General features: G+C 30.8%; 42 protein-coding genes. 36 read left to right on the forward strand and 6 right to left on the reverse strand.

Annotated elements, in window-relative coordinates; translation table 11 throughout:
• The 6 genes from COE53_RS16400 to COE53_RS16430 all read left to right on the forward strand — a co-directional run.
• The coding region (locus tag COE53_RS16400) for a GNAT family N-acetyltransferase (RefSeq protein WP_142350413.1) at positions 1-288 on the forward strand (288 nt) is incomplete at its 5' end.
• Between the two features lie 210 nt (positions 289-498).
• Entirely contained in the window at positions 499-837 is a 339-nt protein-coding gene (locus tag COE53_RS16405; protein ID WP_098948384.1) for a hypothetical protein, read from the forward strand.
• An 839-nt stretch (positions 838-1,676) separates the two neighbouring features.
• On the forward strand, positions 1,677-2,051 hold the full coding sequence (locus COE53_RS16415; RefSeq protein ID WP_098948386.1) for a hypothetical protein: 375 nt from the start codon (positions 1,677-1,679) through the stop codon (positions 2,049-2,051).
• A gap of 143 nt (positions 2,052-2,194) precedes the next feature.
• Positions 2,195-3,118, forward strand: a complete 924-nt coding sequence (locus COE53_RS16420; protein WP_098948387.1) for an SMI1/KNR4 family protein — start codon at positions 2,195-2,197, stop codon at positions 3,116-3,118.
• Positions 3,119-3,227: 109 nt separating this feature from the next.
• Complete coding sequence (locus COE53_RS16425) at positions 3,228-3,794, forward strand: hypothetical protein (protein WP_098948388.1); 567 nt, start codon at positions 3,228-3,230, stop codon at positions 3,792-3,794.
• 119 nt (positions 3,795-3,913) lie between these two features.
• A complete protein-coding gene (locus tag COE53_RS16430; RefSeq protein WP_286162585.1) occupies positions 3,914-4,348 on the forward strand; it encodes a hypothetical protein in 435 nt (144 codons plus the stop codon).
• Positions 4,349-4,545: 197 nt separating this feature from the next.
• Here COE53_RS16430 and COE53_RS16435 read toward each other — a convergent pair whose 3' ends face one another.
• Positions 4,546-5,763 carry an IS110 family RNA-guided transposase gene (locus COE53_RS16435; protein ID WP_098948389.1) on the reverse strand — a complete coding sequence of 406 codons (1,218 nt, stop codon included), beginning with the start codon at positions 5,761-5,763 and terminating at the stop codon, positions 4,546-4,548.
• Positions 5,764-5,991: 228 nt separating this feature from the next.
• Here COE53_RS16435 and COE53_RS16440 point away from each other — a divergent pair, with 228 nt between their 5' ends.
• The 7 genes from COE53_RS16440 (at position 5,992) to COE53_RS16465 (ending at position 11,215) form a co-directional block, all read left to right on the forward strand.
• Positions 5,992-6,327 carry a hypothetical protein gene (locus tag COE53_RS16440; protein ID WP_098948390.1) on the forward strand — a complete coding sequence of 112 codons (336 nt, stop codon included), beginning with the start codon at positions 5,992-5,994 and terminating at the stop codon, positions 6,325-6,327.
• A 248-nt stretch (positions 6,328-6,575) separates the two neighbouring features.
• Positions 6,576-7,016, forward strand: a complete 441-nt coding sequence (locus COE53_RS16445; RefSeq protein WP_098948391.1) for a hypothetical protein — start codon at positions 6,576-6,578, stop codon at positions 7,014-7,016.
• A gap of 274 nt (positions 7,017-7,290) precedes the next feature.
• Entirely contained in the window at positions 7,291-8,109 is an 819-nt protein-coding gene (locus COE53_RS24050; protein ID WP_098948392.1) for a collagen-like protein, read from the forward strand.
• A gap of 399 nt (positions 8,110-8,508) precedes the next feature.
• Positions 8,509-9,084 carry a DUF2711 family protein gene (locus COE53_RS16455; RefSeq protein WP_286162587.1) on the forward strand — a complete coding sequence of 192 codons (576 nt, stop codon included), beginning with the start codon at positions 8,509-8,511 and terminating at the stop codon, positions 9,082-9,084.
• Positions 9,059-9,127 carry a DUF2711 family protein gene (locus tag COE53_RS24405; protein ID WP_286162589.1) on the forward strand — a complete coding sequence of 23 codons (69 nt, stop codon included), beginning with the start codon at positions 9,059-9,061 and terminating at the stop codon, positions 9,125-9,127. The genes COE53_RS16455 and COE53_RS24405 overlap by 26 nt, the downstream gene beginning before the upstream one ends.
• Before the next feature lie 256 nt (positions 9,128-9,383).
• Positions 9,384-10,568 carry a YHYH domain-containing protein gene (locus tag COE53_RS16460; protein WP_098948393.1) on the forward strand — a complete coding sequence of 395 codons (1,185 nt, stop codon included), beginning with the start codon at positions 9,384-9,386 and terminating at the stop codon, positions 10,566-10,568.
• Between the two features lie 14 nt (positions 10,569-10,582).
• Entirely contained in the window at positions 10,583-11,215 is a 633-nt protein-coding gene (locus COE53_RS16465) for a PH domain-containing protein (protein ID WP_098948394.1), read from the forward strand.
• A 349-nt stretch (positions 11,216-11,564) separates the two neighbouring features.
• On the opposite strand, the gene COE53_RS16470 is transcribed toward COE53_RS16465, so the two are convergent.
• The gene (locus COE53_RS16470; RefSeq protein ID WP_098948395.1) at positions 11,565-11,909 is read right to left on the reverse strand and encodes a YolD-like family protein; all 345 of its coding nucleotides are present in this window, start codon (positions 11,907-11,909) and stop codon (positions 11,565-11,567) included.
• On the reverse strand, positions 11,906-13,180 hold the full coding sequence (locus tag COE53_RS16475; RefSeq protein WP_098948396.1) for a Y-family DNA polymerase: 1,275 nt from the start codon (positions 13,178-13,180) through the stop codon (positions 11,906-11,908). Before COE53_RS16475 ends, COE53_RS16470 begins: the two co-directional genes overlap by 4 nt.
• A gap of 385 nt (positions 13,181-13,565) precedes the next feature.
• Here COE53_RS16475 and COE53_RS16480 point away from each other — a divergent pair, with 385 nt between their 5' ends.
• The 12 genes from COE53_RS16480 (at position 13,566) to COE53_RS16535 (ending at position 25,592) form a co-directional block, all read left to right on the forward strand.
• Positions 13,566-14,366 carry a hypothetical protein gene (locus COE53_RS16480; RefSeq protein ID WP_098948397.1) on the forward strand — a complete coding sequence of 267 codons (801 nt, stop codon included), beginning with the start codon at positions 13,566-13,568 and terminating at the stop codon, positions 14,364-14,366.
• 730 nt (positions 14,367-15,096) lie between these two features.
• On the forward strand, positions 15,097-15,954 hold the full coding sequence (locus COE53_RS16485) for a hypothetical protein (RefSeq protein WP_098948398.1): 858 nt from the start codon (positions 15,097-15,099) through the stop codon (positions 15,952-15,954).
• A 12-nt stretch (positions 15,955-15,966) separates the two neighbouring features.
• A complete protein-coding gene (locus COE53_RS16490) occupies positions 15,967-16,908 on the forward strand; it encodes a hypothetical protein (protein ID WP_286162586.1) in 942 nt (313 codons plus the stop codon).
• A 136-nt stretch (positions 16,909-17,044) separates the two neighbouring features.
• Entirely contained in the window at positions 17,045-19,198 is a 2,154-nt protein-coding gene (locus COE53_RS16495) for a S9 family peptidase (RefSeq protein ID WP_098948399.1), read from the forward strand.
• Between the two features lie 402 nt (positions 19,199-19,600).
• The gene (locus COE53_RS16500; protein WP_098948400.1) at positions 19,601-19,975 is read left to right on the forward strand and encodes a hypothetical protein; all 375 of its coding nucleotides are present in this window, start codon (positions 19,601-19,603) and stop codon (positions 19,973-19,975) included.
• 146 nt (positions 19,976-20,121) lie between these two features.
• Positions 20,122-20,688 carry a hypothetical protein gene (locus tag COE53_RS16505; protein ID WP_098948401.1) on the forward strand — a complete coding sequence of 189 codons (567 nt, stop codon included), beginning with the start codon at positions 20,122-20,124 and terminating at the stop codon, positions 20,686-20,688.
• Between the two features lie 192 nt (positions 20,689-20,880).
• Entirely contained in the window at positions 20,881-21,477 is a 597-nt protein-coding gene (locus COE53_RS16510) for a hypothetical protein (protein WP_098948402.1), read from the forward strand.
• A 208-nt stretch (positions 21,478-21,685) separates the two neighbouring features.
• Positions 21,686-22,252, forward strand: a complete 567-nt coding sequence (locus COE53_RS16515) for a sigma-70 family RNA polymerase sigma factor (RefSeq protein WP_098948403.1) — start codon at positions 21,686-21,688, stop codon at positions 22,250-22,252.
• Positions 22,249-23,106 carry a LolA family protein gene (locus tag COE53_RS16520; protein ID WP_098948404.1) on the forward strand — a complete coding sequence of 286 codons (858 nt, stop codon included), beginning with the start codon at positions 22,249-22,251 and terminating at the stop codon, positions 23,104-23,106. The genes COE53_RS16515 and COE53_RS16520 overlap by 4 nt, the downstream gene beginning before the upstream one ends.
• 204 nt (positions 23,107-23,310) lie before the next feature.
• Complete coding sequence (locus COE53_RS16525; protein ID WP_180242437.1) at positions 23,311-23,904, forward strand: DUF4304 domain-containing protein; 594 nt, start codon at positions 23,311-23,313, stop codon at positions 23,902-23,904.
• A gap of 984 nt (positions 23,905-24,888) precedes the next feature.
• Complete coding sequence (locus COE53_RS16530; protein WP_098948406.1) at positions 24,889-25,137, forward strand: hypothetical protein; 249 nt, start codon at positions 24,889-24,891, stop codon at positions 25,135-25,137.
• A gap of 131 nt (positions 25,138-25,268) precedes the next feature.
• The gene (locus COE53_RS16535) at positions 25,269-25,592 is read left to right on the forward strand and encodes a DUF4304 domain-containing protein (RefSeq protein WP_180242438.1); all 324 of its coding nucleotides are present in this window, start codon (positions 25,269-25,271) and stop codon (positions 25,590-25,592) included.
• 286 nt (positions 25,593-25,878) lie between these two features.
• Here the strand turns inward: COE53_RS16535 and COE53_RS16540 are convergent, their stop codons facing one another.
• Complete coding sequence (locus COE53_RS16540; RefSeq protein WP_098948408.1) at positions 25,879-26,307, reverse strand: DUF4362 domain-containing protein; 429 nt, start codon at positions 26,305-26,307, stop codon at positions 25,879-25,881.
• A 369-nt stretch (positions 26,308-26,676) separates the two neighbouring features.
• Here COE53_RS16540 and COE53_RS16545 point away from each other — a divergent pair, with 369 nt between their 5' ends.
• From COE53_RS16545 to COE53_RS16585, 9 genes are all read left to right on the forward strand, one after another.
• Positions 26,677-28,068 carry a M1 family metallopeptidase gene (locus COE53_RS16545; RefSeq protein ID WP_098948409.1) on the forward strand — a complete coding sequence of 464 codons (1,392 nt, stop codon included), beginning with the start codon at positions 26,677-26,679 and terminating at the stop codon, positions 28,066-28,068.
• A gap of 638 nt (positions 28,069-28,706) precedes the next feature.
• Entirely contained in the window at positions 28,707-29,207 is a 501-nt protein-coding gene (locus COE53_RS16550; RefSeq protein WP_098948410.1) for an RNA polymerase sigma factor, read from the forward strand.
• The gene (locus COE53_RS16555) at positions 29,200-30,342 is read left to right on the forward strand and encodes an anti-sigma factor (protein ID WP_180242439.1); all 1,143 of its coding nucleotides are present in this window, start codon (positions 29,200-29,202) and stop codon (positions 30,340-30,342) included. Before COE53_RS16550 ends, COE53_RS16555 begins: the two co-directional genes overlap by 8 nt.
• A 91-nt stretch (positions 30,343-30,433) precedes the next feature.
• Positions 30,434-30,775, forward strand: coding sequence for a hypothetical protein (locus COE53_RS16560; protein WP_098948412.1), 342 nt, complete (start codon positions 30,434-30,436; stop codon positions 30,773-30,775).
• 436 nt (positions 30,776-31,211) lie between these two features.
• Positions 31,212-32,603, forward strand: coding sequence for an ABC-three component system protein (locus COE53_RS16565; RefSeq protein ID WP_098948413.1), 1,392 nt, complete (start codon positions 31,212-31,214; stop codon positions 32,601-32,603).
• A complete protein-coding gene (locus COE53_RS16570; RefSeq protein WP_098948414.1) occupies positions 32,600-33,310 on the forward strand; it encodes an ABC-three component system middle component 1 in 711 nt (236 codons plus the stop codon). The genes COE53_RS16565 and COE53_RS16570 overlap by 4 nt, the downstream gene beginning before the upstream one ends.
• Positions 33,303-35,663 (forward strand): ATP-binding protein, encoded by a 2,361-nt coding sequence (locus COE53_RS16575; RefSeq protein ID WP_098948415.1) that lies wholly within the window; start codon positions 33,303-33,305, stop codon positions 35,661-35,663. The genes COE53_RS16570 and COE53_RS16575 overlap by 8 nt, the downstream gene beginning before the upstream one ends.
• Positions 35,664-35,785: 122 nt before the next feature.
• Positions 35,786-36,082, forward strand: a complete 297-nt coding sequence (locus tag COE53_RS16580) for a hypothetical protein (protein ID WP_098948416.1) — start codon at positions 35,786-35,788, stop codon at positions 36,080-36,082.
• A gap of 977 nt (positions 36,083-37,059) precedes the next feature.
• Positions 37,060-37,557 carry a GrpB family protein gene (locus COE53_RS16585; RefSeq protein ID WP_098948417.1) on the forward strand — a complete coding sequence of 166 codons (498 nt, stop codon included), beginning with the start codon at positions 37,060-37,062 and terminating at the stop codon, positions 37,555-37,557.
• 83 nt (positions 37,558-37,640) lie between these two features.
• Here the strand turns inward: COE53_RS16585 and COE53_RS16590 are convergent, their stop codons facing one another.
• Positions 37,641-37,898, reverse strand: a complete 258-nt coding sequence (locus COE53_RS16590) for a hypothetical protein (protein ID WP_098948418.1) — start codon at positions 37,896-37,898, stop codon at positions 37,641-37,643.
• A gap of 103 nt (positions 37,899-38,001) precedes the next feature.
• Positions 38,002-39,663: a single-stranded-DNA-specific exonuclease RecJ gene (recJ, locus tag COE53_RS16595; protein ID WP_098948419.1), complete on the reverse strand. Its 1,662-nt coding sequence runs from the start codon at positions 39,661-39,663 to the stop codon at positions 38,002-38,004.
• Positions 39,664-39,921: 258 nt separating this feature from the next.
• Here recJ and COE53_RS16600 point away from each other — a divergent pair, with 258 nt between their 5' ends.
• Positions 39,922-40,428, forward strand: coding sequence for a hypothetical protein (locus COE53_RS16600; RefSeq protein WP_098948420.1), 507 nt, complete (start codon positions 39,922-39,924; stop codon positions 40,426-40,428).
• A gap of 202 nt (positions 40,429-40,630) precedes the next feature.
• Positions 40,631-40,780 carry a hypothetical protein gene (locus COE53_RS24055; RefSeq protein ID WP_176547395.1) on the forward strand — a complete coding sequence of 50 codons (150 nt, stop codon included), beginning with the start codon at positions 40,631-40,633 and terminating at the stop codon, positions 40,778-40,780.
• The last annotated feature ends 116 nt before the right edge of the window (positions 40,781-40,896 follow it).

Consider the following 40,896-nt stretch of genomic DNA (forward strand, 5'->3'; position numbering starts at 1 on the left):
TATGATCCCAACTATTGGAGTGGAGGTTTTGGTACAAGAGCTTTAAAACTTTGGATTAATCATTTATTTAATACACTACCTCTTGTACGTGTAGGTTATACAACTTGGTCTGGTAATCATCGTATGATTAAAGTTGGAGAAAAATTAGGAATGACAATGGAAGCAAGATTAAGAAAATGTCGTTTTTATGATGGGAATTATTATGACTCGATTCGTATGGGGTTATTGCGAGAAGAGTGGAATGAATTCTTAGAAAAAGATGGTTTAATCGAAGTACAGAAAATATGATAAAAGACATTTAAAGAAAATTTTTATTTAACTAACGCATGCGTTAGTTGAAGATTAAAAGCAGCCAATGGCTGCTTTTTTATTTTAGTATTGGGCAGAGGTGTTGAATAAGGCTCAGTAGTAAAAAAAATGTAAAAACTTACTAATTAATATTAATAAGAATATTGTTATTATTAAATTAAATGCGATTTACACTTATGGGGGATTAAATTGAATTATTTTAGAAGTTTCAAAGAATGGCTTACAAAAGATTACATTAAAAGAGATATGTCATCATTAATTTTCATATCAGTTATAATTCTATTTATCTTTTTTAGCATTAAATATCAGTGGGGGAAGCCTCTTTCGGCAATTAGTAATTTATTTGGTAGTTTTTATTTTATAGCAGATATCGTATGTTTTTTTCTATTTATAATATTAATCAGAGTGATTGAAGATGGGATCCGAAAAATAGTTGGAAACGGAAAAGATATCGGATTGGTCTCTTCATTACTCTATATAGGTGTATTAATTTCTGTAATTATTATTGTTAACCAATATTATTTATAGAACTAACGTATGCTCTAGTTGAATATGATCACGAGTCGCATTTGCGGATTTATTATTCACATAAAGGATAGGAGGCAAGCACAGTTGAAAAAATTTTTTACTTTAGCAATCTTAAGTATTGGTATTGTTCTAAGTATTTTATCTTGGTTTTATAATCATAACGAGGTAATATCTTTAATTTCGAGAATTTCCATAGGAGTGGGAATCCTTATAAATACCATTTCTATATTTAAACAAAAATTGTCCAAGGCATATTTATATTTAATTATAATTTGTTTTTCTTTTTTTCTATTGCTAGATGCTTTTAGGTTTGTAAAATTATTTATGTAATATTCTTATTATTGATGTACAGCTAAGTCTAGCTTTAGTTGAAGATCATTAGTTGTTCGGTAGCGTTTTTTCCATTCTAGTAACTGGGAAAACTATAAAATCAACTGAATTTTGAAGAGTATATTGGAGGGGATTATTTTGAATGCAACCCTAGCAATAATAATTGGATTACTTATGGTAGCTTATTCTTTTTTTATGCAAAAAAAAGTAATAATGTGTTCTTGTTCAAAGAAATCGAATTGATATTTGAAAAAAAAATTATTATAGGGAGATATTTTTAAGTGGAAAGAATAGACCGTATATTTCATGGAGATCACAGATATCTTTTTTATTTCCTTACTTGCGTGATTTTAATTAATATTGTTTCAATAATTTATAGGGTAGTAAGAAGAAAACCTATTTTAGTACAGAATTGGAAACAATTCTTTATTACGATCGTACTTGCTGCGATTATGATATTTATTATATTTCAGACCATTTAAACATTATGAACTCGGAGATTACTTGAAATGAAGAAACTTCATGAGAAGAATTTAATTCATAAAAAGGATTATCACTTTTTTGTTGATGGATTGGTTCAATTAGCAAAACCAAAATGGTTTCAACCTATTTTTATTTCAATTGTTTGCTTAGCTCCACTATTAAACCTTGCGTTTGGTTTTACGAAAATGAATCAACCAATCTTGTTAATGATTCTTTTGGTATTTGCTATTAGTTTTATGATTTACTCTTGGTTTAATTTTGTGAAACAAAGACAAAATTTCAAAAAAAAAGAAGTCGGTATAACAAAAATACATTATTTTATTGATCAAAATGAGCATTTAAGTGAAGAAGACTTAGAAGAAAAAATTAGCAAGATGATTAATGAAATATTTAAAAGTTAAGTAGATACTTATGAAACTATCGAGCACGTTAGTTGAAGAACATGAAGGGGCTGTTTTGTCAGTCCTTTTGTTATGGAATTAGGGAGTAAAACAGATTTGTTTATGATATTTTATAAGTAAATGAACTTCTTGGGGGTATACATATGGGATGGTCGAACTATGAAAAAGCATTAGCGCTATTAGAACAAAACAAAGTTGATTATGATTTTGTTAGTGGATGTTCGGACCATTTAATTGAGAAAGCAGAGACTGCACTAAGTTTGAAATTCTCAAAAATCTATAAACATTTTATTAATAATTATGGTGCAGGTGTTTTTGCAACATATGAAATTTTAGGCGTTACTCATGAGAACTTTCATGAATCACCAACTCTAGACTATCCAGATGCAGTTCGATTCACTTTGACAAAAAGAAGACTGAAGCGTTTACCAGAAAACTTTATTACTATTATAGATTATGATCCAGACATAGTATATTGTTTAGATTTTAGTAAGCTCAATGACGAAAACGAACCAGCAGTCGTTTCTTTTAATTTAGGTGAGGACTGGGGAGAGCAAAAATTGATTGCTGAAGATTTTGGTGATTTTCTTTTAGAGATTATCCAAGATGAAATAGAAGCATTAAAATTATCGCCAATTAAAATTATTTATGATGTAGTGGCACTAAAGGGTACATGTTATGTGGAAATTAAACCTGGAAAAGATACAGGTGATCATTGGAATAAAGATTCTATTTACTTTACCGACGAGACTTTTACATATTTATCAATTTCGATTGAGAAGATGTATAAGAGATATAGCCTTTGGGGGTTTAGTGAAATTGATAAATATACTTGGGGCTTGATCCTCGATGACTTAGAAGAGCTGAAACTATTTTTAAAAGAAAATCCAAAAGAAAATGAAGTTAAAAATAAGATTGGATTTTTGTTTGATGACAAGACAGAATCCCAATTTAAAGAAAACTTTAATCAAAACGTTTTAGAATTAATTAATTTGATCATAGATTTTCAAAAATGGATTTCTGAACAATGTAAAAGTCATGATTATATAACAATTTTAGGAATTTAATTTACTATTCGTTGTTCAACGGCTCTTTTTTGTTCAACTAAATGGCAGTTTAGTGGAATAAGGAATGATATAATTAGTATCAAAATAGATTAGAAGGGTGTTTGAAATTATGAAGTTTGAATATAAATTACTAGGGGCTGGTTGGGCAAATTTTAATATACAAATTAATTCCCAAAGTTTTAGTTTTAGTCCTGGTTATCTTACAGATGCATTAGGTGGACTATTAAATGCAATAAAAATAATTCATCCAGTATTTGATACAGAAGGCGACTATAAAGAGGGTGGCTCGTATTACTTTTGGGATGCAGAACCTGATAGGTTAGACTGGAACTTTAAATATATAGATAATGAAAATATACACGTTAATCTTACCTACTTTGAAGATGATGAAGGAGATGGTGTAGTAGTATTAAACCAAGAATGTCCTTATGATGTTTTTCTAAAAGAAGTACTAAGAGAAGTCGAACTTATTTTACTAGAGTTTGGAATCGTTGGATATAAAGAAATGTGGTGTGAAAATGAATTCCCATTAAGTACGTTTTTAGAGTTAAAACATTATTTGGTAAACAAGAAACGTTTTCCAATAGTTACAAATATATTAGCAAATAAAGAAGAGAAAAAGAGTGATTTAAAATTTGAAATTGATTTCATCAATAAAATAAACTTATGCAACTAACGCATGCTTAAGTTGAATAGCAAGAACCATTTAAAGTGGTTCTTTTTTTATTATTAAATGGCACATTGTTAATAACAATCGAGTTATTAAGGGAAGATAACACCAGAGGTGAGTAGAAAATGAAGATTAAAGTGATGATTTTTTTGTTCATTATGATGTTATCTTTCGGATCGATTGTAGGATACGCGCAACCTAAAAAGTGTCCTGTGTTAAGTGACTTAGACAAAACATCAATGAAGGATCAAAAAGAGGTAATTGAAGCCTTAGATACCTTAATACCAAAAACTTATGGTACAGGTTTAGAGGATCTTCCTGAAATTTATACGAAGTGGAATGTAGTTACGGCAAAGCCATTCCCTAAAACAGTTGGTGTGAAAGAAGAAGAAGATTATTTTGGAATGGCAAAATATTTTTGTGGGAAAGAAATTGCTGAAAAATCATGGCTTGTCCGTTTAGATTTCCCAAAAGCACCTGGAGCTAACTTAGCCCAAGGTCAAATATTTTTAGCTAAAAGTAAAGAAAAAGGATGGTTTGTTTGGTTCCGATACCACTAAAATGCTTATGCAACTAACGCATGCTTTAGTTAAACATTATGATCGACTATTTAGTCGATTTTTTTATAGCACTACCATGAAAAATACTTTCAGTATAAATGTAAAAAAGGCATTACTAAAGAAGACGTCTTCATTTTAATTTTTAAAAAAGCGTCTTATGACTTATATATTAGGAAATTAGTTTATTAATTGATGGATTATGAAACTTCTGAAATTGATACAGTATAACCTAGATTTTCTAGTCTTCGAACCGAATAACGGACTATAGATTTTTCTTTTTGTTTATCATAATACTCTTCGCCTAAGTCTACATACATTTCTTTTCTCGTTAGAAGATAATAAGCAATTCTTAACATGGCATGTGCTACTACAATGCCTGCTCTTTTCCTACCTTTTCGGGCTGCTGATCGTCTATACATTGCACCAAGGTAGTTTTTGGATGCAGCTACTGAATGTGCGGCTTCAGTTAAGGCAGATTTTAAATATTTATTGCCTTTTTTGGATTTAGTAGACTTTCTTTTACCAGCACTTTCATTATGTCCAGGAACTAGCGCTGCCCAGGAACATAATCGAGGTGCACTTCCAAATTGGTTCTCTAGATCTGTACCAATTTCTGCTAGAATCTGTTCAGCCATACGTTTAGCGATACCAGGTATTGAGTCCAGCCGTTCAATGTCTTCTTGATAAGAGCTTACTCTTTGGGTTACTTCTAAATCGAGTATTTCAATTTGTTCAGTTAGAAAATCAATGTGAGTTAATATTGTTTTCAGCATCATACGCTGATGAGTACTAACATAACCTTGAAGCGCGAGTTCAAGTTCGTCCTTTTTGCGTTTTAATGAACGGCGAGCCATACTTGCTAGTTTAGTAGGATCTTCTTCGCCATCTGCGATGGCGTAAAGCATCTCCTTAGCTGAAACACCCATAATATCTGAAACGACAGAGCCTAGTTTAATGTTTGCGCCTTCTAGTACTTTTTGAATACGATTATGTTGTCGAGCGCGTTCTTCAATGATACTTCGACGATATCGAACGAGCTCTCTTAGTTCTCGTTGGTTTCGATCGGGTACAAAACTAGCCGTCAGTAACCCATGGCGGAGAAGCTGGGCAATCCATTCCGCATCTTTTACGTCGGTTTTTCGTCCAGGTACAGCTTTCATATGTTGCGCATTGACGACTAAAAACTCTATTTCTTCGGCTTCAATTAGGTTAACAATAGGTTTCCAATATACACCTGTGCTTTCCATCGCAACATGAGTGCATCCATGTGATTTTATCCAATCCATCAGTTTCAATAAAAAAACAGTTTTTGTAGAAAAAGTTTGAATCTCCTTTCCTTTAGGTGTCATTATGCAGGCAGTAACGTTGTCCTTATGGACATCTATACCGCATACTCGTTCAATGATAACTTCCATTGAATTCATCCTTTCTATGGCTTATAAAAATGGAGGCTGGTGCAAAAATCAGAATAGGATTAATCTACCATGAGTGCTTCCCGTAAGGGAGCGACAGTCTGTGATGCACCGTGATCGTTGGAGTCAAACTAAATGATGGGCTCTTAATGGCACCATAGTGTATCGACCTTCCTCACCCAGCCATAGAACCAGTATTGACGGATTTAATTAGTTATTGTAGTAGTTTTAATGTCCTGTCAAAAAAAAGAAGACGGAATGACTTTTGAGTCAATATATACAGAAAAAGAAATAACTAAAATCGTTTACGGAAAAAATGGAAACTTTAAAGAATTAACAGACCTTGAGAATATTAATAAGTGGGTTAAGAATGTCAAGAAGATTAAGTTTATTCGTGACGAAAATCAAGAAGACCGCGCTGTCCTTTTACTTTTTGACGACGGATGCTCAGTAAAGGCTTATCATAAAGGTAAAGAAATGGGAGACTTTAAACTACTAAAATTAAAGGGCGAATACTACAAGAGTAATACTGAATTTAATGAACAAGTAAAAACTTTATGCAAATAGAATTTTGAATTTCCTTATGTAGCTAACGTAATGCGTTAGTTGAACAAGAGTATATTAAAAAGTCGATTTTCGAAAAAGGAAGTCGACTTTTTTGATCCTTTATAACAAATGTAGTCAAATCCCTTTAGTGTTGATCTAAACCAAATTGCACTAATTAGCAGGCGTACTGTATTCTCAAGCAAAAGGTATAATCTGTAATCTGAAGAATATATAAATGTAAACCTTGAAAAGGAGTGATTCTTATTTCGTTGAAGGTAGCATATCGATACTTCTTATATTCGGTTGGTTTCTTTATTACAATTTTCATTGTATTACAACTCCAACAATTGTTGAAACAACATACAGCTGAAACTTATAATTTCATCCCAATGATAATTTATGCCCCTTTGTTATACATCATCATTGGGATAATCCTCGGATTACCTACAATTCTTAAAGAGAACAGTAAAAGTGGAAGATGGGCATTCAAATTAGAAAAATTGGTATTTGTTGGTGTACCAGCACTATATATTGCATTGTATCCTTTGATTTATGCCAAAGCACGTATCTTGATGTTACCAAACTATATAAGCACTGTTCTTTTGTCTAGTGAAATATATCTCGTTGCTGCCCTAATTTTTGGATATATACTCATAACTGTTTTAGAAAAGAAAAATATAGAACATCCAGGGGTTCAAACGAATGTGTAGTGTAATAAAGCTATGTAACTAACGCAATGTTTTAGTAGAACAACATGATCGGCTGTTTAGTCGATTTTTTTATTGAGCGAAATTGGCAGGATAATTGAAAAGAATATCCATAAAAGGGCACTCCCCCCTACTAGACATATCACTACGATAATCTGTCACTATAATAAAACTTGTCGATAAATTATTAATTCTAAATGAATAGTAAAATAAAAATTAATTAAAATTTTAAGTTATAATTTTTGTATTAAAAAATGAGAAAATAGGGAGTGAAATAATGAGGAGAAATATCTTCATTGTAAGTGCATTCATTTTGTTTATTGGAATTATTGGTGGAACCATAAGTTACGCAACTACTACAAATACAAATTATTATGGGTGCGTCAAGAAATCAGATGGTGTTTTAAGAGTCATTAGTAAAGGTAGTAAATGTAAGTCACAAGAAACGTTAATTACGTGGAATTCAAAAGGTGATAAGGGCGATAAAGGAGTTCAAGGTCCTAAAGGATCTACAGGCGCGACGGGACCTCAAGGTGCAAAAGGAGAGCAAGGTATTCAAGGTCCTAAAGGCGATAAAGGTGAACAGGGGATTCAAGGTCCTAAGGGGGATAAAGGCGAGGGAGTCGGAATCAAGGCAACTTATGCGAGTATCATTTCTGACTATTCACATAGTAAAGTCAATTATGCTTTAAAATTCGTTGATTACCAGTATTTAGACCCGATTAGTTATGCGATAAATCAGTCGGATGACCAGATTACGGCAAGGCACGTGGACGATCTAAACGGAACGATATTCACACTTAAAACGCCTGGTGAATACAAAATTACTTATCATGGAGATGAGCGCGCGGGTTACCTTCAATTGTATCGCTATCCCTCTACTGCTAGTGGGGCAGTTGATTATTACGAACGCTTAGCAACTTTGTATTCATACGATTATGACTATAACACTGGGGAAGCTTATCTAACGATAGACTCACCTGTTCAGTACTTTTTTGGACAATGGTATATGCAAGGTAGTGAACCTAATCTTTACGCACTCTCAAATTCATTAACGCCAACACGTGTGAGTGTTACAATCGAAAAAGTAAAATAATTTAGTGAATCTTTACTTTTAAGACTCTTGAGTCTTATTTTTTTACATAGGCTCTGTTAAAGTAAATTGTTGATTTTTGAATAAAAGAATAAGACCACAATATTGAACTAACGCATGCGTTAGTTGCAGAGTAAAAGCAGTCATTGGCTGCTTTTTTTTATGTATTTGGCAGGTTAGTGGAACAAGAATGAAGAAAAAAATAGGATATTTCACCTTGGAAAATTGAAGTGAATTTTTGTTAAAATGAGTGGGAAGTTTAGTGGGTTTTTAATTAAAAATTCCCTTTTGTAGTGAGAAATTATTGTAAAGGAGCTTATAGATGCTAAATTACATATGGTTAGATGACAAATCTCCTATATTAAATCAACTTCCAAACGGATTTAAATCAGCAGCAATACTATTTCACCCATTTATTCAATGCCCAAAGATTGGGAACAAAATAAAAGAAATAACGCATTTGAGCACATTTATCCAAGTGATGAGGAAACCTTGTATCTAGGTAAACAAGTAAGTTGGATGAGTATGATGCATGATTGTGGTTTTACAAATTTTAATGAGATAGCAATTGCATTAAAAACATCAATTGGTGCATTTAAAAAACAATATATAAGAGATGATTTAGCTGGAAAATTAAACACTCTTATAAAAAAAGATTGTTTTTATCCTAACGGGGATTATACTTCGGTATTTTTAATCCAAAATTTAAAAATAGTTTTAGAATCTAAAGGGGCTAAAAATTTTAGCTACTCTGATCCATTATTAGACAATAGTGGTGTTTTAGAGATTGAAAAACTTACTCCTTTAGATATCAGCGATTTGGCTCTTAAAGAATTAATTATTACAGATGAAAATATGGATTTCGCATTTATGAATGTATATGATTCTTTTATTACTATATTTATGACACGAGACGAAAAGATTGATGAGATTGTAAAAAGGATGGGATGGGATGGGATGGGAAGCTATAATATGTGACGACAAAACATATATTAATTGGTATTTGTCAAATCCCCGTTAGAGTTGTGTTTGCAACTTTTTTTTTAGACGTTATGCGACTAACGCATGCTTTAGTTGAACAACATGATCGGCGGAGTGAAAAATTGGTTCTACAACTGAAAAGAAAGTTAATTATTAAAATTAGATTTCTTTTACGTTTGTATAAAATTAAATTCCCATTAAATTTATTTAACAAAAAATTAAGAAAACGTTTACATCCATTATATGGAATTAGTAAAATAGTAATAGAAAACTAAATAGGTAGAGGGGATAAAGGGATGAGGAAAGTTGCAACAGTATTAGCTATTTTACTTGTGTTTTTGTTTCAACAAAATGCATATGCACACTCTGGAGGAACCGATGCAAATGGGGGGCACAACTGTTCCGCAAAATCACAAGCAAAGGGACTTTGTTCAGGATATCACTACCATAACGGTGGCGGCTCAACTTCAAGCGGAGGTTCTAGTTCTTCTGGAAACTCTAATAGTTCATGGGATAAAGATTGCTCTGATTTCTCTAGCTACGATGAAGTAGTTGAATATTGGAATAAAAAGGGGTATACGGCTACTTATGACCCAGAGAAATTGGATGGTTGGGGAAACGTGGTTGATGATGGAATTCCGTGTGAGGTTCCATCTGGGTATGACACTTCAACGATAAATGGAAGTCCTGAACAAAAAGCAAAAGCACAGGCTGTAAGAGATTCTTCTAAAGGTGAAAAATCTGGCTATACAGCTGGTTTAATTGATGGTGAAAAAGGAAATTTAAATGATTCATCAACTTCTGGTTCTGATGCTTATCAGGAAGGGTTTGGAAAAGGGTATGAAACTGGCTACAAAAAAGGTGCAGCAGAATTAGAAAAACTTAAATTTAAAGCGAGTAATGAGGGTTACGCGTTGGGTAAAAAACAAGACGAGGTTACAATTCCTAAAAGCTACATATCAATTAACGCTTTAAAAGATACATATGAACAAGGCTTTAAAAAAGCCTTAACTGAAAGGTATACAGCTCTCGGTTTTAAAGATGGAAAGTCAGATGTATTAAATGATCTTAAAAATGATAATGCCATTATTGTAGATTCCTATAAAAAAGGTTATGAAAAGGGTCAAGCGGAATTGAAAAAAACTTACGTCAAACAAGGATATGATGCAGCATTTAGGATGGTTAAATATAAACAACCTAAATTAAAAAATGATAAATATATTGGATGGTATAGAGAAGGTTTTAACTCTAATAAAATAGTAAAATCCATAGCGAAAGTCGCTTTCAATGCAGGTTTAAATGGTGAAAGTAATAAAGTTCCTGAGAAATATACGCATGCTGATGTAATTTATCAATACAATTATGTAAAAGGGGAACAGGAGAAAAAAGAAAATAATCGTCAAATAGTTGGTACACTTGCTTTTGGTGTTGCGGGATGGTTAGGTAGAAGATTTTATGTTGCCAAAAAAATGCTTAAATAAGGGGTGTGGACGGAATGGGAGTATACCAAAAGATTTGTTACGCAGTTGAAGATATATTTGTAAAGTTTCTTACAAGGAACTCGGATAAAGAAAAAGCTTTAAAAAAAGTTCAAACATATCGAAATAATATAGCTGAAGAGAAAAGTCGTAAGAAACAAGTAACTCTTAAACGTACTCAAGAACGACAACGTGCCGCTGATGAAAAGAAAGAACAAGAAAAGCAAAGAATCCAATCAGTCCTTTCTCGAATGGTTGATGTGAAAAACTTAGATTACACACAATATGAATACAACGAAGTAAAAAGGAATGAAGCATTTTTTAAATGGGTTTATAACAATATTTTTGAAACTGGAGAGCAAGGTTTAACATTTATCAATTGTGAGTTTGATAAATCTAAAAAGAAAGAAATTAAAGGTTTTCTGATTGCTACAAATAAAAGAGTGTGGTTTATAGATAACAGTCAAACGATGGTACAAAAGTTCCGCTATCAAACGATAAAGGATGTTTCTTGGTTTAAGGACGGTATGTTGGAGAAAGGTTTATACTTACAATATGGTGTCAAACGCTTGGAATTTGATGAGATTTTCGATGCAAATCAAATGAAAAGAATAGGGAACACTATTTTACAAATTTCTCAAACAGCATAATTAAAAAGTGAGTATTTTTTACTCAGCCTCATATCCAAGAGTTCCCTCCATAAAATTCTCAGGGTACATATTAATAAAGTGAAGTAATAAACCAACGCATTTAGTTTATTAACTACTGGGAGCCAATCATGAAAAGCACCTCCAATTGTTAGTTGTGTCTAACAATTGGGGTGCTTTTCACGTGGAAGCTCCATTTTTAAGCCAAAATAATATACATAATATATGGTACATATTGAAATGTTTTATAAAAGACTTTAAAATGTTAAGTCTTGATAGTTTTATCCGATTTTTTAAGTGACCAGAAAAATATTAATCACCTGACAAATGTATCGGATGGATTGTAATTAGACTAGATAATGGATATGACATCAACTATTGAAATCATAGAAATAGTACGAATAGAGTCATATTTATCTACAAAGTTAATAGAAGCGTTTATCCCATCAACTTTTTTGATTTTTCCAATTGCTGTTTCAATACTACCTTTAACCCAATAAACTAACGATACATCATTTTTTCTTTCGACAGCTTCAACAAGAATATAATTGATACGTTCCTGCTCATCGTCATTTAATATAGGATGGGGAACCTTTTTTTGATTATCGATAATTTCAGCAATCCCTTTAAACTGCTGTGGAATCGATGCAAAAGGTTGCCATTTAATAATACCTCGACCCATTCGATCTTGTGTCATGCGAAATGACCTCCAATTTTCTTATTATTACCTCTAATAGTGCTGAAATCTGTAAAACTGCATGCTCTCAACAAACTATTTTTTCCATATTTACGTCTTATTGAATCCATCACAGCTGATAAATTTTGCTCCTTTTGCTTTTTAATTGGATTAGTAAAAAATGAAATTTGTTCTGTGCCAGTATTTACAAAGTTCTTTAAAGCGATCGATATAGTCCTTACAGGTTCTTGATTATAATTTTCTTCTAGAATTTTAAGACAAACTTGATAAAAGTCTTTTGTTAAATTTGTTGGTTCTTCAATGGTGACACTTTTAGAAAATCCGCCAATGCCAGAACTATAACCAATCCCAAAATGAATAGTTCTTGATTGATTGTTTTGATTTCTCAATCGAAAACAAACTTCCTCAAGTTGTTCTAGTATTAACGTTTTAATTTCATGTGAATGATAGTCTCTTAATAGAACTTGGCTTTTGCCAATTGACTTATCTTTCGGTTTGTAGTCTTTCATTTCGCCAATTCGAGAGTAATCAATTCCGTTAGAATGGAGATGTAATTCTGTACCTATCACATTCCCAAATTGTTTGATTAAAACTTCTTTCGGGTATCGTGCCAACTCACCAATAGTAGTTATGCCTAATCTGTTTAACTTCTGTTCAGTTTTCTTAGCAATGCCCCAGAATTTACTTAAGGGAGTAATATTCCACATTTTTGTAGGAACATCAACATAAGTCCACTGTGATATACCACTCGGATGTTTTTTACTTTCTATATCCATACAGATTTTTGCGAGTAACAAGTTACTGCCAATTCCAATAGAACTCGAAATGCCAAAATGATCATAAATATCCTGTTGGATTTTGAGAGCTAGATCAATAGGGGATAGCTTATGAAGTTTTTCATAACCTTTCATTGAAAAAGCAAATTCATCAATAGAATATTGCATGAAGTCGATAGGAGCAACGTATTTAGTAAGCATAAGTTCAGTAATTTTATTTGAAATATTTACATACAAACTCATTGATGGATTGACAATATAAATGTCATTTTGTTTAGGTATTTCGAAAAGTCGATTTCCTGTTTTAATTCCTAATTTCTTCATTTCAGGTGTAGCTGCTAGGACTACTGAACCATCTCTATTTGTATCACCTACGACTGCCAATTTAACTTTAAGTGGATCCAATCCCATTAATATACAACTAACTGAGGCGAAGAATGACTTCATATCAACAAAATAAACGAGGTCTTCAGGGAAATTTGAATAATCGTACATAATAAGTACCTCCAATTAACGGAATGTATGTTCTTATTTTTATATCTTTATTTATTATACACAAACATTTGTTCTTGTATACAATAATTTATGGGGAATAAGAACTTTTGTTCTGGTTTATTAAGAGGTCTGAGGTACAATTGATAAAAACTTTAATTAATAGCTTTGTTTAAGAACAAGACTGATATTTCTTGTTGAACTAAATGACAGTAAAGTTGAACAAGAATAATCGTAATTGATATTTCCAAAACTAAAAAATAGAGTTTAATATAAGCTAGGAGGTTACCCATTTGGTTATTTTGGGAACAAGTAATTTTTATGATGATACAACTTGTCATGTAAGAAATGGCTTTTTGATATTTATAGTTGTAGGAAATTCACTATTATGAGGAAATATAATTTTGTTATTCTATTCCTCATTGGATTTTTAATTAATTCATCCAGCCAAATAGCTGAAGCAAAGAATAATATCAATCAACGGGTTCCTTTTTTGGAACAATTAATGTCGCACTCATTAAAGCATGAAGAGGTTCAATACATTAAAATTAAAAATGATTCTGGGCAAGAGCGTTTATTCAGTATTAACGATGGTTTTCAAGAACTTGTACTCAGAAAAGTGGTACACTGGCTTAATAACTCTAGCCGAGTAAATGGAACAAAGGTATCTATAAATAATCCATCCAATAAATTGACGTTAAAAATGGCAAACGATGAAGTAATTACCATTGAACCCGCTTATACGTGTGTAGTTGACAATAAACGAAAAATCTGCACGGCTAAAGATGGAGAATTAATTGTTTCGGAAAATAACCAAAAAATAAGATTAAAGTCACAGCCTCTTTATGATTGGCTAGTAGTAGGGTGGAGAAAAGAATTGGACGGACCTACTAAAGAAGAGTTGCTTGAAGAGGCATTGTATACACGTTATTTAAATTATTTGAGTCCAGCTTATTCTGATTTTTTTATGTGTCCAAAAATCAGAATTGAACCTATTGATGGGGACCCCAGAAGACATCTCATTTTTGCCAGTGCTTTAAACTATTCAGGACACCACGGTGGAGATTATGATAAACTTACTTTTTCTGTAAGGGATTCTAATATAACAGGGTTACAAGTGACAAATTTAAAAATTGAGAAACATATTTCGCAAGAAGATAGCAATAAACAATGCCAAAAGTTCGATTAAAAATATTATATACGGAAGGGGCGTTTCTTTTAGAGAGGGGAGCGCTTCTTTTTTGGTTATTTTGGCAAATCAAAGTGACAATTAATTAGTGAAGCATTGTACTTCAAATAAAGCTAACGTTATTCGAACAAAAAAAGGAGCTGTTGATTATTCAGCTCTTTTTTTACTTTCTGACATTATAGTTTAAAAAGGACTTGATATAGGAATGTAGAATTGGATAATATACACAATTATCCATAACGAGAATTCGGGATAGAAACTATTTTTCGAATATGAACCATAAAAATAAATAACAAAATTAATCTAGATCGAATTTCTGTGAAAATGATAAACATATTCTACTATCTTAAAATAAACGCGAATAGGAGTTATTATGGCAAGATGTCAAATTTGCGATTATAAATGGAGTAAGAAATCATTGTGGAAGCTTTCTTACTCAAGGGAAGGTGTGAATTGCTCCAATTGTGGTCAAAAACAATTTATCTCTTTTGATACACAAATTTTTATAACGTTGTGATCGTTTTCTTCTATATTTGGTGTTTTTATTATTATTCTATTTCCTTCATATGTAAAGCTGAGTAATAAAAACACAGGAAATTGGTGGAGTTAATAAATACAACGGGTTATGTATAGATTGATACTTAAAGTATCTAATAAGATAACTAGTAATAGTAAATGGAAATATGCACAGTATTAAAGGAATTGAGAAAAATACCATGGAGGAAAATAAGTGACCCTAAAGCTATCTAAAGTTAAATTGAGCTTAGCAAGAGAATATTTAATGACTAAAGGTAGAGATTTAGAAAAAGAACTATATAAATATCATTTTGAAAACGGTAGTAAAAAATCTGTTATTTATGAGCTAGAAAAGTATCAAGGAGAAAATGGTGGATTTAAAAATTTAGGTGAAGGTGAAAGGTTATCTGAAAATGCCATGGATACCAATATGGCGTTTCAAATCCTACATGATATTAACGCTAGTAGCAATGAGGAAATTGTTCGTAACGGTATTGATTATATAATGAACTCCTATGATAAGGATCTCAAATATTGGTATCCAAATCAAAAAGATTCGCCTGTAGAATATTATATGATAACAGATAAGTGGGCGAATCCATGTGCAGAATTAATTGCCTATTTACATGAATATCAGGAACTTGTTCCTACTCATTTTCTCGCTGAAGTGACAGAACAAGCTATGAAAAAACTACCATTGCTTAATAAGGATGGTTGGTTTGCTACACTTTGTTTTCTTCGATTAGCTGAACGAGTTGAAGATTCATTACGTGAAAAAATAGTAGAAAAAGTTGAAACCAATATATTTGACATAATCGAAACAAGGAAAGAGATTTGGTCAAATGACTATTGCGCAAAACCTTTTTGGTATGCTCCCTCACCCCGAAGTTCACTATATTCTCTCCTTAAGGAACATACTATACCTTATCTAGCGAATGAGATACTTTCCCAAGAAGACGAGGGTAATTTTATCTTAAACTGGGAAGCTGATACAGGGGAGAAGGAATGGAAAAGTATTATTACAATGGAAGTATTACGTACTTTAAAGAATTATGACATGATTTCTTTATAAGGAGAGTTCGGTTTGTATAATAAAATTCTGATAAATCAATTCGAGAAAGGCAAAGCATTTATTAAGATGAACGGTCGGAAATTAGAAAGCGCTCGGTTTGACTTTGAGTTTGAGAATGGTGATAAAGAATCAGTATTGAACGAATTAAAAAAGTATCAGAATGAAGATGGTGGTTTTGGTAGAGCCATAGAACCAGATTTTTTGTTACCAAATTCATCTCCAATGGGTACGTGGGTTGCAGGACAAATCTTGATGGAAATCGATTTGGATGCAGATCATCAAATGGCAAAACAAATGATTGATTATCTTGTTCAAACAAATAATAGAGGATCAGGTATGTGGGATTCTGTGTTAGCAGAGACAAATGAATATCCTCATGCGCCTTGGTGGCATTGGACAGAGGGTGTGCAAGAAAATTGGATGTTTAATCCTGGGGTAGAACTAGCTGCTTTCTTAGTACATTGGTCGACTGTGAAAAGTGGGTCTGCGGAAATTGGATGGCATTCGATTGGAAATGCAGTTAAACATTTAATGCAAAAAAATGAAATGGATCGACATGAAATAAATAATTATCAGCAATTTATTAAAATAATTGAACCGTATAAAGAACTGCTTGAACTTAGAACTCACCGCTCTTTAGAAAGTATCTCTACTAAAATACTAGATTTAGCAGAAAAATGCATAGATAAAGACGATTCCAATTGGGGAACAGGGTATAAAACTCTACCATTAGACTTTATTGATCATCCCAGCCATCCACTATGCGAAAGATTAGGTCATTTAATCGAAAAAAATTTAGAATTTTATGTACAACAAATTAATAAGGATGGAGTTTGGGACATTTCATGGAGTTGGGGAAGTTACCCTAAATACTTTGAAATCGCAAGACAACAATGGATGGGAGTTCTTGCAGTAAATAGGTATAAACAATTTAAAGTATTTGGCTACTTGTAAATATATCTGTAACAAGAGCGAACTTCCAATGTACTTAACGTCTAGTTAAGTGCTTTTTTCTTTCAGTGGAGCATAAATAAGATTTGTGTATTAGCAACAATCATGTAAAAAGACTTCATATAAAGGAGCGAATTAAATGAGTCAACTTTCCGTGAGTGAGCTACTTAAAATCAAAGAACCTGCTGATCGTGTACAGATGTCAGTGTCTCCTAATGGAGAGTGGCTTGCTTTTTGTTTAAATGGTCAAACTCAACACCTGTCTAGCGGAGTATCGCAAGTAGTAGAAGGAAACTCGCAATGGGTATGTAACCTTGAAACGGGTGAAACATTACAGCTAACCAATCAAGCGAAAAGTAGTTGGGGCGGAGTATGGTCACCTGTAGGTACAACTCTAGCATTCTACGCAGATACTAATAATACTGCACAAGTTTGGTTATGGACACCTTCTAATAAAACTGTGAAACTTGCAGCAGACACTATTGTCCGTCCATTCTTTGGATTCGAAAAACCAATTTGGACGAATGATGGAAAGTGCATTATTGTAAAATCGATGCCATTAAAAGTAGTTGATAATTCATATTTTTATTCATTTAAGAACTCGAACGAAATACACTCTAGTAAAAATGATATGCAACCTAAAGTATTTAAAACGAATCAAGAACAAACAGCTCAGCAAGGGAATCATAATTGGATAAAACGCTATCATTCAAATATATCAATTATTGATATTCAAACAGGGCAAAGTAACATTCTTTTTCATGATGTATTTCCAGTTGGAATGGAATTATCAAAAAGTGGGAAATATCTTGCTTTTACAAATTGTTTAGGGACCCAGAATATCCATTCTCAACAATTAATCTATGATTTATGTATTACATCAATTGAACAGAAGAATGAGCTTGTTCATCTTGAAAAAAATATCAAAATGGAATATGGATTAAGTTTTTCGTGGGAACAGACCAATGATTCATTAATCTACACTTCGATTGGAGAATTATTAGGTGGTGAGGTATATTCAATCGATATTGAGTCATCTGAAAAAGTAAAATGTTTCAGTGCCCAACCTACTATTCTATTAGGGAGAGAATATGATGGACCTACAACACTACTTAATGGAGATCTGTTACTAATCGTAAAAGGATGCCTATGGCGTATCGGAAAATACAAAAGAGAAATTATAAATGAGATTAAGATTGATGGTCGTGATATCGTAGCTGTCATGCCAGCTTCAGAACGAACTAATCAAGTTATTGTCCAAACAATCGATAAGATGAAAGCAATATATGGATTTTATAAAGTAAATTACGTAACGGGAGAATGTATGAAATTAGTCGAAGAGCCAAGCGCACATTTACCTTGGTTCGAGGGAGGAGCGGTATATAACAACACTAATAAATCAGAAATGGTTGCTTTTTTTTCTCAATCTGCAAATGAACCTCCTTGTATCAAAATATTGGATGTACAAACTCAACAAATTCGTCTCAGTTCAAAATTAAGTACGATTGATACGACTAAATTTGGCAAGTCAGAACTTGTCTTCTGGAAGCAAGGCGATCGATTATTAAGAGGTGCATTACTACTACCAAACAATCGAACGGGTAAAGTCCCCGTTATAATGCGTGTTTATGGGGGAGCGATCCAATCTGAAAACATTAGGAAATTCGGAATGAGTTCAAATCTTGCGGATAATCATCAATTGTTTGCCTCAAATGGATATGCCGTATTCTCCCCAGACTTGCCGATGGATCGGAAAAGTCATGAGCCAGCTTCGGAAATTACGCATGCAATTGAAATGGCGTTGGATGAACTCGTGAAGCACCCAGCAATTGATCCTGACAGAATTGGTATCATTGGTCACTCATTCGGAGGTTATTCCGCTCTCGTAGCAATCACCCGTATTCACCAGTTTAAAGCAGCTGTTATTTCTGGTGGGGTGGGAAGCTTAATCAGCATGTACACAAAGTTTGACCATCCAAATTATAATTACGGATGGGTTGAAGATGGTCAACCTAATTTGGCAGTGACTTTATGGGAGAATAAGGAACGATATATTAGGAATTCACCTTTTTTTGAATTACACAATATTCAAGCACCAGTATTAATTGTACAGGGAACAAAAGACCACATTTGTAAAGATGAAGCTGGACCAATATTTTCATCGCTTAATCGATTAGGAAAAATAGCGGAAATGGTTCTTTATGATGAGGATCACTGGCAAGGAACATGGCGTGAAAAGAACTTAATTGATTATTATGAAAGAGTAGTAAAATGGTTTAATACTTATGTTTAAGATAAAAACGAAGAGAGTGCCTAGGAAATTTTATTTTTCTAGGCACTTTCTTGTAGATCTAAGATTTCTAAATTAATAGCTTTATTGAAAACGTTGAAGTGATAAATGGAGATATGGTTGATAAAGCGTTAATTTGTTTATAAAATCCATTAGAAAATAGAAAATTAAAAAAGGATACATCATTAATGAAAATTACTCAACAAACAATTGATTATGTGAAAAGAAAACAATAGTGTGATTAAGTAGATTAAATCAAAGAATATTTACTGCGTGCGAGAATAGTTCCTTCTACTTATACAATTGGAAGAAGTCTTCCAAATGATGTGTTTTTAGTTGAATGGAAGGATGTTGTATCAATTAGAGGGAATAAGATTAGAGTATGATTAAAAACAGGAGGTATATATGAAGAAAATTTTCATGCTATTATGTTGTACGCTAATTTTATTCGGATGTTCAATGAAAACGAAAACAGAAACTAAAAATCCTCAAACTGTTGCACTTGTTGGGAAAACAGATGTCGACACGATTATATATACAGCAGATGAAGACCATAATCGCATTGAAACATTTGAAAAGGGATTCAAAGGAAAGAAAGAGCAATCAGGAGATATTGTAATGCCAAGTTCTGATATAACTTTATGGTTTATCAATGATGAGGGTAAAAAAGATGAATACAATGTTAATTACAAGCAAAACCTTGTATCTGGGATAGGCGGAAAAGTTTACAAACTTGACCCAAAGACAATCCAATTACTACAAGAACAATTTATGAATTAAATTTATATAGGGCTAACTCTTAGATATAAGCAGTGAATTCTTAAAAGCTTGGAGAAGGCTAAGGATTATTATGAACAAAGAGACAGTAAACCACAATAATAAACGAAATTAGGTATTCAATTACGATTATTTCATAGGAGAATAGAATGTTAAAGTCTAAAATAAGAATTGGTTTTCTCGTAATAATACTTTGCTCTGTCCTCTTTATTTTCTTAAAACCATCTACGCAAGTATATGGGAACAGTGAAAGAGGTATAGTGCAAGCTATTCAATCAACAAATGGATATGAAGACAAAGACGCAATTGAAATCTTAAAAATATTTGATTCAAAAAATGAGCGGACAGTTGCATTCTTATATAACAATCAACCTGCATACATTCATTTCTATAAAAATAAAGATGGCAATTATAAATGGACAAATATTGAAAGTTATGCAGAAGAGCCTCTTTCGATGTTTTTAGTTCAATTTAGAAAGTATTTAAACTTGAAACACATGCTAGTCGTTTCAAATAGTGAAAATCCCGTATCCAAAATGAAAATAAAAGTTATAGGAGAATCAACTAAAGAAATCGTATTTAACTTACATCCAAAATCAGCAGTATTAATGAAATTAGAAGATATGCCAAAAGCCAAAGACAACAAATTTGAGTATGAATATGAGTATTTTGATAAAGACGGTAATAAGATAACAGAAAATGACTTAATGAATTAAAACATATTTGTTGAACAGTGCAGACACTTTCGTAGATTGCTAATCAGACTAAGAAATCAATTGATAGAATTTATTCAAATTAATAAAGATGAATGCACATTGAAAATTAAAGAGTTAGCGGATTAGTTGATCAAAGAAATCAATATTTGTATCGAATAATCTTGTTAAGATAAATTTTTAAGGAGAGCGAAAATGAATAATTTTAGCTTAATTAATATATTAATAGTTTTAGCAGTAATATTTTTAATAGGTTTTGCGCTATTAAAGGTTGTAAAGAAAAGCATGGTATTTAAAAATAGGCTGTTTATTTTTATAGCTGTCTTAATAATAATTTTTTTAGGTTTTAATTTATTTGAAAGATTTTATGTAGAGCATTTGTCATTTAAAGAAGCTAAAAATTTTGCCGTTCAACATAAATTGCAATCTCCAGAAATTGAAAATGTTGGAAATAAAACAATATTATTTTATGAAAATAAAAATATATATGGATATTATGAATTAACAAAGATATTCGGGAAAGTTCATGAAGGTGGTTCGTTTAAATCCTCATTAAATTCTGATAATACTGTCACAACTTTTGGAGAAATGGACAATCAACAGAATTTTTCTGGAGTAGTTATTGATAATCCCTCTCTATTAAAACAAGGAAATAAGCTAATGATTGTAGATAATAAAGGTAAGAAATTTATTAAGGATATTGAAATAAATAAAAAAGTATATTTTTTTAATAGAGTGAATGAAATTGAGAAAGTTAAAATTCAAGATAAGGATAATAAAGTAATTTTTTAGATACATAATGCAACTAAGAATGTGTTAGTTGAAGATGAGGGGTACCTAGTCGGTACTCTTTTTTATTGAAAGTAAAAGAAGGGAAAGTTCAATAAAATAAGTTTGAAATTCTAAAGCGGAATTTCCTCAAAAAAATGTGAGAAAAAAATATTTTATATACGTTGTATTATGTGTAAAGCCTTTTACAAAAAAATAAGGGAATGGTTAAATGAAGTCTAATGATAAAAATTTTATTCAGCGATTACAGCGACAAAAAGAAGATGCATTAGAATTTATTATTGATCAATATTTGCCATTAATAAAGGGAGTAACCCACCAAGTTCTCTCTCCACTTAATAATAATGGGATCATAGAAGAATGTATTAATGATATTTTTCTTTCAATCTGGAATAATTCAAAAAAATTTAATGGTGATTCGACAGATTTCAAGAAATGGATTTATGCGATTGCTAAGTTTAAGGCAATTGATTATTACAGAAGGATTAGGAAAAATGTTGAATTCACCTCAACTAACATGGATTTGACCGCTGAGAAATCAGTAGAAGATGAAATCATTTGTATGGAAGATCAAAATGAACTAATCACGTTAATTAATCAATTAGAGCCTGTTGATCGGGATATTTTTATTATGAAGTATTTTCTTGGACTAAAAACGGAAGTTATTTCTACAAAGCTCGGTCTGACCAAAGCCTCGATAGATAATCGGATTTATAGAGGAAAGAAGAAACTTTCAAAAAAAGCTACAAATCTTAATCTAGGAGGTAGTTTAATATGAAAGATATTTATGCATTATTGAATGAGCTTGATATAGATTTAAATGAATTTGAGGAAATGGAAGTAAATGAATTAGAAAGTGCTAAAGTAAAAAGAACTTTAAAACAATCAATTAAAAAGAAGAAAAAAATAAAAGGTTGGAAAAAGTTTGTTTTAGCTTGTAGTGTATTTTTAGTAATGGGTATCAGTTTAATGAATGTCCCACCTGTTAAAGCATCAATAAAAGCAGCATTAAATTTATTAATTGCTGATAAATTCGAGAAAATGGACAATCTTCCATCTAATGGTGTCATTATGGCAGTTGAAAAATATAAGAATGGTGATGTCTTTACTACATATATTTCAGGGAAAAAAGAAAGGGACGAAAGTCAAAATGGCAACTATTCAATTTCAGATGGTAAAATCATTGTTTCATATGATAAGGAAGCAGATATTTTCTTAATTGAAAAAAATGATGAAAAAAACAGCCTAAACTTTGAAAAGACATTCTTTTCTGAACTTAATCCTTCCAAAATAAAAGATCTAGGAACTGACATATTTTTTAATCGGTCTGTAAAAAAATATTTGGTTCAATTATCAGATACTGAAAAAATGGAACTATGGTTTGATAATGAAACTGAATTCCTTGTAAGAGAAATTGAAATTCATCCTAATTATACTCGAGTAGAAAATTCTAAATTATTGAAATTAGATTTTAATGCACATATATCTCAAAGTATTTTTGATATGAATGCTCCTAAAGGAGCACATGTAATTAATGCTAGTAACCCGAAATCAATGTCTAAAGAACAGAAAAAAGAATATGAATTGTATATGGAAAAATCAGAAAGTAATCCGAAATTTGAAGATGAATAAAGAATGTATTTTAATCTTGTGATGAATCCTGTTCGTATTGAACTAACACATGATTTAGTTGTAAAACATGATCGGCTATTTAAGTCAATTTTTTTATTGAAGTAAATGGCAGCATAGTTCAATAAGACATTTAGGATTCATTATGATAAATTATTATAAATGAACAGTTATACAATGCATTCCATCCAAGGAGAAATTATGAATATGCAGAATGAGTTAAATCAATTAATTAAAGAAACAATTGCACCTTTATTTAAAGCAAAGGGATTTAAGAAGAAAGGAAAAAACTTTGCTAAACTATTTCCCGACTTTGCTTGGACTGTTAACATCCAATCTTCTAAATGGAATACAAAAAATGAGGTAGAGTTTTTATTTAATACTGGAATTTACTGCGATAAAGTATATACCACTTTAGATGGATTGAAATCTCCAATATTTCCATTAGAATTATACTCGATGTTAAGACTACGAATAAGTGATATAAAAAATATACGTGAAAATTGGTATAAGATATCAGATAAAACGGATATTGAAGAAATAAAAAAGCAGGTGGAAAGTGACATTGTAAATGTAATACTTCCATATTTTGAACAATATCAAAACGTTGAAGATATTATAAATGTTTTGGAAATAATGGATGAAAAAGGGGAGTTTGAATGCCCTCATCATTTAACACTTCTTTATCATTATTACGGTTATCCTGAAAAAGCACAAAAAAGAATGAGAGAAGTGTATTTAACTTCACAAAAAGAGTATATAAAGGAACTTGCCACAAAGATTGGAATAAACGTGGATTAATAGAATACCTTTTTCAACTAAAGCAGTGCGTTAGTTGAAGATCAAGAGCAGCCATTGGCTGCCTTTTGTGCGACGGGCAGTCGCATAGGGTGCTGACTCAGTCAGCGCCCTTCATTTTCTTATCTGGACAGAGACGGCATTGCGGTGTAACGACTGGATGAAAGATAAAATAATGAATTCCAGATGGTGAAAATCCATACTCGAGGAGACTGACCTAGCTCGAGAAGTCTAATCTAGGGCATTATCGCGAGGTAGTGTCTGAAGGAGATGCGGTAAATCGAGAGACCCGTAGACGAAAAGATAGACCCTAATGCAAGAAGTGTGAAGCACGGCGGCGGGATAAGTTGGCGACTCTGCGAAAAGTGAGGAAGCCCACTAAAACGGCATTTTCTTTAGAAGTCAGAGCGAGAAAATGTGGCTTATAACGTGATGGTGCAGGGTATGTCTTGAAGGAAAATGCGATGACCCCGTGAGATCTCCACCTTACCGAACGGGCAGGGTTCTAATCTATAAGGGTAATCCGAAGTGATGAAGAACGGGTGGAGAAGTCAGACGTTCTCATAGTACGGAAGTAGTTCGATGACCATAACATCGAATGAACGGAAGGGGAACGACCTATGGCTCCATGTCATTGACAAGATGTTATGTTAAAAATCGAGTTACTGCGGTAAAACCGATTAGATGAACATTAAGGAAAGGCGTGGAATACGTATTGAGTCAAGAGTGGATGCATAATGCCTGGAACGCAACTTCTTGGTAATCAATATAACATATGGGTAAGCCGTATGCCTTAATAGGGCACGTACGGTTTGATAAGGGGGAAGCCTTGAGAAAGGTTTCCCTACTTTCTTATCTAGGTATTTGGCAGGAGAGTTAATAAAGGCATGGTATAATTAATTGTTATTTTACTGAGCGATTAAAAACAATAAAATAGATTTTTATTTAAGATCTTACAGAAAAGAATTTGAAAAGGGGTTGAAGGTAATGGAGAAAACTTGTGGGCAATGTGCTAAAAACATAGGAATGTCAAAAGAAGAACGTATGAAACTAGCTGACTCACGTATTAACAAACAGATATACATCTGTCCAAATTGCAATAAAGAGCACAGTTATATAAGTGCAGTAAAAATAGCTGTTCAAGTAAATAATAGTTCGAAACAAGTAATTGAAAAGAAAAAATCCACAAAGAAAAAGAAAGTGGAATCAGAACAATTTACTTTATTTGAGATTTAATATTTGAGCTTTAAAATAGTTTTTTCTAAATCAACTATCGAATGCGATACTTTAATAGAAAATCGCTTTTTCTTATTCAATATAATGGCAGATTAGCTTAAAAAGGAATGTTATTATTGGAGTAGATGAGAATGCTTTTAAAAGGAGTTTTTATGGATATAAAAGAGTTCAAAAAATTCGTAGATGAAGTTTTTCTAGCCAACGGGATGAAAAAAAGAAGAAGTAATTATTACTTTGACAATGAAGATATTATTTCTGTTTTAGGTTTACAAAAAACTAGCTACTCAAACGGATATTATCTTAACTTGAGCTATGTTATTAAAGATTTGAATACTAAGGAAATCTCTAATTACACTGATGGTAATATACGTCTTCGTTTCAAATTTAAATATAATAGAAAGTTAGCAGATCTTATCGAAATTCATAATGTGGAAAAAGAACTATTAATTGAGTAATTTGATAAGAATATTAACAAATACATACTTTCGATAAAGAGCATATCGGATTTACAAAAGTTACTTAAAAAAGAACCTGAACTCTTATTTCAAACTACACTTGAAACAAAAAAATTCCTTGATATTGATTAATTCTTATTCAATTAACGCGTGCTTTGTTGAGCAATCAATAAGCTGTTTCGATAGCTTTTTTCTATCTCAAGTAAACGAAAAGATAGTTTTAGGAAAATTAATGATCTGAAATAAAAATAAGCACCCTTCAATTGAATGGTGCTTTTAAACTTATTTATTTTGTTAAGATGGACGTATCGTGAGTGGAATCTTTACAACTAGTCAATACATAGTTCGATTCGGTCACTACAATGGTTTTGCAAATTGTTGCATAAATTTTTTTATCTCCGAAATTGTCTCTTCTTGTGTCAACAGTCGAGTAAATCTCTTTTCCGTTATAGTGTAAATCATGTAAAATTGGGTCGCCTTCAGTAGTGTAATGAACCACTCTAACTTGGTCGGGTTCCCCTTTCTTAACATGGTCTAAAAATGTTAGAAACTTTGACTTATTCTTCACTTCTCCATGGGTATCTATTACATCATCAACTGCTGGCTTATATTCAGGAAGGGTTTGTGCAGAATTCGATTTGTGTGTACCATTACAAGCAGCTAACCCCAAACATAGAATAAAACCATTCATTCCCATCATTAGTTTTCTTTTCATTTGTTTTATCAGCCCCTCTTCTAGTAAATTAATTATAATTTCTAGAATTTAGATAATTTCCCTTTATTTATCTAAAACTATGAAAAACTCTCTGTGTATCGTGATCCTTGTTTAACTATAAAAAGGTTAAATTCCCCTTAGCTACAGCATTCTAAAGTATACAAATAATTTTGCTTAATAAAATGGTCTATATTGGGAGTTCATTTAATTGACTTGTAAAGAGTAGTTCTAAAAGACAATTCAATAGATGTTATGTTTATGGTAAAATTTAGTAATAATCAAAGTCAGTATGTTTTCAAACATTCCATTATTGACTTTTCGCAAAAATGTTTGAAGAAATAGATTTCTGAGAAAAGAAAGGGGAAATTAATGAATAATAGAAGTAGTTTAATCTTCTTAATAATAGTCATTTCACTGATTTTGGCTAGTTGCCAAAAGGATAGTAATTCAATGCAAACAGGTAAAGTTATTAAGGAAAATTTCAAACCAATTAGTAAGTCACCTGGTGTAAACACAGTCTACAATCTTTCATTAAAAATGAAAAAAGATGAAACGTTTGATGTACAAGCTTTCATTGATATTACAAACACTTCGAAAGACAAATTGAATTCTGTTGAACTATATTTTATACCAAACATGTTTACAAAAGAAAACTCACCCACACTCCAACATCCGTCAAAAATCCACATACAAAGTATTCGTGTAAATGATATTCATTCACCATACAACCTTGTTCAAGATAAATTAACTATTCCATTAAAAACAACTTTAGAGCCTGATCAAACAACTAGAATATCAATCTCTTATTCATTTACCTTACCTGACAATGGTTTTCAATTTACGAAACAAAGTGATAACTTTTATCTAGCACAATGGTACCCTATGGTTCCGACTTACATAGAAGGGAGAGGATGGAATAAACTTCCTTACCAGTTCAAGGGCGAATCATATCATACAGCTTTCAGTAACTTTAACCTAATATATGAAGTGCCAAATGAATACACCGTTATCACAACTAGTGACCAAGATGAACTTTCAAGCAAACCTTCGAATCAATTAAGTGTCCAAAATGTAAAAGAAGTCTTTGTTGGAATCCTAAAAAAGCCAAGCGTAATTAGTAAAAAAGTTGGTAAGATTGATATTAGATTATTAAATTTTAATGAAAGTGAACAGCAGGTTGCTCTGGATGCGGCAACTAAATCATTGGTATACTTTCAATCAATAATCGGTCCTTATCCATTTAAACAATTGGATATCATTGCAAGTGATGCTGGGATGGAGTATCCAGGGGTTGTAACTGTTGATTCAACTGGTAGAAGTATTAATACAAGAAGTATGATTGTTCATGAAATCGCCCATCAATGGTTTTATGGAGTAATCAGCAATGATCCCTATCATGATGCATGGTTAGATGAAGGGTTTGCATCATTAGCAACTAGTTTATTTTTAGCAAGAAAAAAAGAAATTCCCAATTATAAGCTGCCTATTAAGTTAGAACCAAAACCTTCTAATCTATCAATTGATCAATATATTCCTATGGAATACTCCAGTTATGTGTATGGTCAGTCTGCGCATGAATTATTGAAAATATTTAATGCACACGGTGGTCGTAAAACAATGGAAAGGTTTTTAAAAGAGTATTTTGCTTACTATCAATATAAAGAGGTGGATACAAAAGAATTTCTGAGGTTTATGAAATACGAACTGAGAATAAAAGAAGATAAAATATTTGAAAAATGGTTGAATGTTGCCGAAAGCTAACCAGTAGTGGTTGGTCCAATCTTAACAATCCACCGTTTACAACGATGATTAGAAGAAGTTTATGAATTTCTAATAAAACAACTATAACTACATTTTCAAATTTCATCCGCGAAGGTTAATTTTTGATTTAGAGTAACTATCAAGTATTTGTTGAAAATAATTCGATTTACTTTGTGGATTAATCATTATTGATTTAAACGCTTATAGTTTAACGAGAAAAGGATTAATTGAGTATTAAATTGAATTTAATTAAGATGAGGAGAATTACATTAAAAGTAATCTATATCATGAGAAATGGAAATTTAACATACTGGTAGCGGATAAAATTTTTTAATCGAGATTATGTTTCTTTGTGTTTTTTTAGCGACCTAAAAGTAATATTCTACAGATGTAAATACTATGTTTTTAACTAAAGTTCGAGAGTCATAGTATATGACTCTTTTTTTTGTAGATTGTTTTTAATTATTTCTTGATAATAAGCAATTTACCTTACATTATTTGGAAAGTAACATAAAACACTATAGACATTTTTTTATTAATAGCAATCAGCAACAATTTCGTGAGAAACATTAAAAAAATTTTAAAAAGTATGTAACTTTTCATTCGCTCAAACGTGTTTTATATGAAGGGGGGAAGAGATGGAGAACGAGACATTAGAAGAAATTTATGAAGCATATGCCAAGGAAGTATCACGTTATTTGTTTTCCATTTCATTAGATTATGAAATTACTGAAGAATTAGTACAGGAAACATTTTTTCGGGCATTTTTACAAATTGAGAAACTGAGAAGTGAACAAATAAAACCTTGGCTTTTTAAAGTAGCATACAATCTATTTATAGACAAGAAAAGGAAAGACAAAAGACTTTTACATAAAGATCTTGATTCCTATGATGTTGCTAATAATTCTTTAACGATTGAAGAGCAATTGTTATTGAAAGAACGACTTCAATCGATACTTATTAATATTAGAGAACTGCCAGAAAAACAAAAAAATGCATTATTACTGGTATCTATTCATCATTTTACCTATGAACAAACTGCACAAGTAATGGGGATTTCTGAATCGAATGTCAAAATTTTAATTTTTCGTGCTAGACAAACTTTAAGAAATAATGAGAGAGGTAATGGTAATGGATGAGAATTTTAGAGAAAAGTTAGAGGCTTATACGAATGGGAAACTCTCTGAAAGTGAAAAAATTCAATTAGAAAATGAACTTGATAAATTGGAAATATATCAATCTTATTTAGATGAAATCATGCAAGGGGATGATAGCACTAAACAAAAGAATAATAATTTCAATGAAAAAGCTTTAATCAAGAAAGTAATATGGAAAGCTCGTATACAAAATGCATTAACCGCACTCTCCATTTTGTTACTTGTTGGTTGCGCATGTTGGTCAATCACAACGATTTTTTATTCTTGGGGTGAACCAGATCGTGCTTCTAATTATTCTGAAATTATTCGGACTTCAGTTGAAGCTACACATCCAAATGTCACAGTAAATGATAGTATTCAAAGTGGCATTTTAAAGCTGTATATCGATGGAGAGCTTAATAAACAACTAGGGGATGGACAAAAGAATATAGGAGAAGTAAAATCATCCTTTTTCTTCGGGTTACCAACAATAAATATTTCAAAACAAGTTCAACCTGCTCCATTTTTTATTTATCCAGAACAACAAAAGAGCATTCAAATAGATAATGGATTCAAAAGATTAGAGCATTTACCAGAAGGTACAGTATCAGAATTATATATATCTTTTTCTGATTACCTTACCACAGATGCTACATTAAAATTGCTTGAAGGTAAAAATTTGCTACCTGCTTGGTTTGCAGTAGATACTGGCATTGACAAAAATAGAAGTGAATGGATCGAACCTTCACTTGGATTTCCGTACTCTGGATTTAATTTGCAAAAAAATGAAAAAGTAATCTCAAAAGAAAAATCGGGGAATGGGTTTGTGACCACTGAAATTACAGGTTCAGTAAACTTGGGGTTTGAATCTTATGGAGATGCGGCTAAAAGAAATAAAGAATTCTTAGATGTGTTAGATTTAATGAATTCAAATTCATTAATCTCTCAAAATGTAGCATCTTTTTCTAAACAGAGATTGCAAGAAAAAACAAACTACATCAAAAGAAATGGTGTAAGGATCTATGGAGTTGTTGTCACTGGTCCAACAAAAGAACTTTTAAAATTACAAAAAGAAAAATGGGTAGGAAAAGCAAGTGTAGGGGATGTTGATTTTTGGAATTGGAATGAATCAAAATAAAAAATACTTTATGAAACGAAATTAAGTAATTTTTTGATAAACTTAATTGTTTCCTAGTTTACAAGACACAAAGAGTAATAGGGGGAGGAAAATGATTAAAATTTCATCTATTTTAGGTGTCTGTTCAAGTGTAGTAAGTATACTATTATGGGTTGTTTTAAATTATTTTAATCCATATTCAAATGGAATAGAAACAGACGTGGTAACTCGTACCGCAATTATGTTGTTTTTTCCTGCTTGTTTGGCATTATTTGCTTCACTAACTTATAGAAAATGGTTATTATTAGTTGCTTTTATATGGTCGCTTCCTATCAGTTTATACTTGGCTCTTACGCCTGGAATCTTTGCCGTATTTGGTATTACAAGTCTCTGTTATTTAATTAGTTTTATATTTATGCTAAAAGAAAAGAGACGAAAATTACTTAATAAATGAAGGCTAATTATGCGACCATGATTATCAGCGGAAAAGATATAAAATTCAAAAAAGGCAGCACTTATTAAAAAAATATTGTATTGACTTACAAATGAATTAAGCGGATTTGTTAAATTAAAGTTCTTAGGTTCAATAGTAGTCAATGGTTGATCATATTATATTAGCTAAAATATTGTATTGATAATGTAAACAAATAAGAGGAGATAACCGTAGGTTAATCTCTTTTTTTGTTTCGAGACCAAAATAGGATATAGCTAAAGTGTATTTTGTGTTATTTAAAAATTAGTGTTAAATTAACTTTTTTAATAGACTTTACAATTTTTGATATATTACCTGTTAACCCCACTATTTCTTTGATAAAATAAAAAGGGATTAATGGTAAATAATGTTAAAATGAGTTTGTTTAAATTCAAGCTATATTCTTGGGAGTGTTTTAATGGATAATAATCAAGGTTTTAGAGAAATTGAAAAAAGAGATACACATAATGCCATTTCCTCTTGGAGTGGTTATGACTATCAAGGTAAGGTAGGTATTTATTGGGTACTTTACCTAATTAATCAAATGGAAATCCCCTATCAAAACATTAAAGACTTTACTTTAGAAATAGAACATTTAGAAGACTTTACTATAAAATATCAAGGAAACCCACATACCATCCATCAAGTTAAGTCATACCAAGAAAAATCTACTATCAGTGCTTACAAAGAGGCAATTTTAGAATTAATGGGCAAATGTGCAAAATATGAATCTATAAATTCTATGTATCTCCACACTTGTATTTCAATTCAGGTACCAGAAAAAAATGAGTTAAAAAATTTATTGTTAGCAACAAATCCAGATTCGAAGATTGAACAATTTAAAGAATATAAAAAATTACTTTTTGAAGAGGACAAATTCGAAGAAGTTTATTTAAAACTATTTTTTAACAATACGGATGAAGACAGTTGTAAAAAGGTAATAAGTGTTTTAGAGATTGATAGTGAAATTAAAACACAAATTAAGAAGTTTTATAAGAAAAATAAAGGCTTTCTTAAGATTCAATTCGCTGAGTCTGAGGAAAATGTCAAATACATTTTTCATAACTTTCTACATGAAATTAATCAATTTGTTGCCTTAAGTCATAAAAAGAAAATAAAGAATCCTGAAATCCCTTTTTGGAATTTTCTAGATACATTAAAAAATGATTTTGTCTTTAAATTCTCAAAAAAAACAGCAACTAGCATGTTGAAATATGATCTTGAGGAATATTTTTTACAATATTGTGAAAAAGAAGGGATAAATCCTAACGAATGTATTATTTGGAATAAAAATTGGCAGACAATTTGTTCAATGAGTGATGATGAGTTCTTATTATTATGTAAAAAATTATCTCCAACAATTAACGTAAATGTGGAATCCATAATGGTTTCTGACTATAAAGAAATGCTTGTTAAATCAGGTGTTCATAAAACTTTATTCCCTATGGTTCTGGAAGCTGATGATTTTGCATTACAACATGAAGATGTGAAAGATATGTTTGTCCTAAATAAATCAGGGATACATCATTTAATAACTACAATTGCTGAGGAATCAGGAAAATTTGCAGTAGAAATTCAAGGAAGACAAGTTTTTAAAGCCCTTAAAGATGATAATAGACTAACTTTAATGCTTTTTGACATACATAAATTAATTACAAATGAGTTAGACGGAGCGTTCGATGGTAATATCGTGGATGTAAGACATGCGTATCAAGAATTTATTCAAGAATTAGAAATAAAAGAAACTATTACTATACCAAAACGAATGGAATTTATTGCTGTACATAAAGCAAAGGAGGAATTTAAATGAAAAACTTAATGAAACACATACTCTTAGAAAAAGACTTTATCATAGATGAAATCAGTTTAGAAGACGAAAGTAGTTTATTAGCTGAGCGTACAAATCAAAATAAGTTCGATTTTCTAACCGTTATGTTTTTAAAGTTGGAGACATCTAAAAGAGAACTAATAAATGAGAAAATAGATAAATACCTTTTGAAAATAATAGAAACGCGACAAACGTTCGTAGGGTTAGAAAAAAACTTGTCCTTATTAATTCTTTTAGAAGTAGAAAATTTGGCGCTTTCTAAAGAAATAAGTTCCTTGATACATGATATAGAAGAAGATCCATACGACTTTAAAAAATATATGATGGTGTATACAAAAGAACAGGTTTCTTTATTAGAATCATTACTTAAAGACTCGGGGTTAAAAATTACTTCTTTAATTAATCAAATTTTAAATGATACGAGTCAGTTTTCCAAATTTAAAAATAATGAAGACTCCAATGAAGCGCTTATTTATGATTTAGTATCGAAATTATTTATTAAATTACCTTTTTTAAATATAGAAAATCAACAACAAATATTACCAAGCTTACTAGAAGAAATTGTTGAATGTATGGGTGAACAAGAAAAAAATTTATGGAATTCACTCATGAAACTTAATGAGAACTCTGAAGCAGAACCTAGTATAGAAGAAATTCTAAATTGTATAGGAGTAGGTCAAATTGAATAGATATATTATTAAAAAAATATACATCAAAAATTTTAAATCCATTGATGAAGCGATAGTTGAATTAGAGGGAGCAAATCTAAATGTGTTAGATGGACCGAATGGATTTGGAAAAACTACCATTTATGATGCTATCCAAATAGTATTAACAGGAAAAGTTAGAAGAATAGAATTAAATAAAATATCTACAACTAACAGAGGATTTAGTGATCATCTATTAAGTAAAGATCAAAATCAATCAACTATATTAAAAATTGAATTTATCGATATTGATCAACCGCAAAGTAAATTAGTTTTAGCTAGGGTGCTTAAACCAGATACTTTAACAAGTATACAAAAAAAACCACAGGATTTTTCTCATTTTCAATTATACAAATTAAAAAATTTAGAAGATGACGATTTTAAAGAAAGTCTAACAGATAAAGATCTCAATAATCTTTTTGGTGTGGAGGACTTAGAAGAGAAATATAACCTTTATAATTATATTGAACAAGAGGAAAGCAGTTTTCTTTTTAAACAAAATGAAAAAGATCGAATGGGTATAATCTCTAAATTATTTAATATAGAAACTGAGATGAACCAAAAAATATATTTAGAGAAGGCAAAAAACAAAATTATTAATGCAAAGACAAAATTAGATGGAGAAATAAAAAAATTAGAGAAAGAACTAAAACAGGAAAATCAATCTAATATAGAAGTTCAAAGCTATAAACCGCTAATTGATTCAGAGAATATATTGGAGGTACCATGGGATAAGGAAATTATAAAGCCTCTAGATAGTAAATTAAAAGACGAGTATTTAGATGAATTAAATGAGATTAAAAATTTAATACTGAACTTACAAGATTTTAAAAACGAATTAAAAAATGAAAAAATAGATAAGATTTTACAAAATGAAAATAAATTGAAAGCGTTCATTATTCTTGGATATTTTTATGATCAATATAATGAATTAGAAAAAAAATATCAAAATCAATTAAAGTATGAACAAATTATTGAAATCTTAAAGAAGAAGGAATTTATTCAAAAAGTAATTGATTGGGATTTTATTTTTACAAATATAAAATTGCCTTTCCAAAAAGAGGAAATAATCCTAAGAGTTAATTCAATAAAAAGTCACAATGGTAACTCTAATGCAATATCAAAAATTGTTAATCAAATGAATCAAACACGAAGTAAACTTTTAAAGGATTATGAAGACTTCTTAAATATTAATTCTAATGACCAAATTGATTGTCCTCTGTGCGGGGATTCCAAAGATAGTTTAGAAGAATTAATTAATCAAATTGATCTTGGAACTGATCAGCTAAATCATAACTTAGATATATCATCTAAAATAGTAAACGACGAAATTGAAAAACTTTTTATTGAATATCTTAACGATATTTCACAAAAAATTGAAGAGGAGTTAATCCTTCACTCAGTTGATAAATCATTTTTTGAGCAGTTAAAATTATATAAAACTGTAATCACTGATATGGAAAAAGCTAAACAATGGTTTCAAGAGTTAGGAATTAATATTGATCAATTTATCAATAAAGAAATACATTTTGTAGAAGATTTAGATCAAAGAGTTTTGGAAATAAAATCACACATTGGAATGAAAAAGTCTAGAGTAAATGATTTTTGCAAAGAACATATGAACTCTTTTAAAAGAATTAATCGTGATCGATTTAATCTAAATGATCAATTATTAGAAAAGATAAGCGAAGTTACTATCACAGAGAAAATGAATTACATTAACAACCAGTATTTTATACAATCAAGCATAGTATATCAAAAAGTCCAACAACTTAAATTGCAGTATAGCAAGATGGATTCAAATGTTCAATCTTTAGGGAAAATTATTACTCTGTATAATGAAAAAATAAATAAACATCGCGGGAAAATGATTAGTGATATCGAAATACCTTTTTACGTATACAGTGGGAAAATTATTCAGAATCATCAAAGAGGGATTGGCGTATTTATTAAGGAAGATAAGGATGTAAGTCAATCAGGAGAAACAAAATTAAAGTCAATTAATTTTGTTCCTCCACAGAAGACAGATCATGATATTGTACATTCATTTAGTTCTGGACAACTTTCTTCAACAGTAATTGCCTTCACACTAGCCTTAAATAAGGTATATGGTAATAAAGGCATTATGACTTTGCTTATCGATGATCCTATTCAAACCATGGATGAAATGAATATGGCATCTTTTGTAGAATTGTTAAGAAATGAATTTACAGATCGTCAATTAATTCTTTCAACACATGAGGATAATATTTCACTTTTTATTCGATATAAGTTTTTAAAATATGGTCTAAGTGTTGGTAAAATAAATGTAAAACAAAAGTTATATGTAAGATAAAAATAAGGAATCTACCCATGTAGATTCCTTATTTTTATTCCTCTTTGTTAAACATTATGTTATAAACTCAGAAAATTGGAAATAGTTATAAAGTATAATGTTTAAATGAGGAGACTTGATCAATGAGCTTTATTTCTGGGAAAATTTATAAAAATCAGATAGTTGGAACCATTAATACCTATATAAGAATGATTAATGAATCTGATAAAATAAATGAGTCAGGTATTGGAATCATTGATAATGAATGGTATTCATATTTAGAAGATGGTGGTAAAACTTTTGTTGCTGTCCTTATAATTAATGGGAAAGAAGAGAAATTTTATTTTAAAGAAAAAGAATGGAAATCTTTAGATTTAAATATGTTTGAAAATAAACAACTACAAAACCTGCAAAAAAGAATTAGAAGTATGATGAAGTAATTAACAAATCTATTTTTCCTGATACAAAATGAATCATTAACTCACCTTAATCAAGGTGTTTTTTTATCTAAACGACCTAACTGGTGTTTGATTATTAAGGTCTATAGAAATCGGAAGGCTAAGGTTGTGTTATCTGAAAGACCTTTAATGTTTAAGGTATTATTCCTATATTATTGTCAATACTTTAATTCGAATATATTGTTTAATATATTATGATGAGAAAAATAAGATTCCTAGATGCCTGAATAGCATTTAGGAATCCTTTATTAAGTATACATTTGGTTATTAAAACTATTAAAACCAAAGCCAGCTCATCAAAATACAAATTAAATTACTAATTATATTTAAATCTAATTGACTATTGTAATTTTATTTCTTAAACCATCTAAATAAGTTAGGGTATATTTTCCTTGTGATGAAAAATGCCCTAGAATAGGATTATTATCTACTTCTAAATTTAATTTAGTGAAATTGTTTTCGTTCAGTTTAAAATAAAGACATTTTACCGACATCATTTAAAATAGCTAATTTATCGTTCGATACATCAAAGAAATTAATGAATAAACCGTCTGTCTTTATAGGATGATACTTTTTAGAATCAATATCGTAGTATCAAAATTCTTGTTTACTCCAATAAGCATAATCTTTAAATTGAATAGTGTAGATTTTATTATTCGATAATTGTGCATATCCAGGGTATAGATACGTAGATTTATAATGTTTAATCTTATCAGTTTTTAAATTGTACAGATAATAATAACCTGCATTATTTTTTGAGTCATTCCATAATAGTTTGTTATCTGCTATATGTATAAAATAATTATATAGATTAAGCTTATTTTTTAATCAATTAATGTATGGCTGTTGAAGGCGATAGTCGACTATTTGGTCGATTTTTTTTATTGTGCTAAATAGTTTGTCAGTTGAATAAGAAGAAATTAGAAATAATTATGAAAATCTATTGTTAGGAGGATTAAATGGAACAAGTTAGTTTTTCAAATAATCGTTTGCTTTTTGAAAAAGCAGAGAAATCTTTCTTAATTCAAAGAAAATTAATTAATGGTCTATTACCAGAGGCTGATGTCCAGCACGTTGGAAGTACAGCCATCCCTAACAGCCTTACAAAGGGTGATTTAGATATTCAAGTGCGTGTTATTCCTGAGCAATTCCAAAAAGCAGTTAACGAACTTAAAAATGTTTTTGAACTTAACGAAGGTAGCATCAAAACTGACACGTTTAGAGCATTTAAAAATGATTCGAACGATCCACCTTTAGGTGTACAACTAACGATTGTTGATTCTGAATTTGATTTCTTTTGGAAGTTCCGAGATATTTTATTATTAAATGATGCGTACAGAGTAGAGTATGATAATTTAAAAAGGAAGTTCGAAGGGAAGGAAATGGATGATTATAGGGAATGCAAAAACAAGTTTTTCGAAAAGTTAATGCATTCTCCTGAATATAAAAAAATGTGACACTTTGGTAATTCATTAAATAAATTATTAAATTTTGTACAACTAACTTGTATTGTAGCTAAGAATAAAAAGTAGGTTAAGCTTCAATTAAACCTAATTGAATGACTTTTATAATATCCTGCACATTCTTGATGTGTAGGTTTACTTATATTTAGTTCTTTTATCGATCTTTGAAAATAATCTTCAACTTCAAAAATATTAAGTGGTTCGATAAATGATGCCAAGATAATTAATGAGTCTGTTAAATAATCGTTTAATAGCATTTCTATAGCCCAATTCACATAATCACTAGATGTTACTTCATGTTCGTAAATTTTAAAGTACAAAATGTTTGTATTCATGCTAAATACCCCTATAGTTTTAGATATTTTAAAACTCTTAAATATTTTATTTTTCTAATAAGAAAGTTTAAATGAACAAATAATTTATTCATTAACTAGTACATCAGACTTCTTTTTTCATTAAATCATGTAAAAAAAAGTCTTCTTTTTTATGACAATTAACTGAATAAAACAAATCTAATTCAGATAGATCCTTTAGTTTATGAAATATATGTGCTTGTGAAAACCCTAAAACATTTTTATCTTTAATTAGTAATTTTAAATGTTCTTTCTCTTTTCCAAAATATTGAGATGATGCTATTTTAGTTGCATTGCTTTTAAAAATTGGTTTTGGCATGCCCATTCCATAAGGTTCTAATATAGGCAAATCAGTCATCAGTTCTTTTGGAAAAGTTTGAATGGGTATGTTACTGATATAAAACTGTTGTGGTGAACTGATATGCTGTTTTAATGCTTCTCTTTGTATTTTTGATCGGAATAAATTAACCTGACTTTCGGTTAGATTAATCGAAAAACCAGCTGCCATTGGATGACCACCGTATTTCTTCAATAAATCTTCACATCCAGATATACAATTAATAATGGAAAATTGACTTCCTTGTAAACTTCTTGCTGAACCTGTTCCGTCACTAGAGATAACAATTGTTGGTTTTTTATAATAGTTTGAAGCTTTGGATGCGAGAATCCCAATAATCCCTTTGTGAAAATCCCCGTTTATCACTAAAACATCATCGTTTAATAAACTTTCACTTTGTATTTTTTCTTGAATCGTCAAGAATTGCTCTGCTGTTACTTTTTTTCGTTTGTCATTTAATGCAATGAGTTGATCAATTTCTTCATTAGTTGGATCAGTAGAACGAAGAATGGCAGCAGCAAAATTTGGGTCGCCAATTCGTCCGCACGCATTAAAAATTGGACCCAACGTAAAGCCAAATGTTGAACTATCAACTGTTTTAATCCTTAATTTATCTATTATTTTTTTGAATGCAGGATGAGGATGATTTTTTATTTTTCGTAATCCATGCCAACAGATAATTCGGTTTTCTCCAATTAATGGCACGACATCCGCGATTGTTCCTAAAGTTGCTAGGTCAAAAAATTTAAAAGATTCACCAATCCATTCTCGCTTTAACTCATGATAAATAGCTTGTACTAGTTTTAATGCAACTCCTGCACCACATAAGTTTGGATTTGGATAATGGTTATCTTTTCGTTTTGGATTAATAAAAGCCAAACAATCTGGTCTTCCATTCAATACTTCGTGATGATCAGTGACAATCACATCAATTTCTTTTACTTTTGCTGCTTGTAATGCGTCATGAGCACTTGACCCATTATCAACTGTAATAATCAGTGAATAAGATTTTGATAGACTGTTAACGATTTCCTTTGATAATCCGTAACCTTCTGTTCTTAAAGGTAATCGTGTGTCTACCTGACCACCCAATTCAATTAAGGCTTGGCTTAAAATAGTCGAAGAGGACATGCCATCGCAATCATAATCTCCAAATACAAGAATCTGTTCTTGTCGTGCAATAGCTTGTAAGATTCGGGGGACTGCCATATTCATTTCATCTAGCAAAAACGGATGATGCATAGAATTAAGTGAAGGAATTAGAAAGTCTCCCATTTTTTTAGATGTATTTATCCCTAAATGGAACAAATGTTGGCTAATGGTTGGATGAAGACAATATTGGGACGAAAGGTAGCGTATCATTGCAAAATCTGTTTCATCTTCAATCGGTTTAATTTTATTCCAGCTCATAAAGTACCTCCGAGTTTAATTTTCATATGTATAGAATTGACGATATGAAATGTAATTATTCTTAAATAAAAACATTTTATTTTTATTTAAAAATGTCGTTGGTGCTCAAAAACTAGTTTACATACCGTTTGGAGGTAATAAATAAATAGTTCCTCAATATAATATTAAGGAAATTTAATAAAGGTGGGAGAAAATGGAAGGGGTTAGTAAATTTAAAACGAATCATTCTTTAAACATTCAAATTAAAAGGGGATAAGGATGAAAAAAATTCAATGTAGTTTTATGGTTGTGCTGTTTACTTCAATATTTTTAGCTGGTTGCAGTAAATCTGTAATTACTGATGGTAGAACAAATGTAACAAAAGAAATGGATCAAATCATATCCGATTTTATTATCGATTATTATAAAGGGGTATTACCTCCAAGCGATAAACAATTTGAAGTACATAATGTGTATGGAATGGAAAAAAAGAATGATAATTTGATAGTCTACTTTTATTCCCTTTTCGGTACCTATAATTTGTCAACAAAAACAGAAAGTCAAGCTGGTCATTCTTTGCCTGCTTTGATTAAATTGAAGCGACAAGGATACTCCTATTCAGTTGTAGAATATGAAGAGCCAGATGAAGGTGATCCTGGGGTTTCATTAAAAAGAATGTTTCCTCGTAAGTATGTAAAGCAAGTTAGAAATAACCAGGGAGATCTTGAAAAATTAGATTTACAGATGAAGAAAAAGGTAAAACAATGGTTAGTAGAACATAAATAATATGGAAAGGATTGGCATAAGCTAATCCTTTTTTTGTGATTTTAATCTGAATACAACAAGGCGAGATGAATTTTTATTTGCATGTACATTGGCACAAAGGCAAGCATACAGCACATATAATTTAATACGGAATGTGCGAAAGCACTTAACCGCCCCTGTATAACAACCATAAGAATTATACAAAGGGAAAGGGCGGGGTAGCATGGTAAACAATGATTCAAAGGATAACAGTGCTACATCAGCTCCTAAGAAACCCATTGGCACAGTTATTATTAGAAATAAACCAAATATCAATTTAATAGCGAAAAGTGTAATGATAGCCTTTAAAAACGGTACTACAGCAAAAAAGTAGTCCGTTTTTTTTTATTTGATCTCTTTCCTGGATTATATAAATGGGTTATCTAATAAAAATTCATTTGATGAAGTACCAATTTTAAAGTACATTATTTAAAAAATTTAGTACCTACT

It is taken from the genome of Bacillus sp. AFS029533 (genome assembly GCF_002585125.1).
GTDB classification, from domain to species: domain Bacteria; phylum Bacillota; class Bacilli; order Bacillales; family Bacillaceae_G; genus Gottfriedia; species Gottfriedia luciferensis_B.

What these genes read in the sequence shown, in the direction of transcription:
- COE53_RS16415 (WP_098948386.1), top strand. Translation starts at nt 1,677, where the DNA reads ATGAAGAAACTTCATGAGAAGAATTTAATTCATAAAAAGGATTATCAC.
- COE53_RS16420 (WP_098948387.1), top strand. Translation starts at nt 2,195, where the DNA reads ATGGGATGGTCGAACTATGAAAAAGCATTAGCGCTATTAGAACAAAAC.
- COE53_RS16425 (WP_098948388.1), top strand. Translation starts at nt 3,228, where the DNA reads ATGAAGTTTGAATATAAATTACTAGGGGCTGGTTGGGCAAATTTTAAT.
- COE53_RS16430 (WP_286162585.1), top strand. Translation starts at nt 3,914, where the DNA reads ATGAAGATTAAAGTGATGATTTTTTTGTTCATTATGATGTTATCTTTC.
- COE53_RS16435 (WP_098948389.1), bottom strand. Translation starts at nt 5,763, where the DNA reads ATGGAAGTTATCATTGAACGAGTATGCGGTATAGATGTCCATAAGGAC.
- COE53_RS16440 (WP_098948390.1), top strand. Translation starts at nt 5,992, where the DNA reads ATGTCCTGTCAAAAAAAAGAAGACGGAATGACTTTTGAGTCAATATAT.
- COE53_RS24050 (WP_098948392.1), top strand. Translation starts at nt 7,291, where the DNA reads ATGAGGAGAAATATCTTCATTGTAAGTGCATTCATTTTGTTTATTGGA.
- COE53_RS16460 (WP_098948393.1), top strand. Translation starts at nt 9,384, where the DNA reads ATGAGGAAAGTTGCAACAGTATTAGCTATTTTACTTGTGTTTTTGTTT.
- COE53_RS16465 (WP_098948394.1), top strand. Translation starts at nt 10,583, where the DNA reads ATGGGAGTATACCAAAAGATTTGTTACGCAGTTGAAGATATATTTGTA.
- COE53_RS16470 (WP_098948395.1), bottom strand. Translation starts at nt 11,909, where the DNA reads ATGACACAAGATCGAATGGGTCGAGGTATTATTAAATGGCAACCTTTT.
- COE53_RS16475 (WP_098948396.1), bottom strand. Translation starts at nt 13,180, where the DNA reads ATGTACGATTATTCAAATTTCCCTGAAGACCTCGTTTATTTTGTTGAT.
- COE53_RS16480 (WP_098948397.1), top strand. Translation starts at nt 13,566, where the DNA reads ATGAGGAAATATAATTTTGTTATTCTATTCCTCATTGGATTTTTAATT.
- COE53_RS16495 (WP_098948399.1), top strand. Translation starts at nt 17,045, where the DNA reads ATGAGTCAACTTTCCGTGAGTGAGCTACTTAAAATCAAAGAACCTGCT.
- COE53_RS16500 (WP_098948400.1), top strand. Translation starts at nt 19,601, where the DNA reads ATGAAGAAAATTTTCATGCTATTATGTTGTACGCTAATTTTATTCGGA.
- COE53_RS16505 (WP_098948401.1), top strand. Translation starts at nt 20,122, where the DNA reads ATGTTAAAGTCTAAAATAAGAATTGGTTTTCTCGTAATAATACTTTGC.
- COE53_RS16510 (WP_098948402.1), top strand. Translation starts at nt 20,881, where the DNA reads ATGAATAATTTTAGCTTAATTAATATATTAATAGTTTTAGCAGTAATA.
- COE53_RS16515 (WP_098948403.1), top strand. Translation starts at nt 21,686, where the DNA reads ATGAAGTCTAATGATAAAAATTTTATTCAGCGATTACAGCGACAAAAA.
- COE53_RS16520 (WP_098948404.1), top strand. Translation starts at nt 22,249, where the DNA reads ATGAAAGATATTTATGCATTATTGAATGAGCTTGATATAGATTTAAAT.
- COE53_RS16525 (WP_180242437.1), top strand. Translation starts at nt 23,311, where the DNA reads ATGCAGAATGAGTTAAATCAATTAATTAAAGAAACAATTGCACCTTTA.
- COE53_RS16530 (WP_098948406.1), top strand. Translation starts at nt 24,889, where the DNA reads ATGGAGAAAACTTGTGGGCAATGTGCTAAAAACATAGGAATGTCAAAA.
- COE53_RS16535 (WP_180242438.1), top strand. Translation starts at nt 25,269, where the DNA reads ATGCTTTTAAAAGGAGTTTTTATGGATATAAAAGAGTTCAAAAAATTC.
- COE53_RS16540 (WP_098948408.1), bottom strand. Translation starts at nt 26,307, where the DNA reads ATGAAAAGAAAACTAATGATGGGAATGAATGGTTTTATTCTATGTTTG.
- COE53_RS16545 (WP_098948409.1), top strand. Translation starts at nt 26,677, where the DNA reads ATGAATAATAGAAGTAGTTTAATCTTCTTAATAATAGTCATTTCACTG.
- COE53_RS16550 (WP_098948410.1), top strand. Translation starts at nt 28,707, where the DNA reads ATGGAGAACGAGACATTAGAAGAAATTTATGAAGCATATGCCAAGGAA.
- COE53_RS16555 (WP_180242439.1), top strand. Translation starts at nt 29,200, where the DNA reads ATGGATGAGAATTTTAGAGAAAAGTTAGAGGCTTATACGAATGGGAAA.
- COE53_RS16560 (WP_098948412.1), top strand. Translation starts at nt 30,434, where the DNA reads ATGATTAAAATTTCATCTATTTTAGGTGTCTGTTCAAGTGTAGTAAGT.
- COE53_RS16565 (WP_098948413.1), top strand. Translation starts at nt 31,212, where the DNA reads ATGGATAATAATCAAGGTTTTAGAGAAATTGAAAAAAGAGATACACAT.
- COE53_RS16570 (WP_098948414.1), top strand. Translation starts at nt 32,600, where the DNA reads ATGAAAAACTTAATGAAACACATACTCTTAGAAAAAGACTTTATCATA.
- COE53_RS16580 (WP_098948416.1), top strand. Translation starts at nt 35,786, where the DNA reads ATGAGCTTTATTTCTGGGAAAATTTATAAAAATCAGATAGTTGGAACC.
- COE53_RS16585 (WP_098948417.1), top strand. Translation starts at nt 37,060, where the DNA reads ATGGAACAAGTTAGTTTTTCAAATAATCGTTTGCTTTTTGAAAAAGCA.
- COE53_RS16590 (WP_098948418.1), bottom strand. Translation starts at nt 37,898, where the DNA reads ATGAATACAAACATTTTGTACTTTAAAATTTACGAACATGAAGTAACA.
- recJ (WP_098948419.1), bottom strand. Translation starts at nt 39,663, where the DNA reads ATGAGCTGGAATAAAATTAAACCGATTGAAGATGAAACAGATTTTGCA.
- COE53_RS16600 (WP_098948420.1), top strand. Translation starts at nt 39,922, where the DNA reads ATGAAAAAAATTCAATGTAGTTTTATGGTTGTGCTGTTTACTTCAATA.
- COE53_RS24055 (WP_176547395.1), top strand. Translation starts at nt 40,631, where the DNA reads ATGGTAAACAATGATTCAAAGGATAACAGTGCTACATCAGCTCCTAAG.